Consider the following 45,594-nt stretch of genomic DNA (forward strand, 5'->3'; position numbering starts at 1 on the left):
GCGGGGAGCCAGGGGGCTGGCGAGCGGCCGAGAGGCGGCAGCGAACAGGAGCGTGCCGGGCCCTGTCTTAAGATTTCCTTAAGCCTGGCCCGATAGGATTCGTGCGGATGAGACGGCCGTCGGGTGGCGCTCAGCGTGGCAGCCGGCGCTCCTTGGCCGGATCCTGCCCCGAGTAGTAGAGCACCCGCTGCACGTACTCCTGGGTCTCCCGATAGGGGGGCACGCCGCCGTGGCGCAGGACGGCCTGCTCCCCGGCGTTGTAGGCGGCGCTGATCCTGACCCAGTCGGGGCCAAACTGCTTCTCCAGCCACTTCAGGTAGATCATGGCGCCACGGATGTTCTGCCGGGCGTCGAACGGCCGGGTCACGCCGAAACGGGCCTGGGTTTCGGGGATGAGCTGCATGACCCCCTGCGCCTGCTTGGGGGAGACGGCGGCGCTGTTCAGATTGGACTCGGCGATGGCGATGGCCAGCGCCAGCTGGGGGTTGACTCTGTGACGTTTGGCCGCCTGGCGGATCATGCTGGCCAGCTGCTGCTTGCTCGTGGATTGGCGGGCCAGGTAGCTGTCCTGATCGAAGGGGGTGCTGGGCCGCACCCAGGGCGCGCCGCCTCCGCTGCCACCGACGCCACAGGTGCCGAGGGGGGCGTTGCCGACCCGCTCGTTGTAGTAGCGGGCGGCCTGCTGATTGCCGAGGCGCATGGCCATGGCGAGGTAGGCGTTCGCGTGGCGCGCGTTGCGTATCCCCTGGGGGCCGCGAGCCAGCAGGCGACCGATGCGGTAGTAGGCTTCCGGGTTGCCCAGGCTGGCGGCGGTGCAGTAGTGGGCGATGGCCTGCCTCGGGTTGCCGCGCTCCATGGCGGCGCCCTGGCGCAGGGCGCTCATCGCCTTGGGGGCCTGGCGAAATGCATCGGCATGGGCCGATGCCGTGGTCAACAGCAGGAGCAGCCCCCAGCCCCAGGCGCAGAGTCTCTGCATGATGGTTACCTCGTTGGCTTGTCCGGAAGATATAGGTTCTCCACGGGGTGGCTGCCAGCCAGACGATGGAACATGTGGTTATGTGTCAGGTCATCAGAGACGAAAACGGTATGGAACTTTTAGGCGGGAGAAGATTCTGCTGGTGGTGACGACCTGAGGTGCGGGCAGGGCCGCGCTGTTGTGCTGCCCCTCTTAGTTGATGCGATTGTTAGTTGTCGGGTGATAGACTGCGATCATCATGATGTAATACCTTGTATTTGTGCAGGTTCTGGCGCTCAGTCCACCTTCTTCATGATGTGCGCAACAGGATCCCTTGGATTATTTTCATTGTCGGGAAGCTCATATGGGTGATTCAGTCGATGTGTCAGTCGTAGTACCAGCCAAGGATGAACGGGACAATCTGGCTCCCCTCATCAGTGAAATCGACGCCGCTCTGGGGGGCGGATACGAGTACGAATTGATCTACGTGGATGATGGCAGCGAGGATGACAGCTATGCCCTGCTGTGCGAGCTGAAGTCCCGCTTCACCAGGCTGCGGGTGGTGCGCCACGCCAGGGCCGTCGGCCAGAGCATGGCGGTGCTGAGCGGGGTGCGCCAGGGGCGCGGCGACTGGCTGGTGGTGCTGGACGGAGACGGCCAGAACGATCCGGCGGACATTCCCGCCATGCTGGAGGAGGCCACGCGCCGTTTCGCGGCGGACAAGAGCCAGGTCGGGCTCATCGGCCATCGTGTCACTCGCCGGGATGACTGGGTGAAACGCCTCTCGTCCAGGCTGGCGAACGGTTTTCGCGATCTGCTGCTGCGGGACGGCATCCCGGATACCGGCTGCGGCCTCAAGGTGGTGCGCCGCGACTGGTATCTGCGCCTGCCCGGCTTCAACCACATGCACCGCTACATCCCGGCCCTGATCCAGGCCCAGGGGGGCCGCATGTCCCCCTGGCCGGTCAACCACAGGCCGCGGCAGGCGGGCATCTCCAAATACGGGGTCTGGAACCGGCTCTGGGTCGGGCTGGTGGACGTGGTCGGCGTCTGGTGGTTGCAGCGCCGCTCCAAGGTGGTCGAGATCCGGGAGATGCTGGAGTGATGGACACCCTGCTTTCGTTGTCATCGGTCCGGCTGGTCCGGGATGAGGTCGCCCCCCATGTAGGCGGTTTGAACCGGGGAGGGCGGCGATGATCGATGCCCTGCTTTCCATGGAGCTGACCTGGTTTGACTGGACGGGTCTGCATGTCACCGGCTGGAAGCTCATCGGCTACACGGGGGCGCTCATGTTCGGCGGGCGCTGGCTGGTGCAGTTCCTGGCCTCGAAGCGGGCCGGCCGGCCCGTCATTCCCCGCCTGTTCTGGTACATGAGCGTGCTCGGCAGCCTGATGACGCTCAGCTACTTCATCTTCTCCCCCAAGCAGGACTCCGTCGGCGTGCTGCAGAACCTCTTCCCCACCTTTACCGCCCTCTACAGCCTCTATCTGGACATCCAGCACAGAGGGTGGAAGCGGGACAAGGTCGTCGACGACTATGGGGTTCGCCATGGTAAATGATCGTTATCTGCTCAGGCAGGAGTCGCTGGGCTGGCTGCTGCTGATCGCCCTGGTGGTGCTGGGGGCGGGCCTCGGCCTGCGGGATCCCTGGCCCGCCGACGAGCCGCGCTTCGCCCTGATCGCCAAGGAGATGGTGGAGAGCGGCCAGTGGCTCTTCCCCATGCGCGGCGGCGAGATCTACCCGGACAAGCCCCCCCTGTTTATGTGGGGGATAGCGATAGGGTATCTGCTGACCGGCTCCATCAAGGTTGCCTTCCTGCTGCCCTCCCTGCTGGCGGGCCTGCTGACCATAGCGCTGGTGTGGGATCTGGGGCGCCGGCTGTGGAGCGCACAGGTCGGCTTCATGGCCGGTCTGCTGCTGCTCTTTACGGTCCAGTTCACCCTGCAAGCCAAGACGGCGCAGATCGATGCGCTGGTCACCTTCTTCATCACCCTCGGGGTCTATGGCTTCGTCCGCTTCCTGCTCTGTGGTGGCGGTTGGCGCTGGTACTGGCTCGGCTGGTTCGCCGCCGGGCTCGGCATCATCACCAAGGGGGTGGGGCTGCTGGCCCTGCTGATCCTGATCCCGGCGATCTGGACCCACAGGGAGAAGATCCGTGCCGCCACCAGGGGCGATTGGCTCAAGGGGCTGGCGGGGCCGCTGTTCATGGTGCTGGCCATCGCTCTCTGGCTGGTGCCCATGTTGCTCGCCGTGGCCCAGAGCGGGGATCCCGTGCTGCAGGCCTACCGGGACAACATACTGCTGCGCCAGACGGTGACCCGCTATGCCAACGCCTGGCACCACGTCAAACCCTTCTGGTACTACCTCACCTCGGTGATCCCGCCATTCTGGCTGCCGCTCTCCCTGCTGCTGCCCTGGCTGGTGGTGGCCTGGCGCAAGGCCATCCAGGGGCAGGACAGGCGCATCATATTGCTGCTCGGTTACCTGGTGCTGGTGATCCTCTTCTTCTCGGCCTCGCCGGGCAAGCGCGGCGTCTATGTCACGCCGGGGACGCCGGCTCTGGCCCTGCTGACGGCTCCCTTCGTCGCCGAGCTGCTGGCGAGGGCCTGGCCCGCACGCCTGCTGGGTGGACTCGGCTGGCTGCTGGGGATCGTCTGCGTGGGCGCCGCCGGGGCGCTGGCCTTCAGCGCTAGGCTGGCGAGCAGACTGGGGGATCTGGGCCCGGCCCCCTGGCTGCCCCTGCTGGCGATGGGAGGGGCGCTGCTGCTGGTCAATGCGCTGCTGCGCCGGGCGCCACTCAGTGCCATCCTCTGTTCGCTGGCGGTGGGGTGGCTCATCTACTCCAGTTGGATCTGCGTGAGGCTCAACGACATGCGCACCCCGGAGGGGGTGATGGCGCTGGCGGCGGAGCGGGTGCCTGCGGGGAACGAGCTGCTGCTGGCCGGCTTCAAGGAACAGCACCTGCTGTTCAGCCAACGGCCCCTGCGGCATTACCCTTATCTGATGGGGGATGGGGAGCAGGCGCGCGAGGCGGCGGCCTGGATTGCGGCCGCTCCCGGTCGCTGGGTGCTGGGCGCAGCCGATCTGATGGCGGTCTGCTTCGACGCAGATCGCATGGAGAACCTCGGCAACCGCCACCGCACCGACTGGCTGCTGGCCGGGCCTGAGGCCCTCAAGCCGGCCTGTCGCGGTCTGAGCCCACAGATAGCGCCCTTCAGCTATGCCCCCGGGCCCTGAGCCCGGACGGCAGGAGAGTAAGCCGGATAAACAGAGGGGCTGCCATTGGCAGCCCCTTTCTATTTGGATGATCCTGTGCGGTCAGATCCTGTAGTACTCCCTGTACCACTTCACAAAGCTCTCGACCCCTTCGGTCAACCCTACCTTGGGGCGATAGCCGGTCGCCTCGAACAGCGCCTCTGTGTCGGCCCAGGTGGCGAGCACGTCGCCGGGCTGCATGGGCAGCATGTTGCGGATCGCCCGTTTGCCGAGCGCCGTCTCGATGGCCTCCACGAAGTCCAGCAGCCGCACCGGGCTGCCGTTGCCGATGTTGAAGAGGCGGTAGGGGGCCGGGCTGGCATCCGTCTGCCCCCGCCAGTTGGCATCGCCGACCGGTGGCCTGTCCGCGACCCGCACTATCCCCTCCACGATGTCGTCCACATGGGTGAAATCCCGGCTGAGCTGGCCCTGGTTGTAGATGTCGATGGGCTCGCCCTTGAGGATGGCGCGCACGAACTTGAACAGCGCCATGTCGGGGCGACCCCAGGGACCGTAGACGGTGAAGAAGCGCAGGCCCGTGGTGGGCAGGCCGTAGAGGTGGGAGTAGGAGTGGGCCATCAGCTCGTTGGCCTTCTTGCTCGCCGCGTAGAGAGAGACAGGGTGATCCACTCCGTCCGAGGTCTTGAACGGCATCTGCTCGTTGAGGCCATAGACCGAGCTGGACGAGGCGTAGACCAGGTGCTGTACCCCGTGATGGCGGCACCCCTCCAGCACGGTCAGGGTGCCGGTGAGGTTGCTGTCGGCGTAGGCGAAGGGGTTGTCCAGGGAGTAGCGGACCCCGGCCTGGGCGCCGAGGTGGATCACCCGCTCGAATTGCTCCCGGGCGAACAGCTCGGCCATGGCGGTGCGATCGGCGAGATCGAGGCGCTCGAAGCGAAAACCGGGCAGGGGGCCGAGCCGCGCGAGGCGCGCCTCCTTCAGGCTCACCTCGTAGTAGTCGTTGAGGTTGTCGATGCCGACAACCTCGTGGCCCTCGGCGCACAGCCGTCCAGCCAGGTGAAAGCCGATGAAACCGGCGGCGCCGGTGACGAGATACTTCATCGCGGCTGCCCCAGACCGTGCGCCTGTTCCAGGCTGTCGCCTCGGCCGATGGCGTAATAGGTGAAGCCGCGCTGGCGCAGGCGGGCCGGATCGTAGAGGTTGCGACCGTCGATGATGACGGCCTGCTTCAGGGTGCGCTGGATAAGCTCGAAGTCGGGGGCGCGGAACTGCTGCCACTCGGTGCAGATGAGCAGGGCATCGGCGCCCTTGAGGGCCGCCTCCTGGGTGCCGCACAGGGTCAGGTCGTCCCGCAGGCCGTAGAGGTGCTGGGCCTCTTTCATGGCCTCGGGGTCGTACGCCTGCACCTTGCCGCCGGCGGCCCAGATGGCGTCCATCAGCACCCGGCTCGGGGCCTCCCGCATGTCGTCTGTGTTGGGCTTGAAGGCGAGCCCCCAGAGCGCGAAGGTGCGGCCGCTCAAGTCGGCGCCGAAGTGCTGGTGCAGCCGCTCGGCGAGCCTGTGTTTCTGCCTGTCGTTGACCTGCTCCACCGAGCGCAGCAGCGGCGCCTCGCAGCCCGCCTCCTTGGCGGTGTGGATCAGCGCCTTCACGTCCTTCGGGAAGCAGGATCCGCCGTAGCCGCAGCCCGGATAGATGAAGTGGTAGCCGATGCGCGGATCGGCGCCTATGCCCTTGCGCACCGCCTCGATATCGGCCCCCAGCTTCTCCGCCAGATTGGCCATCTCGTTCATGAAGGAGATCTTGGTGGCCAGCATGGCGTTGGCGGCGTACTTGGTCAGCTCGGCGCTGCGCTCATCCATCTGGATGATGCGATCGTGCTGGCGGTTGAAGGGGGCATAGAGCTCCTCCAGCAAGGCGAAGGCATGGGACGAGCCGGTGCCGATGATGATGCGATCCGGTCGCAGGCAGTCATTGACGGCGGCCCCCTCCTTGAGAAACTCGGGGTTGGAGACCACCTCGAGCGGCAGCGAGACGCCGCGCTCGTGCAGGATGGCCTCGATGTGCCGACGCACCCTGGTCGCGGTGCCGACCGGTACCGTGCTCTTGTTGACCACCACCTTGCCCGTTTCCATCAGGCGGCCTATGGTGCCCGCCACCGCCAGCACGTGCTGCAGATCGGCTGAGCCGTCCTCATCCGGCGGGGTGCCGACCGCGATGAAGATGAGCTCGGCGAAGCCCACCCCCTCGGCCACGTCCGTGGTGAAGTGCAGGCGACCTGCCTGGTGGTTGGCCTGCACCATGGGGGCCAGGCCGGGTTCGAAGATGGGGATGATGCCTTCTTTCAGCCGGCCGACCTTGGCGGCATCCACATCCACACAGGTCACCTGGTGGCCCATCTCGGCCAGCACGGCGGCCTGGACCAGACCCACATAACCTATTCCGAATACGGCGACTCTCATCTGCGGCGACTCCTTGGGGGCAGAGATTTGCGAGGCCCCATTCTAGAACGATTCATTGTTGGTAACAGCGGGATCCGTCCGGTTTTTCAGCCTGGGGCCAGGGTGGCGCGGGAGAGAGTGGCTGATCTTGGTGCAGGGGTTGTAACGCAGGGCTGACGAGCACCATTTTGGTGCGTATCGCCACAGTCTTGTGATCCGGCTCACTGAAATCGGACACTGTGGTCATAAACGAAGTCCCGATCCACGGGGCTCGCCACCGCCAGTGCTGGCGGCAGACACTCTTTTCACTTCGCATGGACACCCGGTTATGGACAACACCCCCCGCTCTGCGCACCCGCTCTATGAGGATGTGCTCGCCCTGCTGACCGCGGCAGGCTTCGTCTCCCTCGGCATCTTCCTGTTCCATCAGGTCGGCCTGCTCACCGGCGGCACCGCAGGGCTGGCGCTGCTGCTGCAGCAGGTGACCGGCATCAGCTTCGGCCTGCTGTTCTTCGCCATGAACCTGCCGTTCTACGCCCTGGCCTGGCTCAGGATGGGGCCGCGCTTCACCCTCAATACCTTTGCCGCCGTGGCCACCGTCTCCTTCATGACGGATCACCTCAACGCCGTGGTGCAGATAGGCAAGATCGAGCCCGTCTACGCGGCGCTCATCGGCGGCACCCTGATCGGCATGGGGTTGCTCATCATGTTTCGCCACAAGGCGAGCCTGGGGGGCTTCAATATCCTGGCGCTCTTCATCCAGGACAGGTTCGGCATCCGGGCAGGCAAGCTGCAGATGGGACTGGATTGCGTCATCGTCGTCGCCTCCTTCTTCGTGGTTTCCCCCTGGCTGCTGGCACTCTCCGTGGTGGCCGCCATCATCTGTAACCTGGTGTTGACACTCAATCACAAGCCGGGCCGCTACCAGATCGCCTGACCAATCCCGCAGACAAAAACAAACAGAGCGCCCGAGGGCGCTCTGTTTGTTTCTGAATCTCACCAATATGCCGGCCAATCACACCACCATGGGTTGTTCCATGTCGGGGTGGTGGATGGCTGGTACGGGATGGTCGTGGACTGAGAGGGCGATGCGCCCGCCATCACACCGCCATGGCGGACTGCCCCGTCTCGGGATGGTGGATGAACGGCATCACACCACCATGGGTTGTCCGGTCTCGGGGTGGTGGATCACCTCGGCCGGGTAGTCGTAGAGCCGAGCGATGAGCGCCGGGGTGAGCACCTCGGCCGGGGGGCCGTCCGCCATCAGGCGACCGCGCTCCAGCATCACCAGCCGATCGGCGTAACGGGCCGCCAGATTGAGGTCGTGCAGCACCACCAGCACGGCGGTGTTGCGACCGGCCAGGGCGCGGGCCATGGTAAGCAGCTGGTGCTGGTACTTGAGGTCGAGGGCCGAGGTGGGTTCGTCGAGCAGCAGCAGCCGCGCTTGCTGCGGTTCGTCCGGGGCCTGCCAGATCTGGGCCAGCACCCGGGCGAACTGCACCCGCTGGCGCTCCCCGCCGGAGAGGCCGGGATAGAGGCGGTTTGCCAGATGGTCGACCCCGGCGTGGGTCATGGCGGCACGCACAATCTCGTCGCGTCGGCTGGCGGGCTCGCTGTGGGGCAGTCGCCCCATGGCCACCACCTCCTCGCACAGGAAGGGGAAACTCAGGGACGAGCTTTGCGGCAGCACCCCGAGCCTGTGGGCCAGCGCGTTGCCGACCCACTCCTGGCGTTTCTGGCCGAACAGGGCGATGGTTCCCTCATGTGCCAGCTCGCCGGTCAGGCATTTGAGCAGCGAGCTTTTTCCGGCGCCATTCGGGCCGAGCAGGGCGGTCAGACTGCCGGCCTGCAGCTCGAGATCCAGGCGGTTCAGAATGAGGCGGTTGCCCAGGTGGAGGCTGAGCTCCCGGCAGACAAGCAGGGGGGGGGATCCGGGCAAGGTGACGTTCTCCTGTTACAGCGTCCGGCGGCTCTTGACCAAGAGCCAGATGAAGAAGGGCGCCCCCATCAGGGCGGTGATGATGCCCACCGGCAGCTCGGCCGGAGCGAGCAGGGTACGCGCCAGCATGTCGGCCCCCAGCAGCAGGCCAGCCCCCAGCAGGGCAGACAGCGGGAGCAGGCGGACATGGTTGGGACCGGCCAGCAGCCGTACCAGATGGGGAACCACCAGACCGACAAAGCCGATCATGCCGGCCACGGCCACCGCCACGCCGACACCAGCAGCGGTGAGCAGGATGAGGCGACGCTTCAGCGTCTGCACGTTCACCCCCAGATGCCGTGCCTCTCCCTCTCCCAGCAGCAGGGCGTTGAGGGGATTGGCATCGCGCATGAACAGCAGCAGCAAAGCGGCCAGGGTCAGCAGCGCCAGCGTCACATCGACCGGCTTGCCTGCCGCCAGGGAGCCCATCTGCCACAGACTCAGGTTGCGCAGCATCTGATCGTCCGCGAGATAGGTGAGCAGTCCGATGACGGCACCGGAGAGCGCCGTGATGGCCACCCCGGCCAGCAGCATCACGGTGACCGAGGTGCCCCCTTCCCGGGTACCCAGCAGATAGACGAGGGTGGTGGTGAGGGCTCCGCCGAGAAAGGCGAGCAGGGGCAGCAACCCCAGGCCGAGCAGGCTCTGCAGGTGCGAGCCCAGCGGAGCGAGCAGCACGATGGCCAGGGCCGCGCCGAGTGCCGCCCCGCCCGACACCCCTATGATGCCGGGGTCTGCCAGGGGGTTGCGAAACAGTCCCTGCATGACGGCGCCGCAGAGGCCGAGAATGCCCCCCACGGCGATGCAGAGCAGGGTTCGTGGCAGACGGATCTCCTGCACGATCAATAATTTGTGAGCCTCAATCCCGCTCTGTGGTCCGGCAAACAGGGCGCGCAGGCTCTCGCCGAAGGAGAGCGACATGGGGCCGGTCGCGAGGGACCCGACCAGCAGCAACGCCAGCGCGCAGCCGGTCAGGGCGAGCAGCCAGGGCAGAGGCAGGCGCATCAGGAACCCTGCTTGATCCACTGGGCGATCTGGTTCGCCTGTTGCAGGGAACGAAGGCTGAGGCCCCCTTGCAGGGCATGTCCGTCGATGGCGTGGATGGCCTTGTTCTTGCCTGCCGGGGTGGCTGACAGGGCGGGCACCTGGCTCAGGACGGCGTCGGGATCCTGATACTGCTGCCAGTCGCGGCCGCTCACCAACACCAGATCCGGTTGCAGCTCGATGAGGGATTCGGTGGAAACGGGCTTGTAGTCGTGGAGCCCAGCCACCGGATTGACGCCGCCCGCCAGGGTGACGAGGGCGCTGGCGGTGGTGTTGCCGCCAGCGATGCTGGTGGGCTGACCCTTGTGCAGCAGCAGGAAGGCGACCTTGAGGGGCTTGTTCTGCTTCGCCTGCGCCGCCAGGGTGTCGCTCTGGGCGGCAATTTGCTCCTTGAGCTTGCTCCCTGCCGTCTGGTCACCCAGGAGATGGGCCAGGGTGTCGATACGCTCGTTGAGGTTGGCCAGCGTAGGGGCTGTGGCCATGACCTCGACCTTGACGTTGGCACGGCGCAACTGATCAAGCGTGCTGTTCGGGCCCATCTCGTCGCTGCCGACCACCAGGGTCGGAGAGAGGCTCAGGATCCCTTCGGCGGCGAGGGCGCGGTGATAGCCGACCTTGGGCACGCCTCTGGGCTCCGGACTGCTGACATCGGTGGCGACCAGGCTCTGCTCGCCCCCCAGCGCCAGGATGAGTTCCGTGGTGGCCGGGCCTATGCTGACGATACGCTCCACCGCCATGACGGATGGGGAAGAGAGGGAAAGGGCACAGCCGAGCAGGCTGAATGCGAGGGCAAAACGACGGCCCATGCGAACCTCCGAAGGGTGAATGAAATAAGGTTGCCGCCGAGAATATCAAGTCGCCCACCAAAATGCACTGAGAATGAAAGCGATTATCAATTGCGTTACTTGGGGCGCTTTATTACAGTATCCGTCGCGACACCGAGCACCATCGCCAGATCATCCAGGGAGAACCGATGAGCATTGCACAACGCATTCAGGCGCTGCTGGAGCAAGACCCCAGTGCCCACCCGTCCACTATCGCCACCGAGCTGGCCGTCAGCGAGTGGGAGGTGGTACGCCATCTGCCTGCCGCCCTGATGACGTCAGTGCCGGCCGGGGAGGCCGAAGCCCTGCTGGCGGACCTGGCCAGCTGGGGTCAGGTGACCACCATCGTCGAATCCGATGGCTCCATCTTCGAGGTGAAGGCTCCCTTCCCCAAGGGCAAGAACGCGCGCGGCTACTACAACCTGATGGGGCGGGACGGCGAACTGCACGGCCACCTCAAGCTCGACAACGTGGCGGGCATCGCCCTGGTCAGCAAGCTCTTCATGGGCAAGGAGGGGCACTCCTTCCAGTTCTTCGGCCACAGTGGCCGCTGCATTTTCAAGATCTACCTGGGCCGGGACGAGCAGCGTCATCTGCTGCCTGAGCAGGTGGAGCGTTTCATGGCCCTGCGCCGTCAGTATCAAGAGGAAGTGAAAGCATGAGTGAACGTCAGGAGCGCCTGCAAAACCGCCTGCAACCGGAGATCCGCGAGTTCCGCGACGGTTGCCGTACCCTGCAGCTCGCCACTGTGGATGGCGAAGGCAACCCCAATGCCAGCTATGCCCCCTTCGTGCTGCAGGAAGATGGATACTATGTGCTCATCTCCGAGATAGCTCGCCACGCCCGCAACCTGCAACAGGTGCCCAAGGTATCGCTGATGCTGATCGAGGACGAAACCGGTGCCCGCGAGCTGTTTGCCCGCAAGCGTCTGACCTTCGATGCGGTCGCCGAGGTGGTGGCGCGCGACGACGCACGCTGGGAGAAGGCCGTTGCGGCGCTGGAAGGGCGCTTCGGCGAGATAGTCAAAGGGCTCTCCAACCTCAAGGACTTCGTGCTGTTTAGGCTCAAGCCCGAGCAGGGACTGTTCGTCAAGGGATTCGGTCAGGCGTTCCGTGTCTCCGGCGACGAACTGGTGGACTTCGTTCACCTGGTGGAAGGGCACAAACGCATCGACAATGGCGCCGAGCTGACCAGCCCGGCGGATGAACCCGTTTGAGGGAACAATTAGCGAGATGAGAAAACGGGCAGCCTGGGCTGCCCATTTTGTTGTTATGTCCCGGGTTACTCTTGCCAGCCTGCCTGGTTGGGGAAGGCATCGCGATCGGCCTGGGTGGCGCTCTCGTTGCATTCCCCGCGGATCTTCCAGGAGGTCTGGCTGAGGACGATATAGCCGCTTCGGCAATACTTGCGCGTGGCCAGCATCTGGGTGAGCTGCTCGTCCTGCAGGGCTTCCCGGCGTTCCAGCAGGCTCTTGTCGCGGCGGCTCAGCCGGTTGTCATCTCCCTCCTGCAACCGGGTGGGCAGGACGTCGAGAGGGGCGGCCTCGAAGGTGAAGCGCTTGCTCCCGTCGTCGCTGATATGGGTGTGGAACAGGGGGGCCGGGCCATCGGGTGCTGCCCCCGGCAAGCCGGAGCAGGCGGTGAGCGCCGGTAACAGCAGCGTGAGGGCAACGGCAGAGAGTAGACGCACACAAGACTCCAATCGGGTGTTCACATCAGGACGGGCAGCTTAACACGCCCGCTCGGGTTGAATGGTGGCCAGCAGCTCATCCGTCGTGAGCAGGGTCACGCTTCTGCCTTGAGGCAGGCTCAGATGCCGCCACATGAAGTGGTGGTGCTGGATGATCTGCTCCGCACTCAGGTGCGGCCTGTCCGCCGTGGTATGGGCGTCGGTCACCGCAAAGGCGTCAAAGCCCCTGGCGGCGGCGCTGCGCAACGTGGTATCGACGCAAAAGTCGGTGGCACAGCCGCAGATGAGCAGTCTGTCTACCGACTGCTCTGCCAGCAGGAAGCCGAGCTCGGTGTCGAGGAAGCTGTCACAGGCGGTCTTGCGCACCCGGCTGTCGTGGGGAGACGGGGCCAGATCGGCGTGCAGTTGCCAGCCCGCACTGCCAGGTTCCAGTTCGGAACCCGGTTCGTCGTGTTGCACATAGATGACCCGTCCGTGTTGGCCCCGCACGCGATCGGCCAGACGATTGATGTTGGCGATGACCTGGGCATCCTGATGGCGGGGGTTATCGAACAACCCCTGTTGCATGTCGATGACGAGTAACACATCCATATGAAATCCTTGGGCTATTTTGAGGGTTGCAACCATTGGCTGCAGTCACGGCTTCGGGATTGATGCAGTGCGCCCATATCTTGCTTCATTTCCTTTGCATTTAGCCAGCGTTCCGGCAGGGGAGCGATGTGGACCCTGACATCGGCGTCTCTCCCGGGGGCTGTCTCGTCACCGGTTTGCGGCACGATGAGTGCCACCTTGAGTGCTGGATTGCGGCTGGCGATGCGACTGGCGATCCCGAGTCCCCCCTCCACGTGAAAGTTGCCTGCGATATGCATGATGCGCCTGCTGGGATGCTTGCCCAGATAATCCACCATGCTTTCGGCCATGGTGTCGTCCCAGCTGGTCTGGGCGGCGAAGCGACGGGCGTTGCCGTCCGCATCCCCATGGTGCATGGAGGCCATGAACTTCTGGCGGTAGCCGTCATCCCCCAGAGTCAGCTCGCGGGCAAGCTGGCTGCGGCGATTGGCCGGCAGTTTGTCGAGCCAGGCCGGTCCCTCCTGACCGACGCAGCTCACCAGAGGTTTGGGGGCATTGGCGGCAATCACTGGCAGGTGCTGCGCCTTGGCGAACTCCACCAGAGGGCGGTAATCACTCTGGTAGTTGGGCCAGGCATGGCCATCTCGAATGAGGGCCGATTCGCCGATGCGTCCGGCCAGGTAGGCATCCAGCACCGGCTGATCGGCGCGGCTGAACTGCTCCATGGAGAGCACCAGAGCCCGGCCATCGGCTTGCGACATCTCGTCAAGCCCCGCCAGCAGACGGGCCTGCAACAGATGGATGGCCGGGTGAGTGTGAAGTTCCCCCACCAGCACGATGTCGGCATCCGCCACCCGGGCCACCGCCTGCTCGAAGGTCAGTGCCTGCCCCTGGGCCGTATCGAGCCGTGCGTCATAGAGGGTCTCGGGTGGGGTGTTCTGCGGCGTGGTGGCACAGGCGACCAGCAGCAGGGGCAGGGCGAGCAGGGGGAGTCGTCGGATCATGGTTACTCACTCACGAAACAGGGGATGGGAAAAGGCTGCACCATGGGATGGCGGCATGGCGAGCAAAAAGTGGCGCCAGTGTAAGGGGGAATGACGATAAAGTGAAATGAGAATGATTCACTTTATTATTGATCTTTGTCTCTGGCGGGGTAATATGCCTTCCGCTTGATAATAATTCTCAATAAGGACTTTGCAGTGGCGCACAACAACACCCCCTCCCTGATAGCCCTCGCCGTGGCGGCCGGGCTGATCTCCCCCGCTTTCGCCGCAGACAAGAAAGCCGATGAAGTCATGGTCGTCAGCGGCTCACGGATGGAACAGAAGCTGGAAGATGTTTCTGGTCCCATCGCCGTCATTACCTCGGAGCAGATTGAAGAGCAGGTCGTCAGCAACGTCGCCGATCTGTTCCGCTATGAGCCCGGGGTGAGCGTGCAGGGAGGCGCAGGAGATGCCCAGACCTTCACCATTCGCGGCATGAGCGAAAACCGGGTCAAGGTGGTGCAGGACGGTGTGCGCCAGAACGATGCCTACAAGAACGGCGGCGTGGGTCAGACCTACTTCGACACCGATATGATCAAGCAGGTGGAAGTGGCCAAAGGGCCGGCCTCCGCCGCTTACGGTTCCGATGCTCTGGGAGGCGTCATTGCCATCACCACCAAGGATGCTGGCGACTTCCTCAAGGGCCGCGACAGCTATCTGGATGCGACCACGGGTTATGCCTCCAGCAGCCATCAGAGAATGGCCGGCATCACGGGGGCGCTGCGCACCGGGGATGTCGAGAACCTGCTGCGCTACACCTGGCGCGATGGCGGTGTCACCCAGAATTATGACGGCGACAAGAACGAGTTCGACATCGTCAGCCAGGCCGTGCTGTTCAAGAGCAAGTGGAATCTCTCCGATGAGCAGTTCCTGAAACTGACGGTGGATTACTTCACCGAGGGGCAGGATCCGGATGCCATCGATCTGACCAAGGCGGGCTCCGTCTTCAACCAGCCCATTACCGACAAGGAGACCGACAACCTCTCCCTGGTACTGGATCATGGCCTCGCCCTGAACGCCCCCTGGGCGGATCGCGTGGACAGCAAGATCTACTACAGCCGCGCCAAGCAGACCCTGGATCAGTACGCTTCGTCCAAGTATCCGGTCATGCCGGGCAACCCCTATGTGACCAAGAACTCCCTGGATCACAACGGTTTCGAGCAGGAGAGCCTGGGCGCCCAGGTGAAGTTCAACAAGGCGCTCGCCAGCCAGCGTCTGGCCTGGGGCCTGGAATACGAGCACACCGACAACGAGCGCACCCGCTTCAAGGGGCCGACCGTTCCGGGTGACTTCGTCGGCTACAACGAGCTGAGCTTCCCCTCCACCACCAGCGAGCGCAGTGCGCTCTGGGCCTTTGACGAGATCAAGTTCGGCGAGCGTTGGGTGCTGACCCCGGGCGTGCGTTACGACTACTACAAGATGACCCCGGACGAGGATCCCGCCTACACGGGCGAGAACATGAAGAAGATCTCCGAAGGGGAGTTCTCTCCCAAGCTGGGGCTGGTGTTCAAGGCGCACGAGGCGGCGAACCTGTTCGCCCAGTACAGCCACGGCTTCAAGGCGCCCATGTATGACAACGCCTTCTCCACCCTGAACCACCAGGCGTATGGCTATCGCATCGAGCCCAACCCGAACCTCAAGCCAGAGAGCAGCGACGGCATCGATCTGGGGGTGCGCGGCAGCCGTGGCGGGTTCAGCTATGAAGTGGCCACCTTCTACAACAAGTTCGACGACTTCATCGAACTGACGGCCGTGGGCACCGAAGGCCGTACCGCCCTCTATCAGTACCAGAACCTGGACAAGGCGACCACCAAGGGGGCCGAGGCCAAGGCGGACTACTGGTTGAACGAGCTGGTCAACGTCTGGGGCAACCTGGCCTACATCGAGGGCAAGGATGGCGAGGGCAACTACATCAACAGCCTGAGCCCCCTGAACGGCAGCGTCGGAGTGCGTCTGGAGCAGCCGAACTGGAACATCAACACCGCATTGCGCTTTGCCGACGACATGGACAAGGTGGGCAAGGATGCGCGAGGCAACGACAACATCAAGAGCGCAGGCTGGGGCGTGGTGGATCTCTATGCCCAGTTCAAGCCGGTGCAGGACCTGCAGCTCAACGTGGGGGTGTTCAACCTGTTTGACAAGGAGTACGTGAGCTACGAGAGCATCACCGGCCTTGCCGCCACCGCAGATACCAGCAAGCAGACCGAGCCTGGCCGCAACCTCAGTGCACGGGTCAAGTACGTGTTCTGATGGTCGTGGACCAGCATGAAGGAAAAGGGGCCCTCAGGCCCCTTTTGTCATGAAGGTCGGCGTCTGCAAAAAAGAAACCCGCCAGGGGCGGGTGGAAGGATTGCAACACTCATCAGGAAGCGGTGTTACCCAATAGACAGGGGGATGTGACAAAGGTTCAACTTTATTGATATTTATGGTTTTTATCTGTCATGCCGCCTGGGGATCCCCGCCCCGAAATCGGTTATCATTTGTGCCCCTTGTCATGCAGCCCGAGCCTCTATGCCCGCGTTCTCCTGGTTAGCCCTGTTTTTTGGTGCCTTCTACTTCGTTTATGGCGCCTACCTGCCGTTCTGGTCGCTCTGGCTGGAAGGCATCGGGGTGAGTACTGAACAGATAGGGCTATTGCTAGGGGTGGGCATGGCCATCCGCTTTGCCGGCAACCTGATGGTGATGGGGCGAGTCAAGGGAGCCGGCCAGTTGCTGCCCGTCACCCGGCTGCTCTGTCTGCTGAGTCTGCTGGCCTTCCTCGGTTTCTATCTGGGCCACAGCCTCTGGTGGCTGGTGGTGCTGACCCTGGCGGCCAACTTCATCTACCCGACCCTGATGCCCATGGGAGAGGCGCTTGCCACCCGTATGGTGGTGCAGACCCACCTCGACTACGGCAAGGTGCGGCTGTGCGGCTCCTTTGCCTTTATCGTCGCCTCCACCCTGGTGGGGGCCCTGGTGGGCAACTTTGGCAGCGACTGGGTGCTGCACACCATGGTGGCCGGGCTGCTGATCATGCTGGGGCTCAGCCTGCTGCCGCTGCGACCCGCCCCCCGGGAGCTGCAAGGGGAGCGGGCCAAGGCCTCGCTGCTCGTCACGCTCAGGTCGGCCCCGGTGCGCAGCTTCCTGCTCATCACCGCCCTGCTGCAGGGGAGCCACGCGGCCTACTACGGTTTCAGCGCCATCTACTGGAAGAGCGCCGGCTACAGCGGCACCCTGATCGGGTATCTCTGGGCTCTGGGAGTGGTGGCGGAGATCGCCATGTTCGCCGCGGACAAGCGCTTCCTCCAGCGCTTCGGCGCCCAGACGCTGTTTCTGGTGGGGGCCCTTGGCTGCGTGGTGCGCTGGGTGCTGCTCGGCAGTTCTACCGACCTGGCGGTGCTGGTGCTCGGCCAGCTGCTGCACGGGGTCACCTTCTGCGTCAGCCACCTCGGCGCCATCCGCTTCATGACCCGCCAGTTGCCCGCGGAGCAGCAGATCCCCACCCAGGCGCTCTATGCGGCCCTGGGCCTTGGCATGACGGTGGCGGCCCTGATGGCGATCTGCGGCGTGCTGTTCGAGCCGCTGGGGGGCGGCATCTTCTTTATCATGGTGCTGGTAGTGCTGCCGGTCTTCGTGTTGCGGCTGCGTGAAGAGAGCCCTGAACAGGGCCGATGACACAGGTCTGCCGGTCTCTGGCGCGGCAGGCCTCCGACTTATCTGGAAAAGGGAAGTAGAGAGATGCACCAAGGATGGCTGCTGATCGGGTTGTCGCTCGCCTATCTGGGCTTGCTGTTCCTCATCGCCTATGTGGCGGACAAGAACAAGCGCCGTCGCCCCAAGGGGCAGCCTCTGCTCTACAGCCTGTCGCTGGCGGTCTATTGCACCTCCTGGACCTTCTTCGGCACCGTGGGCCAGGCCAGCGAATCCCCCTGGTCGCCGGTGCCCATCTACCTGGGCCCCATGCTGGTGTTCCTGTTTGGCTGGCGCCTGCTGGCCCGCCTCATCCTGGTGGCCAAGCGCGAGCACATCACCTCCATCGCCGATTTCATTGCCGCCCGTTATGGCAAGTCCCAGCGCCTGGCCATGGTGATCAGCCTCATCGCCGTCATGGGGATACTTCCCTATCTGGTGCTGCAGCTCAAGGCGATCGTCACCGGGCTCGATCTGCTGATGGCCAACAGCACGGGGGTCAGCCCCACCAGCAACATGGCGGAGCTGGCGCTGGGGGTCACCCTGCTGCTGGCCCTGTTCAGCATTCTGTTCGGCACCCGCAACCTGGATGCCACCGAGCACCACAGGGGCATGGTGGTGGCCATCGCCTTCGAGTCCGTGGTCAAGCTGCTCGCCTTCATGGCGGTGGGGGGCTTTGCGCTCTGGCTCATCATCGCCAGACCGAGCGAGGCGCGTACCCTGGTGGCGGGCGACTTCCTCGATGCGGTGGTGGCGGTGACGCCGGGCGGCCTGCTGGAGCTCGCCATCTACACCCTGATCGCCATGTGCGCCGTCATCTGCCTGCCGCGCCAGTTTCACGTGACCGTGGTGGAGAACAACCAGGGGCAGGATCTGCACTGGGCCCGCTGGATCTTCCCCCTCTATCTCTTCCTGATGGGGCTCTTCATCTGGCCTCTGGCGCTGGCAGGCAAGCAGTGGGTCGGGGCAGACATGGCCTCGGATACCTATGTGATAAGCCTCCCCATGTCCCTCGGATTCGACGGCATGGCGATGCTGGCATTTCTCGGCGGCACCTCGGCGGCCACCGGCATGGTGATCGTCTGCACCATCGCCCTGGCCATCATGGTGAGCAACGATCTGGTGTTGCCGGTCCTGCTGCGCCGGGTCTGGCAACAGGGGCGGGATGAGCGCCTGATGCGGTTGCTGCTGCAGGTGCGTCGGGGTGCCATCTTGCTGATTTTGCTGGCGGCCTGGGCGCTCTATCTCTGGCTCGGGGATCTCACCAGTCTGTCGCGCATCGGCTATCTCTCGTTCGGGGCCGTGGCCCAGTTCGCACCGGCCCTGCTGCTCGGCCTGTACTGGCGTCATGGCAATCGCAAGGGCGTCTATCTCGGGCTCGCCCTCGGGGTCAGCCTCTGGTTCGTGACCCTGCTGGCGGAGAGCGGACTGCTGGCTGGCTCCCCTCTCGAAGCCCTGCTGGCGCCCCCAGACTGGCCGGCGGTGCGGGATCTGAGCCTGGGGGCCTGGTGCCTCTTCCTGAGTCTTCTGCTCAACCTCGCCGGCTATGTGGCGGGCTCCCTGCTGTCACGGGCGGCGGTGAGCGAGCGGCTGCAGGCAGCCAACTTCGTCGGCAAGACGAGCCGGGATACCTCGGCGCTTTATCATGCGCGGGTCTCGGTGAAGGAGCTGGAGATGCTGGCGGCCCGCTTCGTCGGTTCCAGCCGCGTCAAGCGGGCCTTCGGCCGCTTCGCGGGCGAACGGGGAGGCACCCTGGCGCCCCAGATGCAGGCCTCCGCCGAGCTCATCGCCCACACGGAGCGACTGCTGGCCGGGGTATTCGGTACCTCGTCCGCCCGCCTGGTGCTAGCCTCTGCCCTGCAGGGACGCAACATGCAGCTCGAGGAGATCGCGACCATAGTGGACGAGGCCTCCGACATGTTCCGCTTCAACCGCGGCCTGTTGCAGGGGGCAATCGAACACATGGGGCAGGGGATCTCCGTGGTGGACAGGGAGCTCAGGCTGGTGGCCTGGAACCGACGCTACATCGAGCTATTCTCCTATCCCCCCGGTCTCATTCAGGTGGGCCGTTCCATCGAGGAGATCATCCGCTACAACGCTGGACAGGGGTTGTGCGGCCAGGGAGACATCGAGGCCCAGGTAGCGCGGCGGGTTGCCTTCATGAAGCGTGGCAGCCCCCATGTCTCGGCGCGGGAGCGTCCCGATGGCCGGGTCATCGAGATGCAGGGCAACCCCATGCCTGCGGGGGGCTTTGTCATGACCTTCACCGACATCACCCCGTTCAGGGCGGCGGAGCGGGTGCTGCGGGAAGCGAACGAGCACCTGGAGGCGCGGGTGGCCGAGCGCACCCACGAGCTCTCCGAACTCAACCGCCAACTGCTGCTGGTAAACCAGCAGGTGGAGCGGGCCAACCAGTCCAAGAGCCGGTTCCTTGCGGCGGTGAGCCACGACCTGACCCAGCCGCTGAACGCGGCCAAGCTCTTTACCTCCTCCTTGCTGGAGATGCTGCCCCCGGAGGACGAACCGGCTCGCATCGCTCGCCACATCGACGACGCCCTGGGGGCGACCGAGGATCTCATCACGGATCTGCTGGACATCTCGCGCCTCGAGGCGGGCAAGTTCAAGGCGAAGAAGCTCGATTTCGCCCTGAGCGATGTGCTGGACAATCTCAAGGCGGAATTCGGCGTGCTGGCCCAGGCCGGTGGGATCCAGTTCTCCGTGGTGGAGAGCCGCCTTGCGGTCTACAGCGATGTGCGCTTGCTGCGGCGGGTGTTGCAGAACTTCCTCACCAACGCATTTCGCTACAACCCCGGCGGTCGGGTGCTGCTCGGCTGTCGCCGCATGGGGGAGAAGGTGCGCATCGAGGTGTGGGATAACGGCCCCGGCATCCCGGAGGGCAAGCAGGAGGCGATCTTCGACGAGTTTTCCCGCCTCGATCACTCCCGCACCGCCAGGGAGCAGGGGCTTGGCCTCGGGCTCGCCATTGCCCGCGGCATCTCGCTGGTGCTGGGTCATCAGCTCTCCCTGCGCAGCTGGCCCGGAGCGGGGTCCGTTTTTGCCATCACCCTGAACCTCGCGACCCGGCCCGTCATCCCCAGCCAGGTGACGACCCCGGCCCTGCGGGACAGCCAGCTGGAAGGGGTCAGGATCCTCTGCATCGACAACGAGGAGGATATCCTCATCGCCATGGCCTCGCTGCTGGGACGCTGGGGCTGCGAGGTGCGCTGTGCCCAGAGCCAGGAGCAGGCGGAAGAGATCATCGGCGGCGGCTTCCTGCCTGCGCTGGTGCTGTCGGATTATCACCTGGATGACGGCAAGACCGGGTTGCAGGCGCTGCACATGATCAGGCTGGCCCACGGCAACGGTATCGGCGGCATCATCATCAGTGCGGATCGCAAGAGCGAGTTGCAGGCACAGATCCGTGAGCACGGCTTTGGCTACGTGAGCAAACCGGTCAAACCTCTCAAGCTGCGCGCCCTGATGAACAGCCTGCTGATGCCGGTTCAGTGACTGGTCTCACAGAATCGAGCATTGGCTGAACATTTTTTTGATGCCATCCAGGCGCCATGATCGACGATGATGATGCCTATTTCGTCGCCATTTTCCGGATTTGGTGATAATTGAGTCTTGTTGGGTGTCACTTTTGGCAGGTGGCACCCGGGCGACTCTCCTCTATAGTCATTCGGCGATTATTTTTGTCGCAAATCAAGTTGTGCAAAAAGGCAAACCGGATGAAAGTCCGGGACGCAAAGCTTCCGGTCTAAGGGTCTGCGTACCTAGGATAGCGGGGCCACCACAGGTTGTATCGTCCATGGGCCAAGCCATGGTTGCGATGTTGTCTGCGTTACCTGGCAGGTTGCGTTGCCTTTTTCGTTGTTAATTCCAATAACGAAATAAGGAAGTTCAAATATGTTAAGTCCAAAACTTTCCCTGCTGGCGCTTCTGGTCGGGGGGCTTTGCACTACCTCCGCCTTCGCCGCTGCCCCGGGCAAACCCACCATTGGCTCCGGCCCCACCAAGTTTGCCATCGTTGAAGTCAATCAGGCCGCTTCGGCCTACAACCAGCTGGTGACCGTCCACAAGGATGGCGCTCCCGTCAGCGTGACCTGGAACCTCTGGTCCGGTGACGTCGGACAGACCGCCAAGGTACTGCTCGACGGCAAGGAGGTGTGGTCAGGCCCGGCCTCCGCCGCGGGTACCGCCAACTTCAAGGTCACCAAGGGGGGGCGTTACCAGATGCAGGTGGCCCTGTGCAACGCCGATGGCTGCACCCTCTCCGACAAGAAGGAGCTGATGGTCGCCGATACCGACGGCAGCCACCTGGCGCCGCTCAATGCGCCCCTCAAGGAGAACAACAAGCCCTACGCCAACAAGTCCGGCAAGGTGGTGGGGGCCTACTACGTGGAGTGGGGGGTCTATGGTCGCAAGTTCACCGTGGACAAGATCCCGGCCCAGAACCTGACCCATATCCTCTACGGCTTCACCCCCATCTGCGGTGGCAACGGCATCAACGACAGCCTCAAAGAGATCTCCGGCAGCTTCGAGGCGTTGCAGCGCTCCTGTGCGGGCCGCGAAGACTTCAAGGTCTCCATCCATGATCCCTGGGCGGCGATCCAGATGTCCCAAGGCAACCTCAGCGCCTGGGATGAGCCCTACAAGGGCAACTTCGGCAACCTGATGGCTCTCAAACAGGCCCACCCGGACCTTAAGATCCTGCCGTCTGTCGGCGGATGGACCCTCTCCGATCCCTTCTATTTCCTGGGTGACAAGACCAAGCGCGATACCTTCGTCGCCTCGGTCAAAGAGTTCCTGCAGACCTGGAAATTCTTCGACGGCGTGGACATCGACTGGGAGTTCCCGGGCGGACAGGGGGCCAACCCCAGCCTGGGCGGCCCGAATGACGGTGCCACCTATGTGGTGCTGATGAAGGAGTTGCGAGCCATGCTCGATGAACTGGAAGCCGAGACCGGCCGCCAGTATGAGCTGACCTCGGCCATCAGCGCCGGCGGTGACAAGATTGCCAAGGTGGATTATCAGGCGGCCCAGCAGTACATGGACCACATCTTCCTGATGAGCTACGACTTCAGCAGCGCCTTCGACCTGACGAATCTGGCCCACCAGACCAACCTCTTTGCCTCCAGCTGGGATCCGGCCACCAAGTACACCACCGACAAGGGCGTCAAGGCGCTGCTGGGTCAGGGGGTGACACCGGGCAAGATTGTGGTGGGGGCGGCCATGTATGGCCGTGGCTGGACCGGAGTGAAGAACTACCAGGCCGGCAACCCCTTCACCGGCACCGCTACCGGACCGGTGAGCGGTACCTGGGAAAATGGCGTAGTGGATTACCGCGACATCGTCAACAACCGCATGGGCGCAGGCTGGGAGCAGGGCTATGACGAGTCGGCCGAGGCCCCCTATGTCTTCAAGGCCAGCAGTGGCGACCTCATTACCTTCGACAACGACCGCTCGGTCAAGGCCAAGGGGCAGTACGTGCTGGCGAACCAGCTCGGCGGTCTGTTCGCCTGGGAAATTGATGCGGACAACGGCGACATCCTCAACGCCATGCACGAGGGGCTGGGCCACGGCGAGGGTACGCTGCCGCCGGTCAACAAGCCGCCGGTTGCCAATGCCGGCAGCGATCTGAGTGCCACCGGCCCGGCCGAGGTGACCCTCAACGGCAGTGCCTCCCACGATCCGGAAAACGGGGCGCTGACCTACAGCTGGAAACAGGTCTCCGGACCCCAGGCCAGCCTGCTGGATGCCACCCAGGCCAAGGCCCGTGTGGTACTGGATGCCGTCAGCAGCGACATCAATCTGGTGTTCGAGCTGACCGTGACCGACGATCAGGGGCTCTCGGCCAAGGATCAGGTGGTGGTCACCAACAAGGCGCCGCAGCCGAACCTGCCCCCCGTGGTCAGCGTACCGGCCAGTGCGACCGTCGAGGCCGGCAAGCAGGTGAGCATCAAGGCCACCGCTTCCGATCCCAATGGTGATGCCCTGAGCTATCAGTGGACAGTGCCGGCCGGGCTCAGCGCCACCGGTCTGGACAGCGCGACCCTGGTGGTAACGGGTTCGAACGTGACCAGTGATACGGCCTACGATCTGACCCTGGTGGTCACCGACGGGGCGCTGGATGCCACAGCCGTTACCCGCCTGACCGTCAAGCCGGCCAGTACAGGTGGTGGCTGCGAGGCCAGCGATCCGGATGCGGCCAACCATCCGGCCTGGAGTGCAGGTACCGTCTACAACACCAATGACAAGGTGAGCCACAAGCAACTGGTGTGGCAGGCCAAGTATTGGACCCAGGGCAACGAGCCGAGCCGCACCGCCGATCAGTGGAAACTGGTGAGCCAGGTGCAACTGGGTTGGGATGCCGGAGTGGTCTACAACGGCGGTGATGTCACCAGCCACAACGGCCGCAAGTGGAAGGCCCAGTACTGGACCAAGGGCGATGAGCCCGGCAAGGCCGCCGTCTGGGTCGATCAGGGCGCGGCGAGCTGCAACTGATCTGCCGTGATGAAAAATGGGGCCGAGGGCCCCATTTTTGTCTTGCTGCGTGGTCGGGTGTCTCTTCCCTGTCAGAGGAAAGGCGCACTCGCTTTGTCAAAAAGGCCCGTCAGGGCCTTTTTTCATGGTTTGTCACCGGTTCACAGCGGTTTTTGCCACAGGCTGAGCAGCAGATCCTGCTCGAGGGCGTCGGGCCCCTGGTGGGTGAAGGCGTGGCGCTGCTCGCCGCTGGCACGCCAGCCGAGGCGACTGGTCTCCAGAATGTGCTCGCGCAGGCCCTGATCCAGCGCCGTACTGAACTGGGCGCGTTGCTGAGCAACACTGACAAGCCCGGTGAGGGCGGGCCAGCTCAGGGGATGTTCCATGCTCACCGGATTGAGGCTGACGCGCAATTGCCACTGATGGCGAGGGCCTGGCTGCACGTGGAGCAGATAGCCGCCCGACGCCAGCCAGCTGACCAGGAGTTCCGTCTTGACCTTGAGGTCGTTGACCAGCAGCACCTGGGCCGTGCCAGGCAGTAGCGGGGCGCGCACCGGGTCGGCGATGACGAACTGGCCTTCCGGTTGCGCCTTGTTGGCGGCGAAGATGGCATTCTTGGCCAGATCGAAACCGCCGACCTGCCAGCCGGGCAGCCGCTCAGCCAGGGCGCGGCAGTAGTACCCCTCGCCACAGCCGAGGTGGACAAGCTCGCGCTCGCCAAGAGGAGCGAGCAGGTTCGCCATGGCGTCTACCAGAGGCAGCTGGTGGCCTTGTTCCAGGAAGCGGCGCTTGGCGCGCAGCAGGGCCCGGCTGTCGCTGTCCTTGGGGTTCTTCTTGCCGGGGATGAGGTCCAGATAGCCTTCCGGTACGGGATCGAAGTGGTGCTTGTTGTCGCAATAGACCCCGCGGGAGGCGGCATGAAGGTGCAGGGGGCTGCGGCAAAGGGGGCATTGAAGGTGCATAGGAGTTCTCTTGGCGAAGGCCATGACGGCGGGGCGTTCGGGATTATAGGGGAGAGGATCGGAAAAGGCTGCCATGGGCAGCCTTTTTATCCAACGGCGCTGTGCGGGCGCCGTCGGCGGAACCCGGTCATCGGGTACCAAACACCACTATGGTCTTGCCGTGGGCGGAGATGAGCTCCTGCTCTTCCAGCATCTTGAGGATGCGGCCGACGGTTTCACGGGAGCAGCCGACGATCTGGCCGATCTCCTGGCGGGTGATCTTGATCTGCATGCCATCCGGGTGGGTCATGGCATCCGGCTGTTTGGCCAGGTTGAGCAGGGTCTGGGCAATGCGGCCGGTCACGTCCAGGAAGGCGAGGTTGCCGACCTTCTGGCTGGTGTGCTGCAGGCGCTTGGCCATTTGACCGGATAGACGCATCAGGATGTCCGGGTTGACCTGGATCAGCTGGCGGAACTTCTTGTAGGAGATCTCGGCGACTTCACAGGCGCCTTTGGCACGTACCCAGGCGGAACGCTCCGGATTCTCGTTCTCTTCGAACATCCCCATCTCGCCCAGGAAATCCCCCTGATTCAGGTAGGAGAGGATCATCTCCTTGCCTTCGTCATCCTTGATCAGGACGGCGACGGTGCCCTTGACGATGTAGTAGAGGGTTTCCGCTTTTTCACCGGCGTGGATCAGGGTGCTCTTGGCGGGATACTTATGAATGTGGCAATGCGACAAGAACCACTCAAGGGTGGGATCGCTTTGCGGTTTGCCAATGATCATGAGACTTCCTCTGTAGTGTCATTTTTATGGACTGTGCGTCCAGGCAAGTTGCCAAGCTTGCCATTCCTTACTCTTTGGTCGCAGTAGAATAAGAGCCTTTGCCTGTGCTGACAAGGCTTTGGGGTTTTGCCGTCCACCGGTGAGCCGCCATCTGCTGCGTCGTCCGGGGCATTCTAGGCAAGAAGAGGAGGTCGAATGTTGATTTCGATCTATTTCCCTTTGGGTCGTCGTCCGTTTCGCAGGAGAGGCTGCTGTCGCCACAAACGGGGCTTTATCGTCGGGAACGGGCAAGATCTTGGCGCATGTGCCACTCGACCCCGGCTTGAGGTATGCTATGGGCGTTAGAACCGTCGTCATTGAGAGGAAAGTGAGAGATGAAAGCCAAGGTCAGCTGGGTGGAAGGCATGAAGTTTGTGGGGGAGAGCGAGTCCGGTCATCAGGTGACCCTGGATGGCGCCAACCCGGGTGAAGGTGCCAGCCCGATGGAGATGATCCTGCTGGCTGTCGGCGGTTGCAGCTCCATCGATGTGGTCTCCATCCTGGAGAAGGCCCGTCAATCCGTGACCGCCTGCCATGTCGAACTGGAAGGGACCCGCGCCGATACCGTTCCCCGGGTATTTGAGCAGATCCACCTCAAGTTCGTGGTGACCGGCAAGGGGCTGGCGGAGAAGCAGGTCGCCCGTGCGGTGGATCTGTCCATGGAAAAATATTGTTCAGTTTCCCTGATGTTGGAAAAAGCGGTAGAAATTACCCATAGTTATCAAATTCTTGAGGGTTGACCGCTAAAGTTTGTCCCGTCGATAACGCCATGACATAAGGAAAGTGCGATGAAAAAAATGATGATGTTGCTTCCCCTGTTCGGTCTGGCCGCCTGCAGCATGCCGCAGCCGACCCAGTATCAATACAGCCAGTATCAGTGCGGGGAAGAGTTGCTGGCCATCACCTATGATGCCCAGGCCGACATGGTGCAGTTCCCTTATGCCGGTGTCTATCACAAGCTGGGGCGCATCGAGTCGCCCAAAGAGACTGCCAGCTATTCCGACGGGGTGACTACCTTCTCCCGTCAGGACAAGCAGGCCACCCTGGTCAAGAGCGGTGTGACCCAGCTGACCTGCGAGTTGAAGTGACCCTGATGCCGTCACGGCGTGCATGGAAAACGGCCTGCGTGAAGCAGGCCGTTTTTGTTGAAAGAGACATCAGTCTGACGGTAGCGAGCCCAGCAGCTGGGCGGCCAGTTGCTGGCTAAGCTGGCCACGGGCTTCCTCTGCGACAGGCACGTCGCTGGCGAGCTGGATGGCGCTGCTCCACACCGCTTTCTGGCTATGCCCGTCGAGCAGCACGACGGCCAGGGTCCCCTTGCGGGCATTGGCGGCGGCGTTCAGGCCCGGTGTCATGCCGAGGCGGGAGAAGATCTCGCCATCGCTCATGTCCTGGCTGCCAGCTACCCCGATGGCGACCCAGACGTCGGCCTCATCCAGGGGAACGCTGCGCCAGCCTTTGCCGTCCAGTTGCCGGATGACGGCCTGCTGTACCGGTTCGAGCCAGGGCGCGGCGCTGTTGCCCGCATACTGGAATTGTTCGGCCAGCGCATAGCGTGGTGTCGCCCCGTAGGTCCAATGCTCCGCCGGGCGAACCACCATGGTGCCCGTTTCGACCGTGGGTGCGGCGGGGCCGGAGCTGCAACCGCCCAGCAGGGTTGCCAGCGTGAATGAGAGAAGTGCAGCGCGCATCGTTAAGCTCCTTGGCTCAGGTGATCTTGCCTGTTTCGATCAGTTGCTGGATCAGGGGGCGCAGGATCAGTTCCATTGCGAAGCCCATCTTGCCACCCGGCACGACGATGGTGTTCATCCTGGACATGAAGGCGCCGTCTATCATCGACAGCAGGTAGGGGAAGTCCACCTGCTTGATGCCCCGAAACCTGATCACCAGCATACTCTCGTCCAGGCTGGGTATCACCTTGGCGCTGAAAGGGTTGGAAGTATCGACGGTCGGCACCCGCTGGAAGTTGATGTGGGTGCGGGAGAACTGCGGCGTGATGAAGTTGATGTAGTCGTCCATGGAACGCACGATGGAGTCGGTCACCGCCTCGCGGGAGTGGCCGCGTTCCGAGGTGTCGCGAATGAGCTTCTGGATCCACTCCAGGTTGACGATGGGCACCACGCCGATGAGAAAGTCCACGTGCCGCGCCACGTTGTGCTCCCCCGTGACCACGCCGCCATGCAGTCCTTCGTAGAACAGCAGATCCGTCTCGCCGGGCAGATCCTGCCAGGGGGTGAAGGTGCCAGGCATCTGGTTGAAAGGCACCGCCTCGTCGAAGCTGTGCAGATAGCGCCGATACTGGCCGGTGCCGCTCTGGCCATACTCCTGGAAAAAGGACTCCAGCAGACCGAAGTCGTTGGCCTCCGGGCCGAAGTAGCTGATATGCCGCCCCTGCTCCCGGGCCTTGCGGATCGCCACGTCCATCTCGGGCCTGGTGTAGCGGTGAAAACTGTCCCCCTCGACCACGGCCGCCTTGTATCCAAGCTGGTGGAACATGGAGCGGAAGGCGTTGGTGGAGGTGGAAGTACCGGCACCGGACGAACCGGTGACCGCGATGATGGGATGCTTGGCCGACATAGAATTCTCTCTTCCTTGGGAGTTCCGTTATAAGGGGTGGCCCAAAGTGCGGTCAAGTGCGCCGTCATCCTCCCGCTGCCCCCACGCTTCCCGACAATAGCGGTGAACGAGGGCTGCCCTGTGCGCTGGGGACGCCGGAATAGGCGCTGCTGGGTGGCGAGCTGGCCATGCGGCCTGATGGTGCGAGTTGGATAGGGGGAGGGCGGGGTGAGCCGCCCGATAAGCCGTGACCGCGTTACGCTTGGGGGAAGTCGTCAGTGGGTGACTTGCTTAAATGAGTCTTTGGGACGACATTGACACTTTCGTGCAGCTCGCTATAGACAAGCACGGCGCTACCTTGTAGCAATTGTTGCCTGACTGCTTCGACCTTGTCGGTCAGGCTGACATCCTGTTCACCGTATTCGGTGCCTTCTTGCAGCACAAAGTGTTCGAGCAGGTTGGTGAGGGTGTCCGGCTCCAGTTCTTGCCAGGGGATAATCATGATTTCATCTTCACTCAGTGGGTTGCGGATATTGTCGGTGTCTGGTCGGCAAGCGCAAGGGATTTGTCTCGTTTTGGACGAGGGGTGCCATGCAATCCATTGACGCACGCCGACCCTCCAGTCAATTCGAACAGCACCTGTTCGATGCCCGCCGCCGCGCCCTGAGCGCCGGTTTGCGCTGGTACTGGGTCATCAATCTCATCGCCCTCGTATTTCTGCTGACCCGCTTTTACATCTATCGGGATGCACACCTGGTACTGGTCGACAACCTGCCCTGGTCTTACAAATGGCAGCTGATCACCATGATAGGAGTCGGCCTGTTGCTGCCGTTCGGGTGGGGCTGGCTCTCCCGTCAACCCCATGTCATCTGGCAGGGCTCCCTGTACGTCTGCGTCCTTTCCTGGGGATTGGCCTGGGCCATGGTGGGTTACACCATCTCGATCGTCGACTTGAAGGGGGGCTTCAGCTTCATTTTCAACATGGTCAGCCTGCTGCTGACCGGTCTCGTCGCCGCGTATTGCGATGTGCGGCTGTTTTACGCCCTGGTGTCGGTCCCCCTGCTGTTCTTGCTGATGAGAGCCTCCTGGAGCCCTGATCCTTTTGTTCTGGTCAACACCATTGTGGTCGGGGTCTTGCTGGTGGTGCTGGAGACGGGGCGGCGCATGCTCAACGGCTGGTTCGAGCTTGCGGTGTCAAGGGAGCACGACAACCTGATGCTGGCAAACAAGATGAATGCCATGGCTCACCGGGATCCCCTTACCGGCATTGCCAACCGTCGCCACTTCGATCAGGCGTGCAAGCGTGCCATTGCGCAAGGCACGACCCTGGATGTGCCGCTCACCGTAATCCTGCTCGATGTGGATTTCTTCAAGCGCTACAACGATCGCTATGGTCATCAGGCGGGGGATGAGTGCCTGATCCTGGTGGCCGAGTGCCTGGAGGAGAGTGTGCGGGAACCCGGTGATCTGGTGGCGCGCTACGGGGGAGAGGAGTTCGTGGTGCTGCTGCAGGAGACGACGCTGGCCGGTGGCCAGGAGGTGGCGGAGCGCATTCGCACCACTCTGGCGGCCAGGGCTCTGCCCCATGAGGATTCCGACGTTTCCCCCCACCTCACCCTGAGCCAGGGGATAGCCCAGTGGCGAACCGGGGAGAGCCTCGTCATGCTGCTCGAGCGGGTCGATGGCGCCCTCTATCAGGCCAAGGAAGAGGGGCGCAACGGTTATCGGCTCGCACCTTGAGTCTGCTCCCGCAACCACTGGCTGATGCGCTCATCCAGCCAGAAGCGGGGGCGCCAGGGAGAGCCGTGCAGGAAGCCCACGTGGCCGCCCTGGCTGCTCAGCTCGTAGCGCACCAGAGGGGAGAGCTGCTCTGCCGCCGGAATGACGGCATCGGTCATGAAGGGATCGTCGGCGGCGTGAATGACGAGGGTCGGGATGGGAATGCGGGCCAGCAGGCTCAGGCCGGAGCAGGTCTGGTAGTAGTGATCGGCGCTCTCGAAACCATGGAGCGGTGCCGTCACCAGCTCGTCGAACTCCCTCAGTGTGGCAATGCGGGTGATCTGGGCCGGCTGCCAGCGCGCCCGTGCCGCGCTCTGGCGCCGGATCTTGCTTTGCAGGTTGGTTCGCATGGTGCGCAGCAGGTAGTTCTGATAGACCCGTGAGAAGCCCTGATTGACCCGATCGGCACAGCTTGCCAGTTGCAGCGGGGCCGACACTACCACCGCCGCTTTCAATTGTGCCGGGCAGGCCCGCGCCAGCAGATTGACCAGCATGTTGCCCCCCAGGGAATAGCCGATGGCGACCAGGGGCCGGCCTGGAAAACGCCGCCCCAGCTCGGCAATCACCGCCTGGGCGTCCTCAATGGCGCCTGAGTGATAGGCCTGCAGCAGCCGGTTAGGCTCGCCACTGCACCCCCGAAAGTGCATCAGCACCGCCTCGTTCCCTTGCCGCTGCAGGTGGGCAAAGAGTCCCTTGGCATAGTGGGAGTGAATGCTCCCCTCCAGTCCGTGGAACACCACCACCAGGGGGTGTTCATCCTGGCCGGGTTCGCCGCTCCAGGCCAGATCGACGAAATCGCCGTCCGGGAGTTCGAAGCGCTCCTGGATGAAGCGGGCAGGCGAGCGGCGCAGCCACTTGGGCAAAATGGTTTGCAGATGGGGGTTGCAGGCCCACCAGGGGGCGTGGAAGTGGCTTTCTGTCAACATGCAGCGACTCGGAAGAGCAAGGAGGAAAAGGGGGCGGCGAGCCCTTGGCTCGCCGCGACATCAGGCCAGCAGACGATCGTGGTGCTCGGCGCCGCGCAGCATGGCCTGGATCAGTTCGTTGGCTTCAAACTTGGTGAGCGCCTCGTGGGCGCCGACCTGATGGGCCCGCTCCACGCTGATCTCGCTGGAGAGGGAGGTGTGCAGGATGATGTAGGCTCCCGCCAGCTTGGCATCGCTCTGTACCTCGAAGGCCAGCTCGTAACCATCCAGCCCCGGCATCTCGATATCGCTCACCAGGATGTCGATCCGCGTGCCCTGGGAGACCCGTGTCTGCATCAGGGTGAGGGCGTCGCGTCCGTTGGTGCAGACCTCGTAGGGGATGTTGATGTAATCGAGCGCCGCCATGAGCTGGCGACGGGCGACGGAGGAGTCGTCCACCAGCAGGATCCGCATCGGCTTGAGCCGCTCGCGTTGCACGTCGGTCAGCACGGGGTAGAGATGGCTGGGATCGTCCGGATAGACCCGCGACAGGATGAGTTCCACATCCAGCAACTGGATCAACTGTTCTCCCACCCGGGTCACGCCGGTGACGAAGACGTTCTGTCCCAAGGAGGGAGGGGGCGGCTCGATGTCACGCCAGTTGCACTCGGTGATCTTGTCGATGCCCCGCACCAGAAAGCCCACCAGGGTGCGGCGGCAATCGGTGATGATGATGAAGCAGTGGGGCATCTCCTCCCGGCTGATGGGGCGATAGCCCACGGCCATTGCCATGTCGATCACCGGGATGGTGGTGCCGCGCATGCTGGCGGCCCCGAGCACGGTGGGATGGGATTGTGGCAGGGCGGTGAGCTGGGTGTAGGGCACGATCTCCTTCACCTTGAGGGTACCGATGGCGAAGGATTGTCTGGCAGAGAGGTGGAACAGCAACATGCCCTGGGATTGGTTGGCCTTGCTCGTCATGGCGGATGTCCTGTTGATCTAGTCGGTGACGGTCAATCGGGTGTTCAGCATAAAGGATGGTGACATGAATGACTCCTTTGTTGTTAGCGGCGGTGAGCCGCAAAACTGGATTTCTTTTGCCATCCTTTTATGCCTCTCTTATCGGGTCGCGGACGGCTGAGGGGAGAGGGGCGCCCCGAGCCATTGCAGATGAGCCTCGGCCAGCGCGCTTTCATCCCGATAACCCAGCCTGCTCACCACCTGTGAGGGTGTGCTGCCGCTTCGCAGCAGGCGAATCCCCTGCAACAGTTGCCACTGATCCTGCAGTGCCTGGGCGTCCGGGCCCTCGAGACCGCGAGTGCCCAGCAGGGTCTGCCAGGCAGCCACGCTATCCGGCTGCGCTCTGGCCAGGGCTTGCCAGGCATCTTGCAGTGCCTGATCCCCCAGTGACGAGATGGTGCAGCCATGCAACTCATCCCCCACCACTTGCAGTCGCTGCCCATAGGGGCCTTGCCAGTCTCGGGGGCGTGACCAGGCCGCCAGGCTGTCCAGCAGTGCGTCCATCAACGGGTTTGCCTGCAACCAGCCAGCCTGGGCGGGCTGGGGCACCCGCACGGAGCAGGCCAGCAGATCATGCTGGCAGCCAGCCAGAGGGGTGAAGGCGGCGAGGGCATCGGCACAGAGCCAGAAGTGGCTGCCAGGTGTCAGCAGCAGTTCATGGGCACCCAATTTCAGCAGCGCCGCCCCCTGGGTGACGCGCAGCAATTGGCCCATGGGGGAGCGCTTGCGGGGGCCGACCTGAAGGGTGGAAGTGGAAAAATGCTGATATTCGATGGCGTGATGCATGTAAAAACCCTGATATGATGCTGCCTGGAGGTAACAAAAATGGAAACCAGACGTAAAAAGCGCTTCATTGCCGGGGCGGTTTGCCCGGCGTGCGGCAAGATGGACACCATGATGCTGTATATGGAGCATGGAGTCGAGAAGGTGACCTGTGTCGAGTGCGGGGATACCCAGGTGCAGACCCAGGAGCAGGTGGACAAGGCGACGCGCGAGGCGGAGCAGGTGATAGGGGTGTTTCGTCCCGAGTGAGTGCCATGCCTCAAGGTGATGGTACGCCGGTCAGGCTGGTCGCTGTTGATGACTTTTTCATCACACTGAAGCCGGGCCAACCATATGCTTGTCTGCCTTTTTGAGGTATTCTGAGCCCGTTTTTTTCTATCCGCAGGATCCCTGACATGAAAGTAGCTCCCCTGAGCGTGGTTACGCTGGAATACACGGTCACCGACGAACACGGTGAAGTCATCGACACCACTGTCGGTAAAGAGCCGCTGGTGTATCTGCACGGTACCCGTTACCTGGTCTCCGGCCTCGAAGCCGAGCTGGAAGGTCGCAGCGTGGGCGAGGCGTTCGACGTCACCCTGACGCCGAACCAGGCCTATGGCGAGTACGACGAGAATCTGGTGCAGGAAGTGCCCGGCGAGCTGTTCGACGGTATGGAAGTGTCTGAAGGGGATACTTTTGTGGCCGAGACCGACGACGGCCACCGCCCGGTGACCGTCATCGAGGTGTCCGAGGAGTTCATCAAGGTGGACGGCAATCATCCCCTGGCTGGCGTGACCCTGGGCTTCAAGGTCGAGATCAAGGACGTACGTGCCGCGACCGCCGAAGAGCTGGCCCATGGTCATGTGCACGGCGCCGGTGGCTGCGGTCACGATCATGGTCATGACCATGATCACGGCCATGATCACGATCATGACCACGGTGGCTGCTGTGGCGGCCATGGTCACAACCATGCACACGATCACGGCGACGATCACGGTCACGGTGGTTGCTGCGGTGGTGGCGGTTGTGGTGGCAAGGGCCATCAGCACTGATCACGGCCTGGCCGATGATAAAAAACCCGCGCATGGCGCGGGTTTTTTATGGCTGGCACTCATCAGTAGTGCGGTGGCGGCGTCTCTTCGGCCATGCTGGCGATCTGGCTCGGCTGTACGCTCTGCAATTTATCCACCAGTAGATGGATCTGGTGTTTGAGCCGGTCCAGCTCGCGACCCTGGGTGGTGACCTCGTCGTTGAGCTGCTCCACCGTGTATTCGGCAAAGGCGAGGCGGCTTTCCAGGGTTTCGAGGCGTTCGTTTAGTTGCTGACTCATGGGCCTTTTGGTCCTTACTTGATAGTCCAGATTTCAGCCAGGCCACTGGAGCTGGCACTGACGAGGTGGTCATTGTCGCGCAAAGCCACGCCATAGACCACAGCGCTAGGCGGTTTCACCTTGGGATGGGGCGAGACGCGCCAGCTCTGCAACGGCTGGCCGTCACTCACCTGCCACAGAGTGAGCTGGCGGGAGGGGGCGCCGGTGATGAGCCAGTTGCCGCCGTTGGCAAAGCGGGCGCTGGTGTAGACCTCGAAGCGGTGATCGTATTGCAACCGGCTGTGCTCCTTGCCGGTTTTGAGATCCCAGATGCTGGCCTGGCGACTGTCTGCGGTGAAGGCGAAGCGTCCGGACGGATCCAGTCTCGCCATCACGACTCGCCCGGCGTGGTTGAAGCGCCACACCACCTGGCCCGTGCGGGTATCCCACAGATAGGCGCTGTAATCGTTGCCGCCGGTGAGGGCATAGCGACCATTGGGGGAGAGATCCACCGTGTTGACCTGTTCGGTGTGGCCGAGGAATTGCAGCCGGCGTCCGGTCTGGGTGTCGACCACTTCCGCCTTGCCGTCTTCACGGCCGATGAGCACCTGGCGGCCATCCGCCGAGATCGCCGCATCGCGCAGGCGGGATTCTGGCAGGGAGTAGTAGCCCTGGGAGCGGCCATCCTGCAAGCGCCAGATGGCGAAGGTGTGCTGGGTGGCGGTGATGGCATGGCTGTCATCGGGGGAGAAGCGGGTCAGGGTGACGAACTCCTCCTGGTCATCGCTCTGGCGCCAGCGCCAGCGCTCCTTGCCCTGTTCCAGATCCCACACCACAGTGCCCTGACCCAGGCTGGAGACGAGCGCGAGCTTGCCGGAACTGGCGAGATCCGCACTCAGCAGACCCTGGTTGGCGAGGCGGATCTGCTGGCTGGGAAGTGAGCGTTGTTCGCACCCTGTCAGCATCAGGCAAATACCGATGAGATAAATGGCACTTTTGATCATTTTTCCTGTCTCATGCTTTCGTTACCTGCGATCACGGCGTTAGTATAAGGCGCTTATCACGATAAACCTCTCATTTCACGAAGGAACCGAGAGCGGTATTTAGAGTTTTGGAGAAACTGATGAACAATTTTCTGAAGGTGTCCCTGTTGGCTGCGGCGGTTGCCGTCGGTCTGACTGCTTGCCAAAAAGATGAGAAACCTGCTGCGACCAACACCGCAGAGGTCAAGGCAGAAGCCAGCAAGCCGGCAGAGGCCCCCAAGGCTGAGGCCAAGAGCTTTGAAGAGCAATCCGGCTATGCGATCGGCCTCTCCATGGGTCGTTATATCGCCAATACCCTGGAGCGCCAGCAGGAGCTCGGTATCAAGCTGGACAACACCGTGATCCTGAAGGGTGTCACCGACGGTCTGGGCAAAGAAGCCAAGATGACCGACGAGGAGATCCAGAAGGTTCTGCAGGAATACGACGCCAAGATCAACGAGCTGACCAAGGCGAAGGCCGACAAGGATGCCGTGGAAAACCTGAAGAAGGGTGAAGAGTTCCTGGCTGCCAACGCCAAGAAAGAGGGCGTGAAGAGCACCGAGTCCGGCCTGCAATATCAGGTCGAGAAGATGGGTGACGGCGCCAAGCCGAAGGCCACCGACATCGTCAAGGTGCACTACACCGGTACCCTGACCGATGGCACCAAGTTTGACAGCTCCGTCGATCGCGGCGAGCCGGCTACCTTCCCGCTCAACCAGGTGATCCCGGGCTGGACCGAAGGGGTGCAATTGATGCCGGTCGGCTCCAAGTTCAAGTTCTTCCTGCCGTCCAAGCTGGCCTATGGCGAGCACGGCGCAGGTTCCATCCCGGCCAACGCCGTGCTGGTATTTGACGTAGAGCTGCTGGCCATCGAAAAACCGGCTGCCGATGGCGACAACGCCAAGAAATAAGCTCAAAGCACCATAAAAACGGCTCCCCAGGGAGCCGTTTTTGCTTGTGTATTGTCGCAATCCCCCGGATAAAGCGATGAGGCCGTCTTGAGTGTGTGGCGGCTAGCCCCCAGAATAGACAACAAAATCAAGCGCAAGGATGGATCTCGTGGCTGAAAGCAAACCCCGTGTCCTGTTGGTGGAAGATACCCGCAGTCTGGCGGTCGTCTATGAGCAGTATCTGGCCCAGGATGGCTACGAGGTGCAGCTGGCAGATTGTGGCCAGCAGGCTTTGGCACAATTGCTGGCAAGCCCGCCCCCCGTGGTGCTGCTCGACCTGGAGTTGCCCGACATGTCCGGCATGGACATCTTGCAGCAGATCACGGAGCGGCAACTGCCCTGCTCCGTGGTGGTGATCACCGCTCACGGCTCGGTGGATGTGGCGGTGGAGGCGATGCGGTTCGGGGCCTTCGATTTTCTCACCAAGCCGTTCGATGGCAAGCGCCTGTGCGCCACGGCGCGCAATGCCCTGAAGCACCAGCAGCTCAGCTCGCTGGTGGCCCAGTATCGGGAAAACTTCGAGCGCAGCTCCTTTGCCGGTTTCATCGGTGCCTCCATGGCGATGCAGGCGGTCTATCGCATCATCGAGAGCGCGGCGCCGAGCAAGGCCACCGTCTTCATCACTGGCGAGAGCGGCACCGGCAAGGAGGTGTGCGCCGAGGCCATCCACCAGTGCAGCCCGCGTCGGGATCAGCCCTTCATCGCCCTCAACTGCGCCGCCATTCCCCATGACCTGATGGAGAGCGAGATCTTCGGCCACGTGAAGGGGTCGTTTACCGGTGCCCAGGGGGATCGCAAGGGGGCGGCCAGTCTGGCGGACGGCGGCACCCTCTTCCTCGACGAGATCTGCGAGATGGATCTCGACCTGCAGAGCAAGCTGCTGCGTTTCATCCAGACCGGCACCCTGCAGCGGGTCGGCAGCGGCAAGCTGGAGACGGTGGATGTGCGCTTTGTCTGCGCCACCAACCGGGATCCCCTGGTGGAGGTCAAGGCCGGACGGTTTCGTGAAGACCTTTACTACCGCCTGCACGTGATCCCGCTGGCGCTGCCCCCCCTGAGGGAGCGGGGAGAGGACATCCTGCTGCTGGCCCGGGAGTTGCTGCTGCGTTATGCCGGTGAGGAGAACAAGCGGTTCAGGGACTTTGATGCGGACGCAGTGCAGGTGCTGCTCGACTACCCCTGGCCCGGCAACGTGCGCGAGCTGCAAAACGTGGTGCGCAACATAGTGGTGCTCAACGATGGCGAGCTGGTGAGCCCGGATATCCTGCCACCTCCCCTCAACGGGGGGCGTACCCTGGCCCCGGAGCCTGCGGTCGGGATCGCGGATCCCCAGTCAGAATCCGTCGTCGTTCGCAGGCAGGTCCGTCCGCTCTGGCAGGTGGAGAAGGAGGCCATCGAGCAGGCCATCGCCAGTTGTGACGGCAACATCCCCAAGGCGGCGGCCCTGCTGGAAATAAGCCCTTCCACGATTTATCGCAAGAAGCAGAGCTGGGAAGAGGCGAGTCCGGCCTGAGCCGTCACCTCTGCTCTCGGGCAGACATGCTGATGTGCGGGGCGGCCAATTGGCCGCCCCGCACGCCTATCAGAGTTTGGCGAGCTGCTTGAGCCTGGCCAGCCGTTCTGCCTCGTTGGCGGTGAACCAGCCATCCTGTGACAGCAGAAACCAGGCGCGGGCAAAGAACTCGGGTGCCGCGGGATCATTGAGCACGAGCGCATTCTCCCCCAGCTCCTCGAACACATAGCCATCCTCGGGGGTGCCTGCGGCGGCCATGTCGTCGCGCAACTGCGCCAGTTCGGCCATGGCCTGTTCATGGCGATCCTGGGCCCGGCTCAGGCGCGCCAGACTCCAGCGGGCGATAAAGGCTTTGCCCTGGTTGTTGTGCTGCTCGTGCCAGGCCAGGCACTTTTGCTGACAGGCGATGGCCTCGTCGAGGCGACCCAGCTCGAACAGGGTCCAGCCCTGATTGTTATAGAGGGTGGCGAGCCAGCCTCGCGCCCGCTTGTCGTGACTGCGCTCGGCCAGGGTCATCGCCAGCTGGTGCCAGTGGCTCTGCTCCTCCAGGGGGGCGGCGATGGCCACCATGTGGGCCGCATCGATGGCCAGATAGTGCTCTTCGTGCTGTTCTCCCAGTTGCCAGGCCTGTTCAAACAGGGCTCTGGCGCTGGCCTTGTCACCGGCGGAGTTGAAGGTGCGGCCACGCTCCAGCAAGGCGCGCAGGCGGGCCCGTGGAGTCGCCTCGGTGAGGCGGGGTTCTATCTCGTCGAGCAGCTGGTGCGCCTGTGCAAACTGGCGTTGCAGCGAATGGGTACGGGCTATCTGGGTGAGGAGCTCCAGCTCCCATTGCAGGTTGGTGGCACGCGCCTCGGGCAGCAGTGCTTGAAAACGCTGGGCGCTGGCAACGGGATCCTGATAATCCCACAGCGCCATGAAATCGGGCGGATTGTTCATCTGGCCTCCATGCCGGTTATCCGCCCACCAAGATGCCTGAAGGCCATTCTTTGTACAAGAAGGGGGGCTGGCGCCATCGTGACGCCAGCGCTTGCCGATCAGTAGACCATGGCAAGGCTCATCAGCATCAGACCCAGGGCGGCAAAGGCTCCCTCCTTGATAGCCAGGCGCGGTACCAGTGCCTTGGGCAGGGCAGGGAACAGGCTCAGGGCAAAGCCGAACCCCGGCATCAGCCAGTGGAAAGCAGGGCTTCGCAGGGCGGGATCCGCAGCGCCATTGATGACGATGAGCAGGATAAAGAGAGTGAAGGCGGGCAGGATAAACCAGCGGGCATGGCCGGCGGCAACCGCCCGCAGTGGCGAGATGCGATAGAGCACCAGGGTCACGAGGAAGAGGGCGAGGGGAGCCAGCAGATAGAGCGGGGCCGGATTCATGATGAGTGTCTCCTGACAAGGGGGGCAGAGTGTAGGCAGTCCGGGTGGGGAATGACCAGTCCCCCGCGCCCGGGCTGTGAAGCGGATCGCAGGGCAAAGGTTTGCCTGGGCAGGATCAGCGGAACCAGAACCAGAGCACGGCAAATACCAGCCAGCTCAGCACCAGCAGGATCCAGGGCAGCGGGTGCTGGCGGGTGAGCTCGATGACCTCGGCTTCGCTCTCCTCTTCCCGTGTCTCTTGGGAAGAGTGCCTGGCTTTGGCTTGCAGTTTCTTCTGGCGGCTGGCTTCGCGGGCCTTCGCCTTCATCTGTTTCTTGTATTCGTCTATGCCCTTCTGGATCCCCTGGGCGATGAGCTGGGTTTGCTCCTTGGTCTGCCCCGGCTTCTGGTTGGCACGGGCGATCTTCATCGCCTCCTGCTGGGTTTCGGGGGAAATTTTGTCGTACTTGGCCATTCCAGGCACTCCTTGGCATTGATTGGCGGGCAGTATGCCATAACCGTTACCGGCGGGCTGCCATCATGGGGGAAATTGCTCTGTGAGTGGGGGGCCTCTGTTCCAAATAGGGGAAACAGGTTGCGTGGATGATCACATTTGGCGGAATTTGTGAGTCGCCGATGAAAAACCGTCACATGTTGTTTGTTATATTACCGCCCGATCCTGGATAGGGTCGTCCAATAACAAAATAACAAGGTGATATGGAAATGAATTATAAATTTGTCAAAGGAAGTATCGCACTGGCAGTGCTTGCCGCATTGAGCGGCTGCAATACCTCAAGCAACGACAGCGTCGCCCCCTGCACCGAAAATGTCTGCAAGCTGACCATTTTGCATACCAATGATACCCACGGTCGTTTCTGGCACAACGACAAGGGCGAATATGGCATGGCGGCCCAGAAGACCCTGGTCGAGCGGCTGCGTGCCGAGGCGAAAGCGGCGGGCAGCGAAGTGCTGGTGCTCTCCGGCGGTGACGTCAATACCGGGGTGCCAGAGTCGGATCTGCAGGATGCAGAGCCGGACTTCATGGCCATGAACAGCATCCGTTACGATGCCATGGCGGTGGGCAACCACGAGTTCGACAACCCCCTGACCATCCTCGAGAAACAGCGCCAGTGGGCCCAGTTCCCGATGATCTCCGCCAACATCTATGACAAGACGAGCGGCAAGCGCTACTTCGATCCCTACAAGGTGTTCAAGCTGGAGAGCGGCCTCAAGGTCGCCGTTCTGGGTCTGACCACAGAGGACACCGCCCAGCTGGTGGATCCCAACAACGTCCAGACCCTCGAGTTCCGCGATCCGACCACGGAAGCCGCCAATCTCGGCAAGCAGATCCGCGACAACAAAGAGGCGAACCTGGTTCTTGCCATCACCCACATGGGCCATTACGAGAATGGTCAGCACGGCAGCAACGCACCGGGTGACGTGGAGATGGCCCGTGCACTGCCGGCAGGCACCCTGGACGCCATCATCGGTGGTCACTCCCAGAACCCGGTCTGCATGGAGCCGGGCACCCCGGACAAGTACGCCGACTTCAAGCCGGGCGACGACTGCCAGCCGGATCAGCAGAACGGCACCTGGATCATGCAGGCTCACGAGTGGGGCAAGTATGTAGGTCGTGCCCAGTTTGACTATCAGAATGGCAAGCTGACCCTGACCCAGTACGATCTGATCCCGGTCAACCTGAAGAACGCGGACGGTGATTTCATCCAAGAAGAGATCGTCAAGGATCCCGAGCTCTACAACACCCTGCTCACCTATCAGGAGAAGGGACAGCAGGAGCTGGGTGTGGTCATCGGTGCCACCGATGGCGTACTGGACGGTGAGCGCGCCAACGTGCGCAACAAGCAGACCAACCTGGGTCGTCTCATCACCACCGCGACCGCCGAGAAGCTGAGCACCGACTTTGGCATCGTCAACTCCGGTGGGGTGCGTGCCTCCATCGCGGCAGGGGACATCAGCTACCGTGACGTGCTGACCGTGCATCCGTTCGGCAACACCGTCAACAAGGCGACCATGAGCGGCAACGAGCTGCTGACCTACCTGGGTCAGGTCGCGACCAAGACCGCCAATACCGGTGGCTATGCCCAGTTCGGCGGCATCAAGATGACGGTGGATTGCCAGGCCAAGAGCGTGGACATCGCCACCATCGGCGGGAAGGCCTTCGATCCGGCAGCAACCTACAGCTTCTCCATCCCGAGCTTCAGCGCGGCCGGTGGTGACGGTTATCCGAAGATCGACACCATCAATGCCGGTCTGGTGGATGCCGGTGTGCTGAAGGATTATATCGCAGCGAAGAAGATCATTCAGGTCGCCGATTATCAGCCGGCCGGCGAGGTCAGCTATATCAACTCCACCTCGGTAGAGGGTTGCAAATAATCCCTGCACCCCGAGCCAATAAAAAAGAGAGGCAGCCATGGCTGCCTCTCTTTTTATTTTCAATGTCATCAGCAGTGTCTCTCGGGAAATATATCCGGCCACGGGAAGCTGCCCCGAAATAGGGCATGACACAATCCGATGGCAATAAAAAGGCGACCCTGAGGTCGCCTTGATGAAATGGGTCGGTTGAACCTTAGAGCTGCTCGATGCCGACGATATGCCAGGGGGCATTGTCCTTGGCGAGATCACGCTCGAGGTGCCACACCTCCTTGATATCCTCCTCGACCTGCTCCTGACGGTCCATGTAGCGGCCGCTGAAGCGCACGCTCACCTGGGCCCAGTCGCTGCCGTAGTCGGCACGGACCAGCTGGGTGTCCACGTACATCACCTCGGTGTGCTGCTCACCGGAGAGCTCGGCGCGTTCGGCCTTGAGGTGCTCGAACAACTCGGGGCTCACGTACTCGCGGATCTTCTCCAGGTCGTTCTTGTTCCAGGCCTCTTGCAGGGTGCGGTAGTGATCGCGGGCACCGGCCAGGAAGCCGTTCATGTCAAAGCCCGGGGGCAGACGGAAGGGCACGTCGCTGTCGGCAAAACCGGTGGCCTGCGGGGCGCTGTGGCTCTGCTCGAACTGCTGGGGGGCCGCGCTCTGGGGCGGTTGATAGCCCGCATAGGCCGTCTGTGGCTGGGCCGCTGCCGCCTTGTTCCTGCGCAGGGCTCGGAACAGGAAGACACCGCCCAGTGCCAGCAGGGCGATCAGCAGGAAGTCCATCCCTTGCAGACCTTCGAAGGCGCCGCTGCCCAGCAGGTAGGCGAACAGGCCGCCGGCCAGCAGACCACCCAGCAGGCCGCCCATCATGCCGCCTTTCTTGGGTGCCTGGGCGCCCACGGTCGGGTTCTTGGTGTCGACCGGCTTGGCCGCAGGTTGGGCCGGAGCCGTCTTGTAGCTCTTGCCAAAGGATTTGCCGCCACCAAGTTTCTTGGCCTCGGCGATGGGTGCCCCAAGGCCAATGGCCAGGATCAGGGCAAACAGGGTCAGCATCTTTTTCATTTTGACTCTTTCACTCTCATGTAGGTGGGGGCATGCTCTGCTTGTGCAAGCTCAGCGAGGCGCATGGCAGGCTGCCAGTCCCTTTTTGTGTTGCAGCTTGCGGGTATGATTATCACGGATGGCATGAATTATTCATGAACAGATTGAGTCGTCCGACAGGGGAGGCGCCCATGAGACACAGACGGCCGAGTCGCTCGGTGCGCAGGTTGCGCAACAAGCAAAGAGCAAGAACGAAAGATCAGACCCTGGTCTGGCCCTTTCTCGTACTGTGAGGCAGGTCTGCGGCGCAGAAGTGGATGACGCTGACGAGGCCAGGGTCCCGTCTTGTCGCCGGATGCGATGACGGGACGTATTAGCGCTCGCGATGGCGGGGTTTCTTTTGTAAAATTCCCGTCCCCTTCCCGCTGCGGTTTTTATGTGTATGGCAGAGCAAGTGACGGCGAAAAAAGACGCCAAGACACAACAGCTGAAAGTACCTCCCCACTCTTTTGAGGCCGAACAGTCCGTACTGGGCGGTCTGATGCTGGACAACGAGGCCTGGGATCGGGTCGCCGAACGGGTGATCGACAAGGATTTCTACAGCCGCCCGCACCGCCTGATCTTCCAGGCCATGACCCGCCTCTCCAACGCGGGCAACCCCATCGACCTCATCACTCTGCAGGAGGAGCTCGAGCGCTCCGAGCAACTGGAAGAGGCCGGTGGCTTCGCCTATCTGGTGGAGATCGCCAAGAACACCCCGAGTGCCGCCAACATCAGTGCCTACGCCGAGATCGTGCGTGAGCGGGCGGTGGTGCGGGAGATGATCTCGGTCGCCAACGAGATAGTCGAAGCGGGCTACGAGCCCCAGGGCCGTACCTCCAACGATCTGCTGGATCTTGCCGAGAGCAAGGTGTTCCAGATCGCCGAGCAGCGCACCAGCGCCAACGAGGGCCCCCAGCCCCTGAAGCTCATCCTCGAGCAGACCGTCGACAAGATTGAAGAGCTGTTCAAGACCCCCCACAACGGGGTGACCGGCGTGTCGTCCGGCTACAACGATCTGGACAAGATGACCGCCGGCCTGCAGCGTTCGGATCTGGTCATCGTCGCCGCCCGTCCCTCCATGGGCAAGACCACCTTTGCCATGAACCTGTGCGAGCACGCGGCCCTCACCGCCGACAAGCCGGTGCTGATCTTCTCCCTCGAGATGCCCTCCGAGCAGATCATCATGCGTATGCTCGCCTCCGTGGGGCGCATCGACCAGACCAAGGTGCGGACCGGCCAGCTCGACGACGAGGATTGGGCGCGGCTCTCCTCCACCATGGGGCTGCTGCTGGAGAAGGGGAAGATGTACATCGACGACTCCTCCGGCCTGACCCCGACCGAAGTGCGCTCCCGTGCCCGTCGGGTGGCGCGGGACAACGGCGGCATCAGCATGATCATGGTGGACTACCTGCAACTGATGCGGGTGCCGGCGCTGTCTGACAACCGTACTCTGGAAATCGGTGAAATCTCCCGCTCCCTCAAGGCGCTGGCGAAAGAGTTGCAGTGCCCCGTGGTGGCGCTCTCCCAGCTCAACCGAAGCCTGGAACAGCGGGCCGACAAGCGCCCGGTCAACTCGGATCTGCGGGAATCGGGCTCCATCGAGCAGGATGCGGACTTGATCATGTTCATCTACCGCGACGAGGTCTATCACGACGACAGTCCCGACAAGGGGATCGCCGAGATCATCATCGGCAAGCAGCGTAACGGCCCCATAGGACGAGTGCGGCTCACCTTCCAGGGTCAGTTCTCGCGCTTTGACAACTACGCGGGCCCGGCGTTTGATGATGACTACTAAGTCGGGAGCCTGCTCCCGGCATCCAGACACAGTTTTCCCGGTTCGACAATTCTGCCGGTCCGGCCTTAGACGATGAGATTTGAGGGCTGACACCACCCGGTGCCTGATTATCATGCCCTCGTAAGGGAAAACAGATGAAAGCGGCTATCGCCCAGATCAATACAGCGGCCCTGCGCCACAACCTCGCTGTGGTTAAACGCCACGCCCCCCAATGCAAGATCATTGCCGTGGTCAAGGCCAACGCCTATGGCCACGGCCTGCTGCCGGTCGCCCGCACCCTGGTGGATGCGGCCGCCTACGCGGTGGCCCGCATCGAAGAGGCGCTGATGCTGCGCTCCTGCGCCGTGGTCAAGCCCATCGTGCTGCTGGAGGGCTTCTTCAGCGCCGCCGACCTGCCGGTGCTGGCGGCCAACAACCTGCAGACCGCGGTGCACACCTGGGAGCAGCTCGAAGCGCTGGAGCAGGCGGAGCTGCCTGCCCCCGTGGTGGCCTGGCTCAAGCTCGATACCGGCATGCACCGCCTCGGGGTACGGGCCGAGGAGATGCCCGCCTTTATCGAGCGCCTCGGCAAGTGCAAGAACGTGGTGCAGCCGTTCAACGTCATGACCCATTTCAGCCGCTCCGATGAGCTGGAGCAACCCACCACCCGCGAGCAGATCGACCTGTTCAGCCAGCTGACTGCGCCGCTCAAGGGCGAGCGCGCCATGGCCAACTCGGCAGGCATCCTGGCGTGGCCGGATTCCCACTGCGACTGGGTGCGCCCCGGCGTTATCCTCTACGGCGTGTCGCCTTTCCCCAATACGGTGGCGGCGGATTATGACCTCCAGCCAGTGATGACCCTCAAGACCCAGCTCATCGCGGTGCGCGATCACAAGGCGGGCGAGCCGGTAGGCTATGGCGCCAACTGGGTGTCGGATCGCGATACCCGGCTCGGGGTGATTGCCATCGGCTATGGCGACGGTTATCCGCGCATGGCCCCCAACGGCACGCCAGTGCTGGTCAATGGCCGCATCGTGCCCCTGGTGGGCCGCGTCTCCATGGACATGACCACGGTGGATCTCGGCCCCGGCGCCACCGACAAGGCCGGTGACGAGGCGGTGCTCTGGGGGGAAGGGCTGCCGGTGGAGCGGGTGGCCGACCAGATCGGCACCATTCCCTATGAGCTCATCACCAAGCTCACCTCCCGCGTCTTTATGGAGTACGTGTAGGCGAGTCGCCCCTCATCCCCAACCCTTCTCCCGCGAGGGGAGAACAAAAAGGCCGCCCCGACAAGGGCGCAATGCTGTTCACTTAAGAGAATTTGAGTTCCAGTCCACGTAGTATCAGGACAAAAAATCGAGGGAGGCATGATGCCTCCCTCTTTCTATTGCAAGCCCCGCTGGATAAAGGCTGGAGGAAGATCGACTGGACACAGCCTTGCCCCCTCAACTCAAATCCAATTTATGAATAATCAGTCAAAAAAGTGCTTATCTGAACAGCATTGCGCATC

Annotated in this window: 43 protein-coding genes and 1 riboswitch; of the genes, 20 read left to right on the forward strand and 23 right to left on the reverse strand. The window is 62.9% G+C overall.

Going from position 1 to position 45,594, the window contains the following annotated elements; all coding sequences use genetic code 11:
* Nucleotides 1-130 precede the first annotated feature (130 nt).
* Nucleotides 131-976 (reverse strand): lytic transglycosylase domain-containing protein, encoded by an 846-nt coding sequence (locus tag C3418_RS09990; protein WP_042075010.1) that lies wholly within the window; start codon nucleotides 974-976, stop codon nucleotides 131-133.
* A 343-nt stretch (nucleotides 977-1,319) separates the two neighbouring features.
* Here C3418_RS09990 and C3418_RS09995 point away from each other — a divergent pair, with 343 nt between their 5' ends.
* The 3 genes from C3418_RS09995 (at nucleotide 1,320) to C3418_RS10005 (ending at nucleotide 4,192) form a co-directional block, all read left to right on the forward strand.
* Nucleotides 1,320-2,060, forward strand: coding sequence for a glycosyltransferase (locus C3418_RS09995; RefSeq protein WP_103858412.1), 741 nt, complete (start codon nucleotides 1,320-1,322; stop codon nucleotides 2,058-2,060).
* An 88-nt stretch (nucleotides 2,061-2,148) separates the two neighbouring features.
* Nucleotides 2,149-2,514, forward strand: a complete 366-nt coding sequence (locus tag C3418_RS10000; RefSeq protein WP_103858413.1) for a lipid-A-disaccharide synthase N-terminal domain-containing protein — start codon at nucleotides 2,149-2,151, stop codon at nucleotides 2,512-2,514.
* A complete protein-coding gene (locus C3418_RS10005; RefSeq protein WP_223954726.1) occupies nucleotides 2,504-4,192 on the forward strand; it encodes a glycosyltransferase family 39 protein in 1,689 nt (562 codons plus the stop codon). The genes C3418_RS10000 and C3418_RS10005 overlap by 11 nt, the downstream gene beginning before the upstream one ends.
* An 81-nt stretch (nucleotides 4,193-4,273) precedes the next feature.
* On the opposite strand, the gene C3418_RS10010 is transcribed toward C3418_RS10005, so the two are convergent.
* On the reverse strand, nucleotides 4,274-5,272 hold the full coding sequence (locus C3418_RS10010; protein ID WP_103858415.1) for an NAD-dependent epimerase: 999 nt from the start codon (nucleotides 5,270-5,272) through the stop codon (nucleotides 4,274-4,276).
* Entirely contained in the window at nucleotides 5,269-6,630 is a 1,362-nt protein-coding gene (locus C3418_RS10015; RefSeq protein WP_103858416.1) for a UDP-glucose/GDP-mannose dehydrogenase family protein, read from the reverse strand. Before C3418_RS10015 ends, C3418_RS10010 begins: the two co-directional genes overlap by 4 nt.
* 307 nt (nucleotides 6,631-6,937) lie before the next feature.
* Between C3418_RS10015 and C3418_RS10020 the strand changes: the two genes are divergently transcribed.
* Complete coding sequence (locus C3418_RS10020; protein WP_103858417.1) at nucleotides 6,938-7,546, forward strand: YitT family protein; 609 nt, start codon at nucleotides 6,938-6,940, stop codon at nucleotides 7,544-7,546.
* A gap of 213 nt (nucleotides 7,547-7,759) precedes the next feature.
* Here C3418_RS10020 and C3418_RS10025 read toward each other — a convergent pair whose 3' ends face one another.
* From C3418_RS10025 to C3418_RS10035, 3 genes are read right to left on the reverse strand one after another with little or no spacing between them, the layout of a single operon-like run.
* Complete coding sequence (locus C3418_RS10025; protein WP_103858418.1) at nucleotides 7,760-8,548, reverse strand: heme ABC transporter ATP-binding protein; 789 nt, start codon at nucleotides 8,546-8,548, stop codon at nucleotides 7,760-7,762.
* 15 nt (nucleotides 8,549-8,563) lie between these two features.
* The gene (locus C3418_RS10030) at nucleotides 8,564-9,595 is read right to left on the reverse strand and encodes an iron ABC transporter permease (RefSeq protein WP_181023083.1); all 1,032 of its coding nucleotides are present in this window, start codon (nucleotides 9,593-9,595) and stop codon (nucleotides 8,564-8,566) included.
* Entirely contained in the window at nucleotides 9,592-10,437 is an 846-nt protein-coding gene (locus C3418_RS10035; protein WP_041211182.1) for a hemin ABC transporter substrate-binding protein, read from the reverse strand. The genes C3418_RS10030 and C3418_RS10035 overlap by 4 nt, the downstream gene beginning before the upstream one ends.
* A 167-nt stretch (nucleotides 10,438-10,604) precedes the next feature.
* Here C3418_RS10035 and hutX point away from each other — a divergent pair, with 167 nt between their 5' ends.
* Both hutX and hutZ read left to right on the forward strand, forming a co-directional pair.
* Complete coding sequence (gene hutX, locus C3418_RS10040; RefSeq protein ID WP_103858420.1) at nucleotides 10,605-11,117, forward strand: heme utilization cystosolic carrier protein HutX; 513 nt, start codon at nucleotides 10,605-10,607, stop codon at nucleotides 11,115-11,117.
* Nucleotides 11,114-11,671, forward strand: coding sequence for a heme utilization protein HutZ (gene hutZ / locus C3418_RS10045; protein ID WP_010673228.1), 558 nt, complete (start codon nucleotides 11,114-11,116; stop codon nucleotides 11,669-11,671). The genes hutX and hutZ overlap by 4 nt, the downstream gene beginning before the upstream one ends.
* A gap of 65 nt (nucleotides 11,672-11,736) precedes the next feature.
* Here hutZ and C3418_RS10050 read toward each other — a convergent pair whose 3' ends face one another.
* Genes C3418_RS10050 through C3418_RS10060 form a run of 3 tightly spaced genes read right to left on the reverse strand, consistent with a single transcriptional unit; the run spans nucleotide 11,737 to nucleotide 13,718 of the window.
* Complete coding sequence (locus C3418_RS10050; RefSeq protein ID WP_041211184.1) at nucleotides 11,737-12,144, reverse strand: hypothetical protein; 408 nt, start codon at nucleotides 12,142-12,144, stop codon at nucleotides 11,737-11,739.
* 39 nt (nucleotides 12,145-12,183) lie between these two features.
* Nucleotides 12,184-12,735 (reverse strand): cysteine hydrolase family protein, encoded by a 552-nt coding sequence (locus C3418_RS10055; protein ID WP_039040040.1) that lies wholly within the window; start codon nucleotides 12,733-12,735, stop codon nucleotides 12,184-12,186.
* 14 nt (nucleotides 12,736-12,749) lie between these two features.
* Nucleotides 12,750-13,718 (reverse strand): ChaN family lipoprotein, encoded by a 969-nt coding sequence (locus C3418_RS10060; protein WP_103858421.1) that lies wholly within the window; start codon nucleotides 13,716-13,718, stop codon nucleotides 12,750-12,752.
* 195 nt (nucleotides 13,719-13,913) lie between these two features.
* Between C3418_RS10060 and C3418_RS10065 the strand changes: the two genes are divergently transcribed.
* The 4 genes from C3418_RS10065 (at nucleotide 13,914) to C3418_RS10080 (ending at nucleotide 23,933) form a co-directional block, all read left to right on the forward strand.
* Nucleotides 13,914-16,007 (forward strand): TonB-dependent hemoglobin/transferrin/lactoferrin family receptor, encoded by a 2,094-nt coding sequence (locus tag C3418_RS10065; protein ID WP_052815189.1) that lies wholly within the window; start codon nucleotides 13,914-13,916, stop codon nucleotides 16,005-16,007.
* A 261-nt stretch (nucleotides 16,008-16,268) separates the two neighbouring features.
* The gene (locus C3418_RS10070; RefSeq protein WP_103858422.1) at nucleotides 16,269-17,411 is read left to right on the forward strand and encodes a 3-phenylpropionate MFS transporter; all 1,143 of its coding nucleotides are present in this window, start codon (nucleotides 16,269-16,271) and stop codon (nucleotides 17,409-17,411) included.
* Nucleotides 17,412-17,474: 63 nt separating this feature from the next.
* Entirely contained in the window at nucleotides 17,475-20,936 is a 3,462-nt protein-coding gene (locus tag C3418_RS10075) for a PAS domain-containing hybrid sensor histidine kinase/response regulator (protein ID WP_043152611.1), read from the forward strand.
* 201 nt (nucleotides 20,937-21,137) lie between these two features.
* A riboswitch (cyclic di-GMP riboswitch) is annotated at nucleotides 21,138-21,224 on the forward strand.
* A 111-nt stretch (nucleotides 21,225-21,335) separates the two neighbouring features.
* On the forward strand, nucleotides 21,336-23,933 hold the full coding sequence (locus tag C3418_RS10080) for a glycosyl hydrolase family 18 protein (RefSeq protein ID WP_103858423.1): 2,598 nt from the start codon (nucleotides 21,336-21,338) through the stop codon (nucleotides 23,931-23,933).
* Between the two features lie 140 nt (nucleotides 23,934-24,073).
* On the opposite strand, the gene C3418_RS10085 is transcribed toward C3418_RS10080, so the two are convergent.
* Both C3418_RS10085 and crp read right to left on the reverse strand, forming a co-directional pair.
* Nucleotides 24,074-24,874 carry a putative RNA methyltransferase gene (locus C3418_RS10085; RefSeq protein ID WP_103858424.1) on the reverse strand — a complete coding sequence of 267 codons (801 nt, stop codon included), beginning with the start codon at nucleotides 24,872-24,874 and terminating at the stop codon, nucleotides 24,074-24,076.
* A gap of 127 nt (nucleotides 24,875-25,001) precedes the next feature.
* Nucleotides 25,002-25,640 (reverse strand): cAMP-activated global transcriptional regulator CRP, encoded by a 639-nt coding sequence (crp, locus tag C3418_RS10090; protein WP_010673237.1) that lies wholly within the window; start codon nucleotides 25,638-25,640, stop codon nucleotides 25,002-25,004.
* 374 nt (nucleotides 25,641-26,014) lie between these two features.
* On the opposite strand from crp, the gene C3418_RS10095 reads away from it, so the two are divergent.
* Both C3418_RS10095 and C3418_RS10100 read left to right on the forward strand, forming a co-directional pair.
* Nucleotides 26,015-26,419, forward strand: coding sequence for an OsmC family protein (locus tag C3418_RS10095; protein WP_010673238.1), 405 nt, complete (start codon nucleotides 26,015-26,017; stop codon nucleotides 26,417-26,419).
* Between the two features lie 48 nt (nucleotides 26,420-26,467).
* A complete protein-coding gene (locus C3418_RS10100) occupies nucleotides 26,468-26,767 on the forward strand; it encodes a hypothetical protein (RefSeq protein ID WP_010673239.1) in 300 nt (99 codons plus the stop codon).
* A gap of 69 nt (nucleotides 26,768-26,836) precedes the next feature.
* Here C3418_RS10100 and C3418_RS10105 read toward each other — a convergent pair whose 3' ends face one another.
* From C3418_RS10105 to C3418_RS10115, 3 genes are all read right to left on the reverse strand, one after another.
* Nucleotides 26,837-27,370 (reverse strand): lipoprotein, encoded by a 534-nt coding sequence (locus C3418_RS10105; protein ID WP_043152620.1) that lies wholly within the window; start codon nucleotides 27,368-27,370, stop codon nucleotides 26,837-26,839.
* 16 nt (nucleotides 27,371-27,386) lie between these two features.
* Nucleotides 27,387-28,256, reverse strand: a complete 870-nt coding sequence (locus tag C3418_RS10110; protein WP_010673241.1) for a phosphoribulokinase — start codon at nucleotides 28,254-28,256, stop codon at nucleotides 27,387-27,389.
* A 235-nt stretch (nucleotides 28,257-28,491) separates the two neighbouring features.
* Nucleotides 28,492-28,737 carry a YheU family protein gene (locus C3418_RS10115; protein ID WP_010673242.1) on the reverse strand — a complete coding sequence of 82 codons (246 nt, stop codon included), beginning with the start codon at nucleotides 28,735-28,737 and terminating at the stop codon, nucleotides 28,492-28,494.
* An 89-nt stretch (nucleotides 28,738-28,826) separates the two neighbouring features.
* Here C3418_RS10115 and C3418_RS10120 point away from each other — a divergent pair, with 89 nt between their 5' ends.
* Nucleotides 28,827-29,975 carry a GGDEF domain-containing protein gene (locus tag C3418_RS10120; RefSeq protein ID WP_043152622.1) on the forward strand — a complete coding sequence of 383 codons (1,149 nt, stop codon included), beginning with the start codon at nucleotides 28,827-28,829 and terminating at the stop codon, nucleotides 29,973-29,975.
* On the opposite strand, the gene C3418_RS10125 is transcribed toward C3418_RS10120, so the two are convergent.
* The 3 genes from C3418_RS10125 to C3418_RS10135 form a co-directional block, all read right to left on the reverse strand.
* A complete protein-coding gene (locus tag C3418_RS10125) occupies nucleotides 29,957-30,940 on the reverse strand; it encodes a hydrolase (RefSeq protein WP_043152625.1) in 984 nt (327 codons plus the stop codon). The two genes, C3418_RS10120 and C3418_RS10125, sit on opposite strands and share 19 nt — an antisense overlap.
* Before the next feature lie 60 nt (nucleotides 30,941-31,000).
* Complete coding sequence (locus tag C3418_RS10130) at nucleotides 31,001-31,900, reverse strand: chemotaxis protein (RefSeq protein ID WP_043152627.1); 900 nt, start codon at nucleotides 31,898-31,900, stop codon at nucleotides 31,001-31,003.
* A 138-nt stretch (nucleotides 31,901-32,038) separates the two neighbouring features.
* Nucleotides 32,039-32,725 carry a hypothetical protein gene (locus C3418_RS10135; RefSeq protein WP_043152629.1) on the reverse strand — a complete coding sequence of 229 codons (687 nt, stop codon included), beginning with the start codon at nucleotides 32,723-32,725 and terminating at the stop codon, nucleotides 32,039-32,041.
* A gap of 39 nt (nucleotides 32,726-32,764) precedes the next feature.
* On the opposite strand from C3418_RS10135, the gene C3418_RS10140 reads away from it, so the two are divergent.
* Both C3418_RS10140 and C3418_RS10145 read left to right on the forward strand, forming a co-directional pair.
* Nucleotides 32,765-32,971, forward strand: coding sequence for a YheV family putative zinc ribbon protein (locus tag C3418_RS10140; RefSeq protein WP_010673247.1), 207 nt, complete (start codon nucleotides 32,765-32,767; stop codon nucleotides 32,969-32,971).
* Between the two features lie 146 nt (nucleotides 32,972-33,117).
* Entirely contained in the window at nucleotides 33,118-33,756 is a 639-nt protein-coding gene (locus C3418_RS10145) for a peptidylprolyl isomerase (RefSeq protein WP_010673248.1), read from the forward strand.
* Nucleotides 33,757-33,818: 62 nt separating this feature from the next.
* Here C3418_RS10145 and C3418_RS10150 read toward each other — a convergent pair whose 3' ends face one another.
* Entirely contained in the window at nucleotides 33,819-34,034 is a 216-nt protein-coding gene (locus C3418_RS10150; protein ID WP_010673249.1) for a SlyX family protein, read from the reverse strand.
* A 14-nt stretch (nucleotides 34,035-34,048) separates the two neighbouring features.
* Entirely contained in the window at nucleotides 34,049-35,017 is a 969-nt protein-coding gene (locus tag C3418_RS10155; protein ID WP_041211198.1) for a WD40 repeat domain-containing protein, read from the reverse strand.
* Between the two features lie 119 nt (nucleotides 35,018-35,136).
* Between C3418_RS10155 and fkpA the strand changes: the two genes are divergently transcribed.
* Both fkpA and C3418_RS10165 read left to right on the forward strand, forming a co-directional pair.
* Nucleotides 35,137-35,946 carry an FKBP-type peptidyl-prolyl cis-trans isomerase gene (gene fkpA / locus C3418_RS10160; protein ID WP_029313875.1) on the forward strand — a complete coding sequence of 270 codons (810 nt, stop codon included), beginning with the start codon at nucleotides 35,137-35,139 and terminating at the stop codon, nucleotides 35,944-35,946.
* A 148-nt stretch (nucleotides 35,947-36,094) separates the two neighbouring features.
* A complete protein-coding gene (locus C3418_RS10165; protein WP_042881314.1) occupies nucleotides 36,095-37,498 on the forward strand; it encodes a sigma-54 dependent transcriptional regulator in 1,404 nt (467 codons plus the stop codon).
* Nucleotides 37,499-37,567: 69 nt separating this feature from the next.
* On the opposite strand, the gene C3418_RS10170 is transcribed toward C3418_RS10165, so the two are convergent.
* The 3 genes from C3418_RS10170 to C3418_RS10180 form a co-directional block, all read right to left on the reverse strand.
* A complete protein-coding gene (locus C3418_RS10170) occupies nucleotides 37,568-38,434 on the reverse strand; it encodes a tetratricopeptide repeat protein (protein ID WP_103858425.1) in 867 nt (288 codons plus the stop codon).
* A 98-nt stretch (nucleotides 38,435-38,532) separates the two neighbouring features.
* Nucleotides 38,533-38,868: a hypothetical protein gene (locus C3418_RS10175; RefSeq protein ID WP_010673254.1), complete on the reverse strand. Its 336-nt coding sequence runs from the start codon at nucleotides 38,866-38,868 to the stop codon at nucleotides 38,533-38,535.
* A gap of 115 nt (nucleotides 38,869-38,983) precedes the next feature.
* Entirely contained in the window at nucleotides 38,984-39,322 is a 339-nt protein-coding gene (locus tag C3418_RS10180; RefSeq protein ID WP_041211201.1) for a DUF2956 domain-containing protein, read from the reverse strand.
* A 248-nt stretch (nucleotides 39,323-39,570) separates the two neighbouring features.
* Here C3418_RS10180 and ushA point away from each other — a divergent pair, with 248 nt between their 5' ends.
* Complete coding sequence (gene ushA, locus C3418_RS10185) at nucleotides 39,571-41,241, forward strand: bifunctional UDP-sugar hydrolase/5'-nucleotidase UshA (protein WP_103858426.1); 1,671 nt, start codon at nucleotides 39,571-39,573, stop codon at nucleotides 41,239-41,241.
* Nucleotides 41,242-41,434: 193 nt separating this feature from the next.
* Here ushA and C3418_RS10190 read toward each other — a convergent pair whose 3' ends face one another.
* A complete protein-coding gene (locus C3418_RS10190) occupies nucleotides 41,435-42,289 on the reverse strand; it encodes a Tim44 domain-containing protein (protein WP_010673257.1) in 855 nt (284 codons plus the stop codon).
* A gap of 421 nt (nucleotides 42,290-42,710) precedes the next feature.
* On the opposite strand from C3418_RS10190, the gene dnaB reads away from it, so the two are divergent.
* Entirely contained in the window at nucleotides 42,711-44,105 is a 1,395-nt protein-coding gene (gene dnaB, locus C3418_RS10195; protein WP_039040054.1) for a replicative DNA helicase, read from the forward strand.
* A 134-nt stretch (nucleotides 44,106-44,239) separates the two neighbouring features.
* Nucleotides 44,240-45,313, forward strand: a complete 1,074-nt coding sequence (gene alr / locus C3418_RS10200; protein WP_103858427.1) for an alanine racemase — start codon at nucleotides 44,240-44,242, stop codon at nucleotides 45,311-45,313.
* Nucleotides 45,314-45,594 lie beyond the last annotated feature (281 nt).

It is taken from the genome of Aeromonas sp. ASNIH8 (assembly GCF_002919855.1).
In the GTDB taxonomy this organism is placed as follows: Bacteria; Pseudomonadota; Gammaproteobacteria; order Enterobacterales; family Aeromonadaceae; genus Aeromonas; species Aeromonas caviae.

Coding starts and splice junctions, on each gene's coding strand:
- C3418_RS09990 (WP_042075010.1), bottom strand. CDS start 976: ATGCAGAGACTCTGCGCCTGGGGCTGGGGGCTGCTCCTGCTGTTGACC.
- C3418_RS09995 (WP_103858412.1), top strand. CDS start 1,320: ATGGGTGATTCAGTCGATGTGTCAGTCGTAGTACCAGCCAAGGATGAA.
- C3418_RS10000 (WP_103858413.1), top strand. CDS start 2,149: ATGATCGATGCCCTGCTTTCCATGGAGCTGACCTGGTTTGACTGGACG.
- C3418_RS10005 (WP_223954726.1), top strand. CDS start 2,504: ATGGTAAATGATCGTTATCTGCTCAGGCAGGAGTCGCTGGGCTGGCTG.
- C3418_RS10010 (WP_103858415.1), bottom strand. CDS start 5,272: ATGAAGTATCTCGTCACCGGCGCCGCCGGTTTCATCGGCTTTCACCTG.
- C3418_RS10015 (WP_103858416.1), bottom strand. CDS start 6,630: ATGAGAGTCGCCGTATTCGGAATAGGTTATGTGGGTCTGGTCCAGGCC.
- C3418_RS10020 (WP_103858417.1), top strand. CDS start 6,938: ATGGACAACACCCCCCGCTCTGCGCACCCGCTCTATGAGGATGTGCTC.
- C3418_RS10035 (WP_041211182.1), bottom strand. CDS start 10,437: ATGGGCCGTCGTTTTGCCCTCGCATTCAGCCTGCTCGGCTGTGCCCTT.
- hutX (WP_103858420.1), top strand. CDS start 10,605: ATGAGCATTGCACAACGCATTCAGGCGCTGCTGGAGCAAGACCCCAGT.
- hutZ (WP_010673228.1), top strand. CDS start 11,114: ATGAGTGAACGTCAGGAGCGCCTGCAAAACCGCCTGCAACCGGAGATC.
- C3418_RS10055 (WP_039040040.1), bottom strand. CDS start 12,735: ATGGATGTGTTACTCGTCATCGACATGCAACAGGGGTTGTTCGATAAC.
- C3418_RS10060 (WP_103858421.1), bottom strand. CDS start 13,718: ATGATCCGACGACTCCCCCTGCTCGCCCTGCCCCTGCTGCTGGTCGCC.
- C3418_RS10070 (WP_103858422.1), top strand. CDS start 16,269: ATGCCCGCGTTCTCCTGGTTAGCCCTGTTTTTTGGTGCCTTCTACTTC.
- C3418_RS10075 (WP_043152611.1), top strand. CDS start 17,475: ATGCACCAAGGATGGCTGCTGATCGGGTTGTCGCTCGCCTATCTGGGC.
- C3418_RS10080 (WP_103858423.1), top strand. CDS start 21,336: ATGTTAAGTCCAAAACTTTCCCTGCTGGCGCTTCTGGTCGGGGGGCTT.
- C3418_RS10085 (WP_103858424.1), bottom strand. CDS start 24,874: ATGCACCTTCAATGCCCCCTTTGCCGCAGCCCCCTGCACCTTCATGCC.
- crp (WP_010673237.1), bottom strand. CDS start 25,640: ATGATCATTGGCAAACCGCAAAGCGATCCCACCCTTGAGTGGTTCTTG.
- C3418_RS10095 (WP_010673238.1), top strand. CDS start 26,015: ATGAAAGCCAAGGTCAGCTGGGTGGAAGGCATGAAGTTTGTGGGGGAG.
- C3418_RS10100 (WP_010673239.1), top strand. CDS start 26,468: ATGAAAAAAATGATGATGTTGCTTCCCCTGTTCGGTCTGGCCGCCTGC.
- C3418_RS10105 (WP_043152620.1), bottom strand. CDS start 27,370: ATGCGCGCTGCACTTCTCTCATTCACGCTGGCAACCCTGCTGGGCGGT.
- C3418_RS10110 (WP_010673241.1), bottom strand. CDS start 28,256: ATGTCGGCCAAGCATCCCATCATCGCGGTCACCGGTTCGTCCGGTGCC.
- C3418_RS10115 (WP_010673242.1), bottom strand. CDS start 28,737: ATGATTATCCCCTGGCAAGAACTGGAGCCGGACACCCTCACCAACCTG.
- C3418_RS10120 (WP_043152622.1), top strand. CDS start 28,827: ATGCAATCCATTGACGCACGCCGACCCTCCAGTCAATTCGAACAGCAC.
- C3418_RS10125 (WP_043152625.1), bottom strand. CDS start 30,940: ATGTTGACAGAAAGCCACTTCCACGCCCCCTGGTGGGCCTGCAACCCC.
- C3418_RS10130 (WP_043152627.1), bottom strand. CDS start 31,900: ATGACGAGCAAGGCCAACCAATCCCAGGGCATGTTGCTGTTCCACCTC.
- C3418_RS10135 (WP_043152629.1), bottom strand. CDS start 32,725: ATGCATCACGCCATCGAATATCAGCATTTTTCCACTTCCACCCTTCAG.
- C3418_RS10140 (WP_010673247.1), top strand. CDS start 32,765: ATGGAAACCAGACGTAAAAAGCGCTTCATTGCCGGGGCGGTTTGCCCG.
- C3418_RS10145 (WP_010673248.1), top strand. CDS start 33,118: ATGAAAGTAGCTCCCCTGAGCGTGGTTACGCTGGAATACACGGTCACC.
- C3418_RS10150 (WP_010673249.1), bottom strand. CDS start 34,034: ATGAGTCAGCAACTAAACGAACGCCTCGAAACCCTGGAAAGCCGCCTC.
- C3418_RS10155 (WP_041211198.1), bottom strand. CDS start 35,017: ATGATCAAAAGTGCCATTTATCTCATCGGTATTTGCCTGATGCTGACA.
- fkpA (WP_029313875.1), top strand. CDS start 35,137: ATGAACAATTTTCTGAAGGTGTCCCTGTTGGCTGCGGCGGTTGCCGTC.
- C3418_RS10170 (WP_103858425.1), bottom strand. CDS start 38,434: ATGAACAATCCGCCCGATTTCATGGCGCTGTGGGATTATCAGGATCCC.
- C3418_RS10175 (WP_010673254.1), bottom strand. CDS start 38,868: ATGAATCCGGCCCCGCTCTATCTGCTGGCTCCCCTCGCCCTCTTCCTC.
- C3418_RS10180 (WP_041211201.1), bottom strand. CDS start 39,322: ATGGCCAAGTACGACAAAATTTCCCCCGAAACCCAGCAGGAGGCGATG.
- ushA (WP_103858426.1), top strand. CDS start 39,571: ATGAATTATAAATTTGTCAAAGGAAGTATCGCACTGGCAGTGCTTGCC.
- C3418_RS10190 (WP_010673257.1), bottom strand. CDS start 42,289: ATGAAAAAGATGCTGACCCTGTTTGCCCTGATCCTGGCCATTGGCCTT.
- dnaB (WP_039040054.1), top strand. CDS start 42,711: ATGGCAGAGCAAGTGACGGCGAAAAAAGACGCCAAGACACAACAGCTG.
- alr (WP_103858427.1), top strand. CDS start 44,240: ATGAAAGCGGCTATCGCCCAGATCAATACAGCGGCCCTGCGCCACAAC.